This window comes from Paenibacillus sp. 11B (genome assembly GCF_030487755.1).
Taxonomy (GTDB): Bacteria; Bacillota; Bacilli; order Paenibacillales; family Paenibacillaceae; genus Paenibacillus; species Paenibacillus vandeheii.
The window spans coordinates 230687-287534 of sequence record NZ_JAUKNS010000004.1; the positions used below are offsets into that span (position 1 = coordinate 230687).

General features: G+C 46.4%; 64 protein-coding genes, 13 tRNA genes, 4 rRNA genes and 1 other annotated feature (2 of these 82 cut by a window edge). Of the genes, 2 read left to right on the plus strand and 79 right to left on the minus strand.

Translation table 11 applies throughout. From position 1 onward, the window contains the following. From ppc to Q0V21_RS17935, 20 genes are all read right to left on the minus strand, one after another. Window positions 1-2343 carry the 5' portion of a phosphoenolpyruvate carboxylase gene (ppc, locus tag Q0V21_RS17840; protein ID WP_301879956.1) on the minus strand. 450 nt of this gene lie to the left of the window's left edge, so 2343 of the gene's 2793 nt are visible here — the first part of the coding sequence; it begins with the start codon at window positions 2341-2343; its stop codon lies beyond the left edge, outside the window. A 573-nt stretch (window positions 2344-2916) separates the two neighbouring features. After that, window positions 2917-2987: transfer RNA gene (locus Q0V21_RS17845), tRNA-Gly, on the minus strand. Between the two features lie 9 nt (window positions 2988-2996). Further along, a tRNA-Pro gene (locus tag Q0V21_RS17850) sits at window positions 2997-3070 on the minus strand. 16 nt (window positions 3071-3086) lie between these two features. Further along, window positions 3087-3163, minus strand: a tRNA-Arg gene (locus Q0V21_RS17855). A 7-nt stretch (window positions 3164-3170) separates the two neighbouring features. Then, window positions 3171-3245, minus strand: a tRNA-Gly gene (locus Q0V21_RS17860). A 10-nt stretch (window positions 3246-3255) separates the two neighbouring features. Next, a tRNA-Leu gene (locus Q0V21_RS17865) sits at window positions 3256-3336 on the minus strand. Between the two features lie 6 nt (window positions 3337-3342). Then, window positions 3343-3418 (minus strand) — tRNA-Lys (locus tag Q0V21_RS17870). Window positions 3419-3433: 15 nt separating this feature from the next. Next, window positions 3434-3508 (minus strand) — tRNA-Gln (locus Q0V21_RS17875). 10 nt (window positions 3509-3518) lie between these two features. Beyond that, window positions 3519-3594: transfer RNA gene (locus Q0V21_RS17880), tRNA-Val, on the minus strand. 123 nt (window positions 3595-3717) lie between these two features. After that, a tRNA-Glu gene (locus Q0V21_RS17885) sits at window positions 3718-3789 on the minus strand. A gap of 10 nt (window positions 3790-3799) precedes the next feature. Next, window positions 3800-3872, minus strand: a tRNA-Thr gene (locus tag Q0V21_RS17890). A gap of 3 nt (window positions 3873-3875) precedes the next feature. Then, window positions 3876-3951: transfer RNA gene (locus Q0V21_RS17895), tRNA-Asn, on the minus strand. Window positions 3952-4035: 84 nt separating this feature from the next. Further along, window positions 4036-4152: ribosomal RNA gene (gene rrf, locus Q0V21_RS17900) — 5S ribosomal RNA — on the minus strand. Window positions 4153-4235: 83 nt separating this feature from the next. Further along, window positions 4236-7161: ribosomal RNA gene (locus Q0V21_RS17905) — 23S ribosomal RNA — on the minus strand. Between the two features lie 204 nt (window positions 7162-7365). Further along, window positions 7366-7441: transfer RNA gene (locus tag Q0V21_RS17910), tRNA-Ala, on the minus strand. 22 nt (window positions 7442-7463) lie between these two features. Continuing rightward, window positions 7464-7540, minus strand: a tRNA-Ile gene (locus Q0V21_RS17915). 37 nt (window positions 7541-7577) lie between these two features. Further along, a 5S ribosomal RNA gene (rrf, locus tag Q0V21_RS17920) occupies window positions 7578-7694 on the minus strand. A 105-nt stretch (window positions 7695-7799) separates the two neighbouring features. Then, a 16S ribosomal RNA gene (locus Q0V21_RS17925) occupies window positions 7800-9351 on the minus strand. The 16S, 23S and 5S rRNA genes sit together here with 13 tRNA genes alongside, the layout of an rRNA operon. Window positions 9352-9852: 501 nt before the next feature. Next, complete coding sequence (locus tag Q0V21_RS17930; RefSeq protein WP_017692114.1) at window positions 9853-10083, minus strand: hypothetical protein; 231 nt, start codon at window positions 10081-10083, stop codon at window positions 9853-9855. Between the two features lie 210 nt (window positions 10084-10293). After that, the gene (locus tag Q0V21_RS17935) at window positions 10294-10911 is read right to left on the minus strand and encodes a stage II sporulation protein M (RefSeq protein ID WP_024633555.1); all 618 of its coding nucleotides are present in this window, start codon (window positions 10909-10911) and stop codon (window positions 10294-10296) included. A 121-nt stretch (window positions 10912-11032) separates the two neighbouring features. On the opposite strand from Q0V21_RS17935, the gene pdaB reads away from it, so the two are divergent. Continuing rightward, window positions 11033-11809 (plus strand): polysaccharide deacetylase family sporulation protein PdaB, encoded by a 777-nt coding sequence (gene pdaB, locus Q0V21_RS17940; protein ID WP_301879957.1) that lies wholly within the window; start codon window positions 11033-11035, stop codon window positions 11807-11809. Window positions 11810-11954: 145 nt separating this feature from the next. Here pdaB and Q0V21_RS17945 read toward each other — a convergent pair whose 3' ends face one another. Next, window positions 11955-12587 (minus strand): KinB-signaling pathway activation protein, encoded by a 633-nt coding sequence (locus tag Q0V21_RS17945; RefSeq protein WP_301879958.1) that lies wholly within the window; start codon window positions 12585-12587, stop codon window positions 11955-11957. A gap of 125 nt (window positions 12588-12712) precedes the next feature. Here Q0V21_RS17945 and gerD point away from each other — a divergent pair, with 125 nt between their 5' ends. Beyond that, window positions 12713-13459: a spore germination lipoprotein GerD gene (gerD, locus tag Q0V21_RS17950; RefSeq protein WP_301879959.1), complete on the plus strand. Its 747-nt coding sequence runs from the start codon at window positions 12713-12715 to the stop codon at window positions 13457-13459. Between the two features lie 101 nt (window positions 13460-13560). Here gerD and Q0V21_RS17955 read toward each other — a convergent pair whose 3' ends face one another. The 58 genes from Q0V21_RS17955 to cysS all read right to left on the minus strand — a co-directional run. Beyond that, window positions 13561-14661 carry an Mrp/NBP35 family ATP-binding protein gene (locus Q0V21_RS17955; protein WP_301879960.1) on the minus strand — a complete coding sequence of 367 codons (1101 nt, stop codon included), beginning with the start codon at window positions 14659-14661 and terminating at the stop codon, window positions 13561-13563. Between the two features lie 79 nt (window positions 14662-14740). Continuing rightward, the gene (gene cwlD, locus Q0V21_RS17960) at window positions 14741-15499 is read right to left on the minus strand and encodes an N-acetylmuramoyl-L-alanine amidase CwlD (protein WP_024633560.1); all 759 of its coding nucleotides are present in this window, start codon (window positions 15497-15499) and stop codon (window positions 14741-14743) included. 68 nt (window positions 15500-15567) lie between these two features. Then, window positions 15568-16737, minus strand: coding sequence for a sulfate adenylyltransferase (sat, locus tag Q0V21_RS17965; RefSeq protein ID WP_301879961.1), 1170 nt, complete (start codon window positions 16735-16737; stop codon window positions 15568-15570). An 80-nt stretch (window positions 16738-16817) separates the two neighbouring features. After that, entirely contained in the window at window positions 16818-17510 is a 693-nt protein-coding gene (locus Q0V21_RS17970) for a phosphoadenylyl-sulfate reductase (RefSeq protein WP_301879962.1), read from the minus strand. Window positions 17511-18262: 752 nt separating this feature from the next. Next, window positions 18263-18655 carry a 30S ribosomal protein S9 gene (gene rpsI, locus Q0V21_RS17975; RefSeq protein WP_024633563.1) on the minus strand — a complete coding sequence of 131 codons (393 nt, stop codon included), beginning with the start codon at window positions 18653-18655 and terminating at the stop codon, window positions 18263-18265. Between the two features lie 19 nt (window positions 18656-18674). Next, window positions 18675-19112, minus strand: coding sequence for a 50S ribosomal protein L13 (gene rplM, locus Q0V21_RS17980; protein ID WP_024633564.1), 438 nt, complete (start codon window positions 19110-19112; stop codon window positions 18675-18677). A 206-nt stretch (window positions 19113-19318) separates the two neighbouring features. After that, the gene (truA, locus tag Q0V21_RS17985) at window positions 19319-20092 is read right to left on the minus strand and encodes a tRNA pseudouridine(38-40) synthase TruA (RefSeq protein WP_079348936.1); all 774 of its coding nucleotides are present in this window, start codon (window positions 20090-20092) and stop codon (window positions 19319-19321) included. Window positions 20093-20251: 159 nt separating this feature from the next. Continuing rightward, entirely contained in the window at window positions 20252-20617 is a 366-nt protein-coding gene (gene rplQ / locus Q0V21_RS17990; RefSeq protein WP_017692102.1) for a 50S ribosomal protein L17, read from the minus strand. Between the two features lie 34 nt (window positions 20618-20651). Beyond that, window positions 20652-21596, minus strand: coding sequence for a DNA-directed RNA polymerase subunit alpha (locus Q0V21_RS17995; RefSeq protein ID WP_017692101.1), 945 nt, complete (start codon window positions 21594-21596; stop codon window positions 20652-20654). Window positions 21597-21732: 136 nt separating this feature from the next. Then, window positions 21733-22128, minus strand: a complete 396-nt coding sequence (gene rpsK / locus Q0V21_RS18000) for a 30S ribosomal protein S11 (protein ID WP_017692100.1) — start codon at window positions 22126-22128, stop codon at window positions 21733-21735. Between the two features lie 19 nt (window positions 22129-22147). Then, window positions 22148-22516, minus strand: a complete 369-nt coding sequence (gene rpsM / locus Q0V21_RS18005; RefSeq protein WP_024633567.1) for a 30S ribosomal protein S13 — start codon at window positions 22514-22516, stop codon at window positions 22148-22150. Window positions 22517-22536: 20 nt separating this feature from the next. Continuing rightward, window positions 22537-22650, minus strand: coding sequence for a 50S ribosomal protein L36 (gene rpmJ, locus Q0V21_RS18010; RefSeq protein ID WP_003333770.1), 114 nt, complete (start codon window positions 22648-22650; stop codon window positions 22537-22539). Between the two features lie 152 nt (window positions 22651-22802). Then, window positions 22803-23018, minus strand: coding sequence for a translation initiation factor IF-1 (gene infA / locus Q0V21_RS18015; protein ID WP_017692098.1), 216 nt, complete (start codon window positions 23016-23018; stop codon window positions 22803-22805). Between the two features lie 3 nt (window positions 23019-23021). Next, window positions 23022-23330, minus strand: a complete 309-nt coding sequence (locus tag Q0V21_RS18020; RefSeq protein ID WP_024633568.1) for a KOW domain-containing RNA-binding protein — start codon at window positions 23328-23330, stop codon at window positions 23022-23024. Between the two features lie 10 nt (window positions 23331-23340). After that, a complete protein-coding gene (gene map / locus Q0V21_RS18025) occupies window positions 23341-24093 on the minus strand; it encodes a type I methionyl aminopeptidase (protein ID WP_285080656.1) in 753 nt (250 codons plus the stop codon). Window positions 24094-24097: 4 nt separating this feature from the next. Next, on the minus strand, window positions 24098-24742 hold the full coding sequence (locus Q0V21_RS18030; RefSeq protein WP_024633570.1) for an adenylate kinase: 645 nt from the start codon (window positions 24740-24742) through the stop codon (window positions 24098-24100). Window positions 24743-24832: 90 nt separating this feature from the next. Next, a complete protein-coding gene (secY, locus tag Q0V21_RS18035) occupies window positions 24833-26131 on the minus strand; it encodes a preprotein translocase subunit SecY (RefSeq protein ID WP_024633571.1) in 1299 nt (432 codons plus the stop codon). Continuing rightward, window positions 26131-26571, minus strand: coding sequence for a 50S ribosomal protein L15 (gene rplO, locus Q0V21_RS18040; protein WP_024633572.1), 441 nt, complete (start codon window positions 26569-26571; stop codon window positions 26131-26133). Before rplO ends, secY begins: the two co-directional genes overlap by 1 nt. Window positions 26572-26614: 43 nt before the next feature. Next, window positions 26615-26800: a 50S ribosomal protein L30 gene (gene rpmD / locus Q0V21_RS18045; protein WP_024633573.1), complete on the minus strand. Its 186-nt coding sequence runs from the start codon at window positions 26798-26800 to the stop codon at window positions 26615-26617. 12 nt (window positions 26801-26812) lie between these two features. Next, a complete protein-coding gene (gene rpsE, locus Q0V21_RS18050) occupies window positions 26813-27310 on the minus strand; it encodes a 30S ribosomal protein S5 (protein WP_024633574.1) in 498 nt (165 codons plus the stop codon). A gap of 27 nt (window positions 27311-27337) precedes the next feature. Further along, window positions 27338-27706 carry a 50S ribosomal protein L18 gene (rplR, locus tag Q0V21_RS18055; protein WP_024633575.1) on the minus strand — a complete coding sequence of 123 codons (369 nt, stop codon included), beginning with the start codon at window positions 27704-27706 and terminating at the stop codon, window positions 27338-27340. Between the two features lie 117 nt (window positions 27707-27823). Continuing rightward, window positions 27824-28366, minus strand: coding sequence for a 50S ribosomal protein L6 (gene rplF, locus Q0V21_RS18060; RefSeq protein WP_024633576.1), 543 nt, complete (start codon window positions 28364-28366; stop codon window positions 27824-27826). Between the two features lie 30 nt (window positions 28367-28396). Continuing rightward, window positions 28397-28795 (minus strand): 30S ribosomal protein S8, encoded by a 399-nt coding sequence (rpsH, locus tag Q0V21_RS18065; RefSeq protein WP_017692088.1) that lies wholly within the window; start codon window positions 28793-28795, stop codon window positions 28397-28399. A gap of 32 nt (window positions 28796-28827) precedes the next feature. Continuing rightward, window positions 28828-29013 (minus strand): type Z 30S ribosomal protein S14, encoded by a 186-nt coding sequence (locus Q0V21_RS18070; RefSeq protein ID WP_013312154.1) that lies wholly within the window; start codon window positions 29011-29013, stop codon window positions 28828-28830. 73 nt (window positions 29014-29086) lie between these two features. Next, the gene (gene rplE, locus Q0V21_RS18075) at window positions 29087-29629 is read right to left on the minus strand and encodes a 50S ribosomal protein L5 (protein WP_024633577.1); all 543 of its coding nucleotides are present in this window, start codon (window positions 29627-29629) and stop codon (window positions 29087-29089) included. Window positions 29630-29661: 32 nt separating this feature from the next. After that, entirely contained in the window at window positions 29662-30015 is a 354-nt protein-coding gene (gene rplX, locus Q0V21_RS18080; protein WP_024633578.1) for a 50S ribosomal protein L24, read from the minus strand. A 39-nt stretch (window positions 30016-30054) separates the two neighbouring features. Continuing rightward, the gene (gene rplN / locus Q0V21_RS18085; RefSeq protein ID WP_024633579.1) at window positions 30055-30423 is read right to left on the minus strand and encodes a 50S ribosomal protein L14; all 369 of its coding nucleotides are present in this window, start codon (window positions 30421-30423) and stop codon (window positions 30055-30057) included. A gap of 35 nt (window positions 30424-30458) precedes the next feature. After that, on the minus strand, window positions 30459-30725 hold the full coding sequence (gene rpsQ / locus Q0V21_RS18090) for a 30S ribosomal protein S17 (protein WP_024633580.1): 267 nt from the start codon (window positions 30723-30725) through the stop codon (window positions 30459-30461). Window positions 30726-30773: 48 nt separating this feature from the next. Next, window positions 30774-30971: a 50S ribosomal protein L29 gene (rpmC, locus tag Q0V21_RS18095; RefSeq protein WP_017692083.1), complete on the minus strand. Its 198-nt coding sequence runs from the start codon at window positions 30969-30971 to the stop codon at window positions 30774-30776. Next, complete coding sequence (gene rplP / locus Q0V21_RS18100) at window positions 30961-31395, minus strand: 50S ribosomal protein L16 (RefSeq protein WP_024633581.1); 435 nt, start codon at window positions 31393-31395, stop codon at window positions 30961-30963. Before rplP ends, rpmC begins: the two co-directional genes overlap by 11 nt. 2 nt (window positions 31396-31397) lie before the next feature. After that, entirely contained in the window at window positions 31398-32063 is a 666-nt protein-coding gene (gene rpsC, locus Q0V21_RS18105; protein ID WP_024633582.1) for a 30S ribosomal protein S3, read from the minus strand. 15 nt (window positions 32064-32078) lie between these two features. Continuing rightward, a complete protein-coding gene (gene rplV / locus Q0V21_RS18110; RefSeq protein ID WP_024633583.1) occupies window positions 32079-32411 on the minus strand; it encodes a 50S ribosomal protein L22 in 333 nt (110 codons plus the stop codon). 35 nt (window positions 32412-32446) lie between these two features. Continuing rightward, on the minus strand, window positions 32447-32725 hold the full coding sequence (gene rpsS / locus Q0V21_RS18115) for a 30S ribosomal protein S19 (protein ID WP_024633584.1): 279 nt from the start codon (window positions 32723-32725) through the stop codon (window positions 32447-32449). A 71-nt stretch (window positions 32726-32796) separates the two neighbouring features. Further along, window positions 32797-33627: a 50S ribosomal protein L2 gene (rplB, locus tag Q0V21_RS18120; protein WP_024633585.1), complete on the minus strand. Its 831-nt coding sequence runs from the start codon at window positions 33625-33627 to the stop codon at window positions 32797-32799. A gap of 30 nt (window positions 33628-33657) precedes the next feature. After that, window positions 33658-33948 (minus strand): 50S ribosomal protein L23, encoded by a 291-nt coding sequence (rplW, locus tag Q0V21_RS18125; RefSeq protein ID WP_024633586.1) that lies wholly within the window; start codon window positions 33946-33948, stop codon window positions 33658-33660. Continuing rightward, window positions 33948-34571 (minus strand): 50S ribosomal protein L4, encoded by a 624-nt coding sequence (rplD, locus tag Q0V21_RS18130; RefSeq protein ID WP_017692076.1) that lies wholly within the window; start codon window positions 34569-34571, stop codon window positions 33948-33950. The genes rplW and rplD overlap by 1 nt, the downstream gene beginning before the upstream one ends. Before the next feature lie 25 nt (window positions 34572-34596). Next, entirely contained in the window at window positions 34597-35220 is a 624-nt protein-coding gene (rplC, locus tag Q0V21_RS18135) for a 50S ribosomal protein L3 (protein WP_053779208.1), read from the minus strand. A 46-nt stretch (window positions 35221-35266) separates the two neighbouring features. Then, window positions 35267-35575: a 30S ribosomal protein S10 gene (gene rpsJ, locus Q0V21_RS18140; protein WP_017692074.1), complete on the minus strand. Its 309-nt coding sequence runs from the start codon at window positions 35573-35575 to the stop codon at window positions 35267-35269. A gap of 439 nt (window positions 35576-36014) precedes the next feature. Continuing rightward, window positions 36015-37205: an elongation factor Tu gene (tuf, locus tag Q0V21_RS18145; protein WP_024633588.1), complete on the minus strand. Its 1191-nt coding sequence runs from the start codon at window positions 37203-37205 to the stop codon at window positions 36015-36017. 97 nt (window positions 37206-37302) lie between these two features. Beyond that, entirely contained in the window at window positions 37303-39381 is a 2079-nt protein-coding gene (fusA, locus tag Q0V21_RS18150; RefSeq protein WP_024633589.1) for an elongation factor G, read from the minus strand. Between the two features lie 47 nt (window positions 39382-39428). After that, window positions 39429-39899, minus strand: coding sequence for a 30S ribosomal protein S7 (rpsG, locus tag Q0V21_RS18155; RefSeq protein WP_024633590.1), 471 nt, complete (start codon window positions 39897-39899; stop codon window positions 39429-39431). An 87-nt stretch (window positions 39900-39986) separates the two neighbouring features. Continuing rightward, entirely contained in the window at window positions 39987-40409 is a 423-nt protein-coding gene (rpsL, locus tag Q0V21_RS18160) for a 30S ribosomal protein S12 (protein WP_017692070.1), read from the minus strand. Window positions 40410-40561: 152 nt separating this feature from the next. After that, window positions 40562-40810, minus strand: a complete 249-nt coding sequence (locus Q0V21_RS18165; protein WP_024633591.1) for a ribosomal L7Ae/L30e/S12e/Gadd45 family protein — start codon at window positions 40808-40810, stop codon at window positions 40562-40564. A 216-nt stretch (window positions 40811-41026) separates the two neighbouring features. Next, window positions 41027-44641: a DNA-directed RNA polymerase subunit beta' gene (rpoC, locus tag Q0V21_RS18170; protein ID WP_024633592.1), complete on the minus strand. Its 3615-nt coding sequence runs from the start codon at window positions 44639-44641 to the stop codon at window positions 41027-41029. Between the two features lie 112 nt (window positions 44642-44753). Then, window positions 44754-48299 (minus strand): DNA-directed RNA polymerase subunit beta, encoded by a 3546-nt coding sequence (rpoB, locus tag Q0V21_RS18175; RefSeq protein ID WP_024633593.1) that lies wholly within the window; start codon window positions 48297-48299, stop codon window positions 44754-44756. Window positions 48300-48691: 392 nt separating this feature from the next. Beyond that, window positions 48692-49309, minus strand: coding sequence for a class I SAM-dependent methyltransferase (locus Q0V21_RS18180; RefSeq protein ID WP_301879982.1), 618 nt, complete (start codon window positions 49307-49309; stop codon window positions 48692-48694). Between the two features lie 96 nt (window positions 49310-49405). Continuing rightward, window positions 49406-49768: a 50S ribosomal protein L7/L12 gene (gene rplL / locus Q0V21_RS18185; RefSeq protein WP_079348933.1), complete on the minus strand. Its 363-nt coding sequence runs from the start codon at window positions 49766-49768 to the stop codon at window positions 49406-49408. A gap of 72 nt (window positions 49769-49840) precedes the next feature. Continuing rightward, a complete protein-coding gene (gene rplJ, locus Q0V21_RS18190) occupies window positions 49841-50344 on the minus strand; it encodes a 50S ribosomal protein L10 (RefSeq protein ID WP_079348932.1) in 504 nt (167 codons plus the stop codon). 23 nt (window positions 50345-50367) lie between these two features. Continuing rightward, window positions 50368-50516, minus strand: a sequence feature (ribosomal protein L10 leader region). A 67-nt stretch (window positions 50517-50583) separates the two neighbouring features. Beyond that, window positions 50584-51276, minus strand: coding sequence for a 50S ribosomal protein L1 (gene rplA / locus Q0V21_RS18195; RefSeq protein ID WP_024633597.1), 693 nt, complete (start codon window positions 51274-51276; stop codon window positions 50584-50586). Between the two features lie 95 nt (window positions 51277-51371). Beyond that, window positions 51372-51797 carry a 50S ribosomal protein L11 gene (gene rplK, locus Q0V21_RS18200; protein WP_024633598.1) on the minus strand — a complete coding sequence of 142 codons (426 nt, stop codon included), beginning with the start codon at window positions 51795-51797 and terminating at the stop codon, window positions 51372-51374. Between the two features lie 68 nt (window positions 51798-51865). After that, window positions 51866-52399 (minus strand): transcription termination/antitermination protein NusG, encoded by a 534-nt coding sequence (nusG, locus tag Q0V21_RS18205; protein ID WP_024633599.1) that lies wholly within the window; start codon window positions 52397-52399, stop codon window positions 51866-51868. A 22-nt stretch (window positions 52400-52421) separates the two neighbouring features. After that, a complete protein-coding gene (gene secE, locus Q0V21_RS18210) occupies window positions 52422-52613 on the minus strand; it encodes a preprotein translocase subunit SecE (RefSeq protein ID WP_024633600.1) in 192 nt (63 codons plus the stop codon). Window positions 52614-52634: 21 nt separating this feature from the next. Further along, a complete protein-coding gene (gene rpmG / locus Q0V21_RS18215) occupies window positions 52635-52784 on the minus strand; it encodes a 50S ribosomal protein L33 (protein WP_072735843.1) in 150 nt (49 codons plus the stop codon). A 304-nt stretch (window positions 52785-53088) separates the two neighbouring features. Further along, on the minus strand, window positions 53089-53733 hold the full coding sequence (sigH, locus tag Q0V21_RS18220; protein ID WP_024633601.1) for an RNA polymerase sporulation sigma factor SigH: 645 nt from the start codon (window positions 53731-53733) through the stop codon (window positions 53089-53091). Window positions 53734-53904: 171 nt separating this feature from the next. Beyond that, on the minus strand, window positions 53905-54426 hold the full coding sequence (locus Q0V21_RS18225) for an NYN domain-containing protein (RefSeq protein ID WP_024633602.1): 522 nt from the start codon (window positions 54424-54426) through the stop codon (window positions 53905-53907). 5 nt (window positions 54427-54431) lie between these two features. Then, window positions 54432-55178, minus strand: a complete 747-nt coding sequence (gene rlmB / locus Q0V21_RS18230; RefSeq protein WP_024633603.1) for a 23S rRNA (guanosine(2251)-2'-O)-methyltransferase RlmB — start codon at window positions 55176-55178, stop codon at window positions 54432-54434. Between the two features lie 85 nt (window positions 55179-55263). Next, entirely contained in the window at window positions 55264-55788 is a 525-nt protein-coding gene (locus Q0V21_RS18235; protein ID WP_301879985.1) for a Mini-ribonuclease 3, read from the minus strand. Further along, window positions 55785-56848, minus strand: the 3' portion of a protein-coding gene (gene cysS / locus Q0V21_RS18240; protein WP_301879986.1) for a cysteine--tRNA ligase. It continues 337 nt past the right edge of the window; only the last 1064 of its 1401 coding nucleotides appear in the window; the start codon falls outside the window, past its right edge; it ends in the stop codon at window positions 55785-55787. The genes Q0V21_RS18235 and cysS overlap by 4 nt, the downstream gene beginning before the upstream one ends.

Below are 56848 nucleotides of genomic sequence, written 5' to 3' on the forward strand. Positions count from 1 at the left end.
CGTTCCTGCCGCATACCATGCGGGAAGCAGATAACGACTCTGGGTCCAGGCAAATACCCAAGGGATCGCTCTCAGATCCTCGAACTTGTCGCTGTTTTTCCGTTTGGATGGGCGTGAACCAATATTTAGTTCTCCCACCTCAGGCAGCGGTGTCGATTCCTTGAAGAAGGTAAAGAAGTCTGGATCACGGAAAATAAGATCTTGGTATTTCGTCAGGGATACTTCGGAAATATCCTTGATAATGCTGTCCCACTGTTGCTCCGATTCCGACTCTTGCGGCTCCAGACCGTTCAGCGCAGCTGTGATCAAAGCCGATGTGGCCTGCTCAAGACTGCGGTATGCAATTCCCTGAAGGGAATAACGGGAAGAGATAACCTCACCCTGCTCTGTAATCTTAATGCCCCCGCCAATAGTATGTGGTGGTTGAGCAAGAATACTGCGGTTGAGAGGCATACCTCCACGTCCAAGCGCTCCGCCGCGTCCATGGAAGAACTTCAGTTTAACGCCATGTTCATTACCAACAGCGGTAATGGCATTCATCGCTACACGCAGCTCCCAGTTCGCTGTAACAACCCCGCCATCCTTGTTGCTGTCCGAATAACCCAACATGATTTCATGCAGTTCATTCCGCCCGCTTACACTTGCACGGTAAACCGGAAGGTTGAACAGCTTCTGCATAATTTCCGAAGCGGCATGAAGATCATCAATCGTTTCAAACAATGGAACTGCTTGAAGCGTAGATACCACTTCACCGTTATGTTCTTTGCGGAACAAACCTACTTCTTTAGCAAATACCATAACTTCGAGCAAATCACTTGCCCCTTGAGTCATACTAATCAGGTAACTTGTGATACAACCGGTCCCAAACTCGCTCTGTGCACGCTTGATCGTACGGAATACGTCCAGACACTCTTTGGTCCCCTCTGTGTATTGGTGATAAGGGGAAGTCAGCGGACGAGGGTCATCCAGCAAACGAGCCAGCAAATCGATTTTGCCATCCTCCGTCAGACGAGCATAATCTTCTACGATGTTCATCTTCGCCAAAATCTCCGACATCGCATTTTCATGTTCCTTACTGTGTTGGCGCACATCCAATGCAGCTGTATGGAATCCGAACAGCTCCACTTGACGGATCATTTTGCGGATAGTCGTATCGGCTACGTAATCGGCAAAGTGATGGCGCAGGCTGCGATCAATAATCATCAGATCATCCATCAGTCCTTGAGCATTGTCATAGCGGTCTGGCTGTCCTACTTTGTTCTCATCCAAAACATTGTTTAGCTTGGCAATCATGTAAGCCAATTTGATGCGGTATGGCTCTTTTTCGTTCCGCCACATATCCACTTTTTTCAAGGTTACACAACTACGGTCCTGCTCAATAGACTGCACCAGCTCATCCGATACGCTGATGATGTTCGTGCTGAAGCTGAGATGCCCCATAAGTTCAATCATAATCCGTTGATACTCACGCAAAGCGAGCTTCCGCTGCATCAACAGGGTCTGCCATGTTACATCTGAAGTTACCGAAGGATTTCCATCCCGGTCTCCACCGATCCAGGAACCGAACCGCAAATACGTCGGCACATGCCAGTCATGGTCAGGATAAAATTTATTCAGGCAGCGTTCAAGCTCCTGGTATACATCCGGAAGTACATGGAACAACGTTTCATGAAAGTAATACATTCCGTTCCGCACTTCATCGAGCACAGTCGGTTTACGGTCACGAAGCTCATCGGTCTGCCATAGTGTAATGACTTCGTTCAGCAGCTTCTCCCGCAACTGTTCACGTTCACGCAACGTCAGCGTAGGATTATCAAGTGACATGACATCTTCGGATATCCGTTTGTGGATGTCCAGAATAACCCGACGCATAGCTTCGGTTGGATGAGCTGTCATCACCAGTTCCAGCGATAAATCGTCTAGAATATCCTCTACTTCCGTATGAGACAGTCCACGTTCCTTCAGATCCTGTACTGCTTTTTCAATCGAACCTGGCTGAACAGAATCTCCTGCAGAACGTTCATAATCCCGTTTACGCCGGATCCGATGGTTTTGTTCAGCAATATTAACTAATTGAAAATAAATCGCAAAAGCTCGAATCACCTGATGGCGATTTTCCGAGTCTAATTCCTGGATCATCGTTTTGAACTCTGCATAAAGTTCTGGCAAGAACTCTGCACGCAACGATTTGCTCGTTTCCCGAATCTTCTCAACGATATCTAGAAGCTCCGTGCCTCCTTGATGGACAAGAACTTCTCCGAGTATATTGCCCAGGAACCGCACGTCTCGCCGAAGCAGGTTGTTGGATTGGCTTTTGCTGGCGGTTACCATAGTTTCAGTCATGCTTATCCTCCCATCTGATCGTTCCATTCGTACACGTAAATTTGACACCTTCATAACATCATACAATAAAATGGTACGAAAATCTTTATTTTTCTACTAGTAAAAATGGGGATTTACCCTGATTTACAGCACAAAAACACGCTTTATTATTCATTTTCTTGTTCTGCTTCGATTAATGGTCTGATGCTGTCGCATGATACCCTTTTCACGCACTTTTCATCATTCGAATCACTCATACCTATACTTATTTCCTCATAAATATACAGTTAGACTGAGAATGTTCATTGTACCTGATTGGGTTCATATCTACATATTCCATTGTTACAAACCAGACGAAACATAAAGAAACATGACCGGCAAAGCAAGCTTTTGTATACTTTATCACAGTGATGCAATAAATTAAAGAGTGTATTTATAATTTTTTGCTTCTTTTAGCAGAAATAATGAAGAGGTTAGAGGTATTCTTACACTTATCAAATGAGTAGAGGGGAAGATTGATATTATAATGAGGTATTGTTCCTATAAATAAAAGAAAAGCCTCTGTGTAAACAGAGACCTTTCAATGTAACATGAAGCGGGTGATGGGAATCGAACCCACGCTATTAGCTTGGAAGGCTAAAGTTCTACCATTGAACTACACCCGCAAATAAAAATCGGGATGACACGATTTGAACATGCGACCCCCTGGTCCCAAACCAGGTGCTCTACCAAGCTGAGCTACATCCCGATACTTATGAAAATAATGGCGCGCCCTGAGAGATTCGAACTCCCGGCCTTTTGATTCGTAGTCAAACGCTCTATCCAGCTGAGCTAAGGGCGCAAAATATTGGAGCGGACGACGGGAATCGAACCCGCGACCCTCGCCTTGGCAAGGCGATGCTCTACCGCTGAGCCACGTCCGCTTATAAAGGATGCGCGTGGAGGGACTTGAACCCCCACGTCAAAGACGCTAGATCCTAAGTCTAGTGCGTCTGCCAATTCCGCCACACGCGCATATGATGGTGAGTCATGAAGGGCTCGAACCTTCGACACCCTGATTAAAAGTCAGGTGCTCTACCAACTGAGCTAATGACTCAAACTAAAAACTAAATGGCTGGGGATATAGGATTTGAACCTATGCATGACGGAGTCAAAGTCCGTTGCCTTACCGCTTGGCTAATCCCCATTAAGTTAAATGGTGGAGGCTGAGGGGATCGAACCCCCGACCCTCTGCTTGTAAGGCAGATGCTCTCCCAGCTGAGCTAAGCCTCCATCCTATGACCCGTAGGGGATACTCTCACTTCATTCGAGACTGCGAAGCAGTTGCTAACGAAGTTAATCCTCCGACGAACCTTTGGGATTCTCATCCCTTTTTTAAGCTAATAAATATAGCTATGACCCGTAGGGGATTCGAACCCCTGTTACCTCCGTGAAAGGGAGGTGTCTTAACCCCTTGACCAACGGGCCCCATTTCCAAAGCTCTCAACCGGGATCGAACCGGTGACCTCATCCTTACCATGGATGCACTCTACCTACTGAGCTATGAGAGCAAATGGCTCCCCGAACAGGGCTCGAACCTGTGACAACTCGATTAACAGTCGAGTGCTCTACCAACTGAGCTATCAGGGAATAATATGCATTTGCAGGGCAAATGCAATTCATCATACAACGTTAACATGCAGAGCCTGTTTTCTATGTAGGATGAAAGAGTTCGCTTGGCGGCGTCCTACTCTCCCAGGACCCTGCGGTCCAAGTACCATCGGCGCTAGAGGGCTTAACGGTCGTGTTCGGGATGGGTACGTGTGGAACCCCTCCGCCATCGCCACCAAACGCATAGCTTAGCCTTACATTTCAGAGTTTATTCTCTGAAAACTAGATCCGAAACGAAATTTGCGATGTATCACCTGCATATCTTGGATAAGCCCTCGACCGATTAGTACTGGTCAGCTCCATGCATTGCTGCACTTCCACCCCCAGCCTATCTACCTCGTCGTCTTCAAGGGGTCTTACATACTGGGAAATCTCATCTTGAGGGGGGCTTCACGCTTAGATGCTTTCAGCGCTTATCCCTTCCGTACATAGCTACCCAGCGGTGCTCCTGGCGGAACAACTGGTACACCAGCGGTACGTCCATCCCGGTCCTCTCGTACTAAGGACAGCTCCTCTCAAATTTCCTACGCCCACGACAGATAGGGACCGAACTGTCTCACGACGTTCTGAACCCAGCTCGCGTACCGCTTTAATGGGCGAACAGCCCAACCCTTGGGACCTACTTCAGCCCCAGGATGCGATGAGCCGACATCGAGGTGCCAAACCTCCCCGTCGATGTGGACTCTTGGGGGAGATAAGCCTGTTATCCCCAGGGTAGCTTTTATCCGTTGAGCGATGGCCCTTCCATGCGGTACCACCGGATCACTAAGCCCGACTTTCGTCCCTGCTCGACTTGTAGGTCTCGCAGTCAAGCTCCCTTATGCCTTTGCACTCTTCGAATGATTTCCAACCATTCTGAGGGAACCTTTGGGCGCCTCCGTTACTCTTTAGGAGGCGACCGCCCCAGTCAAACTGCCCACCTGACACTGTCCCCGCACCGGATTACGGTACCAGGTTAGAACCTAGATACGATCAGGGTGGTATCCCAACGGTGCCTCCACGCAAGCTGGCGCTCACGTTTCAAAGGCTCCCACCTATCCTGTACAGATCGTACCCAAATTCAATATCAAGCTGCAGTAAAGCTCCATGGGGTCTTTCCGTCTTGTCGCGGGTAACCTGCATCTTCACAGGTATTAAAATTTCACCGGATCTCTCGTTGAGACAGCGCCCAAGTCGTTACGCCATTCGTGCGGGTCAGAATTTACCTGACAAGGAATTTCGCTACCTTAGGACCGTTATAGTTACGGCCGCCGTTTACTGGGGCTTCGGTTCACAGCTTCGGATTGCTCCTAACCGCTCCCCTTAACCTTCCAGCACCGGGCAGGCGTCAGCCCGTATACTTCGCCTTACGGCTTCGCACAGACCTGTGTTTTTGCTAAACAGTCGCTTGGGCCTTTTCACTGCGGCCCCCTCGTGCTATTCACACTACCGGGGCACCCCTTCTCCCGAAGTTACGGGGTCATTTTGCCGAGTTCCTTAACGAGAGTTCTTCCGCGCGCCTTAGAATTCTCTTCTCGCCTACCTGTGTCGGTTTGCGGTACGGGCACCATCACCTGGCTAGAGGCTTTTCTTGGCAGTGTGAGATCATGACCTTCGCTACTCTAATTTTCGCTCCCCATCACAGCCCAGCCTTACGATGTGCGGATTTGCCTACACATCAGCCTCACTGCTTAGACGGACATCCATCAGTCCGCGTCACTACCCTGCTGCGTCCCCCCATTGCTCATAACGGCTTACGGTGGTACAGGAATTTCGACCTGTTGTCCTTCGACTACGCCTTTCGGCCTCGCCTTAGGTCCCGACTTACCCTGAGCGGACGAGCCTTCCTCAGGAACCCTTAGGCTTTCGGCGGATCAGATTCTCACTGATCTTTTCGTTACTCATACCGGCATTCTCACTTGTATAATGTCCAGCGCTCCTTACGGTACACCTTCAACCCTTATACAACGCTCCCCTACCCCTGATGCAAAGCATCAAGCCATAGCTTCGGTGGTGTGTTTAGCCCCGTTACATTTTCGGCGCAGAGTCACTCGACCAGTGAGCTATTACGCACTCTTTCAATGGTGGCTGCTTCTAAGCCAACATCCTGGTTGTCTGTGCAACTCCACATCCTTTCCCACTTAACACACACTTGGGGACCTTAGCTGATGGTCTGGGCTGTTTCCCTTTTGACAATGGATCTTAGCACTCACTGTCTGACTCCCGGAAGTAAGTCTATGGCATTCGGAGTTTGACTGAGCTTGGTAACCCTTGCGGGCCCCGCACCCAATCAGTGCTCTACCTCCACGACTCTGTTTTCCGAGGCTAGCCCTAAAGCTATTTCGGGGAGAACCAGCTATCTCCGAGTTCGATTGGAATTTCTCCGCTACCCCCACCTCATCCCCGCATTTTTCAACATGCGTGGGTTCGGGCCTCCAGTGCGTGTTACCGCACCTTCACCCTGGACAGGGGTAGATCACCCGGTTTCGGGTCTACGTCCACGTACTAAGTCGCCCTATTCAGACTCGCTTTCGCTGCGGCTCCGGCTCTTCACCTTAACCTTGCACGGGAACGTAACTCGCCGGTTCATTCTACAAAAGGCACGCCATCACCCCTAAAACGGGCTCTGACTTTTTGTAAGCACACGGTTTCAGGTTCTATTTCACTCCCCTTCCGGGGTGCTTTTCACCTTTCCCTCACGGTACTGCTTCACTATCGGTCGCTAGGAAGTATTTAGCCTTGGCAGATGGTCCTGCCGGATTCATACGGGGTTTCACGTGCCCCGCACTACTCGGGATCCGTCTCGGAGGGAACCAACTTTCAACTACAGGGCTTTTACCTTCTTTGGCGGGCCTTTCCAGACCTCTTCACTTAACCGGTTCCTTTGTAACTCCATGTGAGACGTCCCACAACCCCAAAGAGCAAGCTCTCTGGTTTGGGCTTCTCCGCGTTCGCTCGCCGCTACTGACGGAATCACTATTGTTTTCTCTTCCTCAAGGTACTTAGATGTTTCAGTTCCCTTGGTATGCCTCTGCACAACCTATGTATTCAGTTGTGAGTAACTGGAAATTACCCCAGCTGGGTTTCCCCATTCGGACACCCCCGGATCAAAGCTTGCTTACAGCTCCCCGAGGCAGTTTCGTTGTTCGCCACGTCCTTCATCGGCTCCTAGCGCCTAGGCATCCTCCGTGTGCTCTTAGTAGCTTAACCATAATTGCTCCGGTTTCGACTGCTCGCTTCCCTTGTTTTGCTTACGCAAAGCCAAAAATCGCTCCCATCCGATACCATCGCAATGCAGTTTTCACTATTTATTGAAACTTGTTTAACACAAGTTCAGCTTAAAAAGGAATGTTCTAAATCGCAAAAATTCGTTTCGATATCTAGTTTTCAAAGAACAAGCTTGTAAAATCTTGTTGGTGGAGCCAAGCGGGATCGAACCGCTGACCTCCTGCTTGCAAGGCAGGCGCTCTCCCAGCTGAGCTATGGCCCCATATTAGATTTTAAGGTATACATGGTGGGCCCTGGTGGACTCGAACCACCGGCCTCACCCTTATCAGAGGTGCGCTCTAACCAACTGAGCTAAGGGCCCACATTATATATCATATTGAAACCCGTAATGGGTTTACGCTTGGCGGCGTTCTACTCTCCCAGGACCCTGCGGTCCAAGTACCATCGACGCTGAAGGGCTTAACGGTCGTGTTCGGGATGGGAACGTGTGGAACCCCTTCGCTATCGCCACCAAACGTTTGAGAGTTTGAGCTCTCAAAACTGAGCAACGAGTGAGTAACTAGCCGACCTGGCTAGATTTTGTATTTGAATGTTTCCACTCGGGAAACGATTCTCCATAGAAAGGAGGTGATCCAGCCGCACCTTCCGATACGGCTACCTTGTTACGACTTCACCCCAATCATCTATCCCACCTTCGGCGGCTGGCTCCTTGCGGTTACCCCACCGACTTCGGGTGTTATAAACTCTCGTGGTGTGACGGGCGGTGTGTACAAGACCCGGGAACGTATTCACCGCGGCATGCTGATCCGCGATTACTAGCAATTCCGACTTCATGCAGGCGAGTTGCAGCCTGCAATCCGAACTGAGACCGGCTTTTTAGGATTCGTTCCACCTCGCGGTTTCACTGCCCGTTGTACCGGCCATTGTAGTACGTGTGTAGCCCAGGTCATAAGGGGCATGATGATTTGACGTCATCCCCACCTTCCTCCGGTTTGTCACCGGCAGTCACCTTAGAGTGCCCACCCGAAGTGCTGGCAACTAAGATCAAGGGTTGCGCTCGTTGCGGGACTTAACCCAACATCTCACGACACGAGCTGACGACAACCATGCACCACCTGTCTCCTCTGTCCCGAAGGAAAGGTACATCTCTGTACCGGTCAGAGGGATGTCAAGACCTGGTAAGGTTCTTCGCGTTGCTTCGAATTAAACCACATACTCCACTGCTTGTGCGGGTCCCCGTCAATTCCTTTGAGTTTCAGTCTTGCGACCGTACTCCCCAGGCGGAGTGCTTAATGTGTTAACTTCGGCACCAAGGGTATCGAAACCCCTAACACCTAGCACTCATCGTTTACGGCGTGGACTACCAGGGTATCTAATCCTGTTTGCTCCCCACGCTTTCGCGCCTCAGCGTCAGTTACAGCCCAGAGAGTCGCCTTCGCCACTGGTGTTCCTCCACATATCTACGCATTTCACCGCTACACGTGGAATTCCACTCTCCTCTTCTGCACTCAAGTCACCCAGTTTCCAGTGCGATCCGGGGTTGAGCCCCGGGATTAAACACCAGACTTAAATGACCGCCTGCGCGCGCTTTACGCCCAATAATTCCGGACAACGCTTGCCCCCTACGTATTACCGCGGCTGCTGGCACGTAGTTAGCCGGGGCTTTCTTCTCAGGTACCGTCACCTTGAGAGCAGTTACTCTCCCAAGCGTTCTTCCCTGGCAACAGAGCTTTACGATCCGAAAACCTTCATCACTCACGCGGCATTGCTCCGTCAGGCTTTCGCCCATTGCGGAAGATTCCCTACTGCTGCCTCCCGTAGGAGTCTGGGCCGTGTCTCAGTCCCAGTGTGGCCGATCACCCTCTCAGGTCGGCTACGCATCGTCGCCTTGGTGAGCCGTTACCCCACCAACTAGCTAATGCGCCGCAGGCCCATCCCCAAGTGACAGATTGCTCCGTCTTTCCAGTTTTCTTCAGGAGAAGAAAACAACTATTCGGTATTAGCTACCGTTTCCGGTAGTTGTCCCAAGCTTGAGGGCAGGTTGCCTACGTGTTACTCACCCGTCCGCCGCTAACTATCGAAGAAGCAAGCTTCTCTTCAAGTCCGCTCGACTTGCATGTATTAGGCATGCCGCCAGCGTTCGTCCTGAGCCAGGATCAAACTCTCCAATAAAGTATTGAAAAGAGCGATATGCTCATTTTGAAACTGACGAGATTAAAAATCTCATTTATGCTTCGAAATCATACCGTCCGAAGACGTGTACCGATTTCTCAGCGTCGATCTTGCAAGCAAGATCGTTACTCACTCGTTGTTCAGTTTTCAAAGATCAAACATTCAATTTGTTTCGGTTTTTCATGTCACCGTATTTTCAGCGGCGACTTTTATAATATATCATGTTTAAGTTTACTTTGCAAGCACTTTTTTCGATTTAATTTTCATCGCTTTATTCCAGCGCTTGTTCCGGTTAACTTTTCCTTAAAAAAGGAACGAAAATTAATTTATCATATTGAACAAAAAAGGTCAACCCTTTTTCGACAAATTGCTTCATATCCCTTTTCAAAGCTGGTTCAATCTATTCGTAATTCATAATGTATGAGGTACAGCGCTGGCTTTACTTTACGGGCCGCACCTCTCTTATATTGGTGAACTTCAATTATTCCACTGACCGCAGCATTAGGGCTTCGACTTTTTTAATTTACCGCCTCTAGCATATTTGGATAACTCTTTAGGTGGCGCAAAGCGTGCATACATACGGAACACAGTCTTGTAGCGACTCGCAATGGCGTATTTAATTTCTTGATCGAGACGGTTGTCACTTAGGTCGAACAACATTTCATCGAGCTCTTTGCGCAATACATAATCCAGTTCCTTGCATTCCTTCTCGTTAAACAGCATACCAAGCATTAGAGTTCTCCTTTTTCTGCATATGGATAATGGCGTGTCCCCTTGTATGTCATATTCGAGCCCCTTTAATTCAGGCTATATATCGGACAGCGCCGGTTTTAGTAGCAAACCTAGGATCATCTTTGTTTGTCCTTTTGCGGTTGCTACTGAAACCCGTTTTATTGTTATGGTCAACTTTCTGAAAATTTATGAATGTCATCCCATACAAATTTATCCTCGCACTAGGCTGTAGGTAAGTGTACTTTCGATAATCGCTGCAACAAGAAGCAAAATAACAATCCAGAAGGATGCAGTTACCGTTGTGCGCATAAACGTACTCCACTGGCTGCTAATCGTATTTCGTTTGCCCCCGCCAAATTGAATAAGGCTTTTGAGAACCAGCCCACCGAATCTTAGACCAAAGGCACAAGCGATAATAATGACCGGAATTTCAATAATGCCATGTGGAAGAAGTCCTTTTACAACAATATCAAAGAAGCTGGCCCCATAGTTCATTGTGGTGTGTACCAGAAAACCGATAACCATTCCGTTAATCAACAGGAAAACGACTGGCAGAATGCCAAAGAAGATACCGGCATAGATTACGAGTACACTTTTGATCGCATTATTGAAAAAGATAAAGAGGAAGAAGTTCCATTGCACATTGCTCCCCTGCTCCAGCCTTTCACTAATCTCCCGGAGTCCCCCAATTTGGTTCAACAATATATCCTCAAGTGGTCCTGTACTCACCCATCCCGTGCCTATTCCAATAACAAACAATACGATCGACCAGATTAATGCACCACGAATGGAACTTAACGCTCTAAGAAATGTACTGAATTTTAACATAATATCCTCCTGTGAAACCAAGATGTTGGACAAACAAACGTCTGATACGAATAACTGCGAGGTACGAGCATACATTGGAGAGTAAACAAGCATTTCTTATGGGAGAGGGGCGCTTATTGAAATGAACTCGTTCTATGTATTTAGCGGCAAAAAGATCAAACGTTTCCTGATTGTGCTGGTTGCTGCCGTCTTTGCTATCGGGATTATTTATCTGGAGAGCGGCAATATTTCTGTATTCTCGGAGGACGCACCATCCGCCGTATACAGCGTTCCAACCGATAAGAAGGTTATTGCACTCACCTTTGACATTAGCTGGGGAGATAAAAGGACAGAGCCTATTCTGAAGGTTCTCCAAGATAATAAAGTGCAGAAGGCTACTTTCTTCTTGTCCTCCCCCTGGAGTAAGACACACCCCGAGATTGTAACAGCCATCAAAGACGCAGGATACGAGATTGGCAGCCATGGCCACAGACATGATAACTACAGCAGTCTGACTGAAGAGGAAATCCGCAAGGAAATTTTGACAGCTCATAGTATTTTAACCGATTTAACGGGAAAAGAACCGAAGTTGCTACGTCTGCCTAATGGAGACTTTGACAAACGTGTTCTCCAGGTAGCCAGCAGTCTAAATTACCAAGTTGTCCAATGGGACACTGATTCGCAGGATTGGAAGAACCCTGGTGTACAGACCATCGTTGATCGTGTTGTCAGCAAGGCACATCCGGGTGATATCGTGCTGCTGCACGCCAGTGATTCCTCGAAACAAACGCATGAAGCCTTACCCGTCATTATCGACAAGTTAAAAAATCAAGGGTATGAATTCGTGACGGTTTCCGAGCTGCTCAACCATTCAAGTGTCAAAGGTACGGAAGTTCGTGATCAGGCCAGCGCACAGTAAACGAACACAGTAATGCGGCCGTGGCCGTTGCTGCAACTGTATAATAACCTTCAGGACATTTCATGGCAAAAAGGCACTGAAGCGCCATAAATGAAAAGAGCTAACCAGGTTAGCTCTTTTTGGCGTTTTTTTGTAAGATAAATTGCTACGCATGGCTTTCTTGTATCTGCTCGTTTTTTCGACTCACCCGCTGCTCCACCGACCCATCTACCAGCCTGTGCAATATCAGCATTTGGTATGCATTACAGATTAACAAAGGAACCACAATAAAGATGGTAGCCGCATTCACATCAATTCGCAACACACCGATCGTCTCTACTACAGTAACAGCCACCATGAAAAAGAGTGTAGGCACCAGCGCCGAAATATGTGTCTGCTTCACCTTTACGTAAGCGGTAACAATTCCAGCTGCCAAAATAATGATTCCAAGCACAATATCGGATAGGCGTTCTCTTTCCCCACCGACGAACAACCGTAAAAACATGACATCAAGCAAAGCCAAAACCGTTAGAACAATCTGTACAATTTGCCAACTGCGTTTCGAAAATACACCTTTGCCCATATAGTTCAATATCAAGTATGCGAAAAAACCCATTTGCGAATACACGCTAATCATAATACCGGAACCAAACAAGATGAGGAGATAAATTAAAAAATCGGTCATTCCATTCGTTTTTTCTCCATTAACCAACATCATAATTAGACCCGTCACTAATGATCCTGCAGCCCCAATAAGCAAAGCTGACCAAAATAGGAAAAACCATTTACGTAAATTCAAATGTTTTCCACCCCCGAGAGTTTATTTTACCAACCTTCACAGCAAAAAACCATCATCATTCAACATATTTAGCGGTTTCCCATCACATACTACATCCAGTATCTAATCAAGGAGGGGTTGTGCACATGAAACGGCCTTTGTGGCAGTTATGCTGTGTCGTACTTGGACTTTCCGTCATGCTCGCCGGCTGTGGCTCAGATCAGAATTACTCGCCTCCTCAGGGCGGTTATAAAGAGATGAAAACGATGGTCGTGGATATTCTCAAAAGCGACGAAGGCAAAAAAGCGGTCGAGGAAGCTCTCACTGGACAAAGTTCTTCTGGTGGTGGTGGCGGTGGTTCTGGACAAAGTGGTGCTTCAGGCGGTGGATCTGGAACAGTGGGTATGAAAATGTTAATGCCTATGCAATCTTCAGAACAAATACGTATAGCTGTAAAAGATACCCTCACGGCTCCTGAATACCAGAAGGAATTCGAGAAAATTATGACGGATCCACAGTTTGCAGGTGAATTCGCCAAAGTAATCAACTCCCAAAGCAAGCAACTGCATATGCAATTAATCAAAGATCCAACGTATCAAAAATCCATTGGCGATGTGATGAAGTCTCCGGAAGTATCCAAGATGTTCATGGACATGACCAAAACGCCAGAATATCGTAAACAAACGATGACCGTTATGCAGGAAGTCATGCAAAATCCTTTGTTCCGGATGGAAGTGCTGACTTTGCTTAAAAAAGTAGTCCAGGATGAGCTTCAACCCAAAACAGAACAAGGCGGGAAACAGGAAGGCCAAAGCAAAGACAGCAGCGGAGATGGCGGAGGCGGCGGCGGTAGTAGTGATGGCAACAGTGGTGGCGACGGAAGTAATGGTTGATCATAAGAAGCATAGAATCATTTAATGTTAAAGTTATCATGTTGAAAAAAGCCCGCATCCATTGGATGTGGGCCATTTTATATTTTACGTTATTAGAAAAATTAAAACTTGGCATCAATAGACTGGGCCACCTCATCGTAGATCGCACCGATGCTTGACTCTGCTTTATACACGGATGGCGAAAAATCAGGCTCCGAGATATGATTATCCGGCGCTCCCAATGGAATCTGTGCTAACAGCTCTGTATGAAGGCTCTCGGCAAGAGTACCACCACCGCCCCGACCAAATACATAATCTTTTTCGCCGCATTTGCTGCATTCATAATAAGCCATGTTCTCTACGACGCCCAGCAGCTCATGTTCCGTCTGAATGGCCATGGCGCCAGCACGTGCAGCTACAAAAGCAGCGGTTGCATGCGGTGTTGTTACGATGATTTCTTTGCTGTGTGGCAGCATCTGATGTACGTCTAGTGCGACGTCCCCCGTACCCGGAGGCAGATCAAGCAGCATATAATCCAGCTCTCCCCAATTTACATCGGTAAAGAATTGGCGCAGCATCCGCCCCAACATGGGTCCACGCCAAATGACCGGGTTATTCTCCCGAATAAAAAATCCCATCGACATGACTTTTACGCCGAAACGCTCAACAGGTTGGATAACTCCGTCCTCAACGACCGGATATTCCTCAATGCCCATCATATCAGGTACACTGAAGCCATATATATCTGCATCAATCAGACCAACCTTCTTGCCTTGGCGTGCCAGAGCGGCAGCCAAATTAACGGTTACCGTCGATTTACCGACGCCACCTTTACCACTAGCCACAGCAATAAAACGAACACCGGATTCAGGACTTAACAGCTCATGCCCGTCCAGCCCTGCTGCATGGCCTTTGACAAGCACTTCGTCCTGATTGTCCTCCTCATCCGCTTGTCCTATGTTCAGGCTCTCACGCTCATGCTCAGACGCTGCACGCAGACGAATATGTACATCATTCACTCCGTGTTGGGACAGCAGGTTGCGCGCGGCATCGCTTAGAGCAGTTGTATCCTCTGTGCGGTTCTCCAGCGTCACCATAGTTAGAGCAACATGATTTTCTTTAACCATGACATCACGGACCCACTGCAGTTCTGTCAAACTTACGCCCAATTGCGGTTCCTGCAATGGCTGCAATAGTTCATGTATCTGTTCTTTTGATAACATCAGACAGCACCTCAGCTTTATCTATTGGCATGTAATTAGGTATGCTGAACCAATTATATCATTACCTTTCTCATTGTGACTAACTTTTAGGACGTTCTCCTGAGGAATAACGGAGAATTCCGTTGTAGATGGATGCGGCCACTTTGCGCTGATAGGATTCATCTGCAAGCAGACGCGCCTCTTCAGGGTGAGAAAGGAAACCTACCTCCACAAGTGCCGAGGGAATTTTTAGTGCCTGGAGCAAATAAACGGTATTGACCGTTTTCGCAATTCGATCTGTATTTTCCAGATTACGAATCATTTCTTGCTGAAGCAGGTTGGCTAATCCTTCATTATCGGGATGATTGGGTGTATAAAAAACTTGTGCACCACTCCAGCGGTTCGAAGGAACACTGTTCATATGAATGCTGATAAAGAGATCCGCCTGTTTGTCCTCGATTCTTCTTACTCGTTGTTTCAGATCCTCCGTCTTGCGTTTGGAGTATCCTTTGGTATCTGAAGCTGCCAGATCGGTGTCTATCTCTCGGGTCATCACAACTAAGGCTCCTGCTTGCTGCAGATAATCTCGTACGTACAACGCAATCGATAAATTGATATCTTTCTCAATGACTCCCTGCTTACTTACTGCTCCCCCATCCGGGCCACCATGTCCTGCATCAATGGCTATGACTTTACCTGCTAATGGCAACCCCCAGTAACCGGACATTTTGGAGGACGGCAGCTCATACGTGACCACTGCCACAAACATGGCAAGCAAACAGAGGCTTAACATGACCCTCTTCATGGTGCGTAACCTGATCCAGACCACAAAGTGCTTCTTCCCCATATTTTTACGCATAAAAAAACCACCTCGTCCCTATAAATGATTCTAATCATCTATATGGGACAAGATGGACAAATATACCGTTAGGAGCGGACTTGCTCAGCCATTCCTTCAATCAGCACCTCAGCTACCTCAGGGCGTGTAAATTCAGGTGGAGGGCATTGGCCATCTCGCAGCAAGCCACGTACTTTGGTGCCAGACAGAGCCATGTGGTGTTCTTTATCATGCGGGCAGGTTTTGCTTGATGCCATGTTGCCACATTTGGTACAGAAAAAACTATGTTCGAAGAACAACGGCGTGATACCCAGTTCTTCTGGTGTGAAGTTAGTAAAGATCTCCTGCGCTTCATACGTTCCGTAGTAATCACCCACACCTGCATGGTCGCGGCCTACGATAAAGTGAGTACAACCATAATTTTTTCGTACCATCGCGTGGAAAATGGCCTCTCTTGGACCAGCATACCGCATAGCCGCCGGGAATACACCGAGGAAAGCACGATCAGCTGGATAATAGTTCTCCAGCAAAACCAGATAGCTCTTCATACGTACATCAGCAGGTACGTCATCTGACTTCGTTTCGCCTACAAGCGGGTTTAAGAACAGAGCGTCCACAATCTCCATTGCACTCTTCTGAATGTACTCATGGGCACGATGGACCGGATTACGTGTCTGAAAACCGACAACCGTCTTCCAGCCCTTATCTTGGAACGTTTTCCGTGTCTCAGCGGGATCAAAGTAAAACTGTTCGAACTGGGCAGGTTTGGGGCGATTCAGCACTTGAATTGGACCTCCTACATACGTTGCAGGTCGTTCCAGCAGTTTTTTCACGCCCGGGTGCTCTGGGTCATCCGTCTTGAAGACACGACGTGCTTCTTCACCCTGATCTACCTGGTATAAGCTCTTCACTTCCAACAATCCATAGGTTACCCCATCATCATCACCAATGAGTGCCACCGTCTCACCAATCTGGAGCGATGCAGCCTGTTGCTCGCCTACAGCCAGGGTAATAGGAATACTCCAGACTGTTCCATCAGCAAGACGCATACGAGATATAACCGAAAGATAGTCTTCTTCAGTCATAAAGCCTTGAAGCGGGGAGAACGCACCCACGCCGATCAGATCCAAATCCGAAATTGTCCAGCTGTTAATACGTAAAGAGGACAATTTCTCACTCTCTCGTAATAATTGTTCCCGTTCTTCTCCTTGTACGACACGCTGAATCAGCGTACCTCCATGAGGCAGAATCGAAGTCATCTTGTCAGCTCCCTGTTCTCCATTTTTTTATATCATTAAGAGTGAATTCAATGCTTTATCCAAACTTACTCTGAACTGAATTATTTATGAAGACCACATTCTGTTTTATCATTCCCAGACCAGCGTCCCGCACGTGGATCTTCTCCAGGCATAACCTGACGTGTGCAATATTCGCAACCGATACTCGGGTAATTCTGATCATGCAGTGGATTGTATACGACATTATTGGCACGAATATAGTCCCATACATCCTCTGAAGTCCAATGTGCAATCGGGTTGAACTTCATAAGTCCAAACTTAGCATCATATTCTACCTTTTTGGAATTTGCACGCGTCGGTGCTTGATCTCTCCGAATACCGGTAATCCAAGCATCGTATTGGGATAAGATACGGGTCAGTGGTTCAACCTTCCGAATATTACAACAAGCATTCGGATCCGACTTCCACAATTGTTCTCCATGTTTAGCTGCCTGCTCTTCAGGAGTGATTTTTGGTGCAACACGTACAAAATCAAGATTGTACTTCTCTTTCATTTTGTCACGAGTTTCGTATGTTTCCTTAAAATGAAAATCGGTATCCAGATAAAAAATATCTGTGGATGGGCTGATCTTCTGGAGCATATCTACAAGTACCACATCCTCCGCACCGAAGCTGCATGCAAAAGTGATATTTGGAAACGTCTCAATAGCATAACGAATAATATCCTCTGGACTTGCGTTTTCCAACTCTTCAGCTTTCGTCCGTGCAAGTTCTTCTTTCTCCAACAAGTTCATGTCTGCATTTCCCCCATTCTGCATTTCAACAATCACTAAAGCCGACTAATCTAATATGAATTATGTATAGTATAAATCTTTCATGGTGGATGTCAATGCCTGCCATATGGTAAAATACATCAGTTTTAGCCCAATTTTTTGTTGTTCTTTTTGAAAATAATTTGGTGTTGATTATCCTTTAAAATGATTAGCAGATAAAATCATCCATCTGTAATCTCATCATATCTCACCTCATCTTAGTCATTCATGATTGAAAAACGTTGCCACTGCTGGATTTATCGTCACAAGTGAATCATTCGAAGTATAGAACAACTCTATAGATCCTTGGGGATATCAAAGGGAAAGGTGAATTTATTAATGAAATAGATAATGGATCTTATTCATCAATTGTAAGGGACCTTTATCAAAACCATAAGAAATACTGATGAAAATAGGGGATGAAAAATGATTAATTACAAACATGGTGAAGTCTAAATTCAAGAAATAGGTTAATGAATGTCGGAGAATTGCATTTGCTGAAGGGTTTGATTGGAGGAAGAAGGAATGCAATTCGCAGTCCGTCATAATGAGCTGAGATGATGAGATGGGGTGGTTCTAATTCATTGGATTGTAGGGAGATACTTTCACATAGCTACAGAAGAATCTGAAGCTAATCCACAACCTCAGCTGGAGTAAAGAAAGATCATTGTAGCCTAATGGGTTTATAGAATATAAAAAAGCCTTCGGCCGAGGCCAAAGGCTTGTAATGCATATTAACGTTTGGAGAACTGTGGTGCGCGACGTGCGGCTTTGAGACCGTATTTTTTACGCTCTTTCATCCGTGGGTCACGAGTCAGGAATCCTGCTTTTTTCAGGGAAGCACGGTATTCCGGATCTGCTTTCAACAAAGCGCGGGAGATACCGTGACGGATCGCGCCGGCTTGACCGGAGATTCCGCCACCATGAGCGATAACAAGAACATCATAGTTGCTGAGTGTTTCTGTCAGGTTCAGTGGTTGTTTTACGATCAGTTTGAGTGTTTCCAAACCGAAGTATTCATTAATATCACGTTTATTGATGACAATGCGTCCTTCACCCGGTACAAGGCGAACACGAGCTACCGAATGTTTACGACGACCTGTCCCATAGTATTGTACTTGTGCCATGAAACTGTCCTCCTTTTAATTAACCGCGAAGTTCATAAACTTCTGGTTTTTGTGCTGCATGTGGATGCTCAGTGCCTCTGTACGCTTTAAGTCTCAACTTCATTTTCTCGCCCATGCGAGTTTTAGGAAGCATACCGCGAACAGCCAACTCCAACATACGTTCCGGTTTGTTTTTAACCATCTCTTCAGCTGTAGTTACTTTCAAACCACCTGGGTGCATCGAGTGACGGTAGTATTTTTTACCTTGCATTTTTTTACCAGTCAATACAATTTTCTCTGCATTGATGATAACAACGAAATCGCCAGTGTCCACATGTGGAGTGAATTGTGGCTTATGTTTGCCGCGGATCAAAGCAGCTGCTTCGCTCGCCAAACGTCCGAGCGTTTTGCCTTCGGCATCAATGATGTGCCATTGGCGCTCAACTTCGTTAGGCTTCGCCATGTACGTGGTACGCATGAAAAGTTCCTCCTTAAAATGTTCAACATCATTATATTCATTTATCTTCGTTCATTAAGTGATAACTTTTAGGTGTTGATGGATAGTTCTTTCGTTGTGACCCTCTTAATTGGGGCTGTGGGAAAGCCATTAAGAAAACACAACTTTTATATTACATGATAGGAGCTTAAATCGCAAGTGTTAATTAAGCATTTCACTTCGCAAATTTAATCTTTTCTGTATTCGAGGTCCCAGAGCATTAAACCGCAGCTAACTGCAGTAGGTCCTGCAGCAGAACGATTACAAGCAGCAATCATATTCGGTACATCAGAGGCTTTCCTTTTGCCCTCTCCGATCTCCAGCAAGGTACCTACAATAATACGAACCATATGCTGCAAAAAGCCGTTACCACTCACATAGATGTGAATGACACCCTGATCGCGCGGATGGTCCCTACACATTGAACGGTCCACTTCTATCCATGCATCGTATACCGAACGTACATGATTCTCTTTCTGAGACTTGCGTGAAGCAAAGGAGGTGAAATCGTACGTACCAATAAAATGACGCAACCCCTCCTGCATTGCCACAATGTCCAGCTTGGCATGATGATGATATTGCAGCCTCCGGTTGAATACATCCGGGAATTGATTCGCATTGACGGTGTACCGATACGTTTTCTTTTTCGCTGCATAGCGAGAATGAAAATCGTGTGGTACTTCAGCCGCATCAATAACGATAATATCCGAAGGTAATCTGGAGTTGAGCGCAATACACCATCGTTCAATCGGGATCTGGGATTCCGTAGGGAAATTGAAGATCTGTCTGCGAGCGTGGACGCCAGCATCCGTTCTGCCTGATCCCGTAATTTTAACCTTCTCACCGGTCAAAGCACGAATGGCATCTTCAAGATGGTCCTGGATGGTGTTCCCTCCCGGCTGAACCTGAAAGCCGTAATAGGCAGTGCCATCATAAGTTAACGTCATACATAAGTTGCGCATCATTACCACACCTTTGTTCCATACTATACATGTGCCTATCCCGAACAGCAAAAGAAGCCCCTTTCGGAGCTTCTACTACAGCACGAATTCCGAAATGAAGAGAAAAAAAGGGTTAATCCAGAATCAGTGATTCTGTCCCCTTTCCTCATCTCATCTGTTTTACGCGCGGTCAACCAGTTCCAAGTAAACCATAGGCGCAGCGTCACCACGACGAGGTCCCAGTTTAAGGATACGAGTGTACCCACCTGGACGCTCAGCGTAACGACCGGACAATTCGCTAAACAGTTTTTGGATTGCATCTTGCTCACCATCGATTGTTTCGCGGCGAACATAAGCTGCCACTTGGCGACGGGCATGAAGATCTCCCTTTTTCGCTTTAGTGATCAGTTTTTCAGCAATAGAGCGAACCTCTTTTGCTTTCGCTTCAGTTGTCTGAATGCGTTCGTATAAGAACAGGTCGGTTACCAGGTCACGGAACAAAGCTTTACGTGCGCTGGAATTACGGCCCAACTTTTGGTATGCCATTGTTTTCCCTCCTTCACTTCAAGCACTCGGCTGTCTATTCTTCTGTACGGAGTCCCAAACCGAGTTCCTCAAGCTTCTCTTGAACTTCTTCCAAAGACTTGCGTCCGAGGTTACGGACTTTCATCATGTCTTCTTCCGTTTTCGTGGTCAGCTCTTGCACGGTATTAATACCAGCACGTTTGAGGCAGTTGTAGGAACGAACAGAGAGATCCAGCTCTTCGATCGTCATTTCGAGTACTTTTTCTTTTTTGTCTTCTTCTTTTTCGACCATGATCTCTGCGTCTTTCGCTTCGTCTGTAAGACCCACGAAGAGCATCAAGTGCTCGGTCAAAATTTTAGCGCCAAGGCTTACAGCCTCTTCAGGACGAATACTTCCGTCAGTCCAAACTTCCAACGTGAGCTTGTCATAGTTGGTTACTTGGCCGACACGCGTATTTTCCACAGCGTAGTTAACGCGGCTGATCGGGGTGAAGATGGAATCGACTGGGATGACGCCGATCGGCTGGTCATCGCGTTTATTCCGATCTGCCTGGACGTAGCCGCGACCGCGATTGGCAAAAATACGCATGTGAAGTCTCGAACCTGGTCCGAGCGTAGCAATGTGCAAATCCGGGTTAAGGATCTCCACATCGGAGTCAGCACGGATATCTCCCGCCGTAATTGCTCCTTCGCCTTCAGCATCAATCTCGAGCACTTTCTCCTCGTCAGAGTGAATTTTGAGCGACAAAGCTTTCAGGTTAAGAATAACCTCCGTTACATCTTCCATAACGCCAGGAACTGTAGCAAATTCATGCAGAACGCCATCGATTTGAACCGAAGACACTGCCGCACCCGGCAGTGAGGAGAGCAAGATACGACGAAGCGAGTTTCCAAGCGTCGTACCGTATCCGCGCTCCAGCGGTTCTACTACGAATTTCCCATAGGTGCCATCATCGTTGACGTCTACCGTCTCAATTTTCGGCTTTTCGATTTCAATCACTGCAATACCCCTCCTTCAAAACGTCGGTCCTCTATGAAACATTTACCTTCTCTTGCGAAAACATGTAGTAGTATGCCTAAACAACCATTATTAGCAGATTGTGCCGGAAATATACCACACGCAGGGGCAAATCTCATTAGACACGACGACGTTTTGGAGGACGGCATCCGTTATGCGGGACTGGAGTTACGTCTTTGATCAGGTTAACTTCAAGACCAGCAGCTTGCAAAGAGCGGATCGCTGCTTCACGGCCTGCGCCTGGTCCTTTAACCATAACCTCAACGGCTTTCATCCCATGTTCCATTGCAGCTTTGGCAGCAGTCTCAGCAGCCATTTGTGCAGCAAACGGAGTCGATTTACGGGAACCTCTGAATCCGAGGCCGCCGGAGCTTGCCCACGAAATTGCGTTTCCGTGAGGGTCCGTAATGGTAACGATAGTGTTATTGAACGTGGAGCGGATATGTGCCACGCCAGATTCAATATTTTTACGGTCACGACGTTTAGTACGTACGACTTTTTTCGGTTTAGCCATTTTCTCTTATCCCCCCTTATTATTTCTTCTTGTTCGCTACAGTACGACGAGGACCTTTACGAGTACGAGCATTCGTTTTCGTACGTTGTCCACGAACAGGCAGACCACGACGATGACGAACTCCACGGTAACAACCGATCTCCGTCAAACGTTTAATATTCAAAGAGATTTCACGACGCAGGTCACCTTCTACTTTGACCTCTTTGTCGATACTTTCCCGCAATTTGCTGACTTCATCTTCCGTCAAATCACGGACACGAGTGTCCTTGTTGATGCCTGTTGTGCTCAGAATTTTCTGGGAAGTCGTTTTACCGATTCCGAAAATATAAGTCAAGGCGATCTCAACGCGCTTATCACGTGGCAAATCCACACCAGCTATACGTGCCATTTTACGCTACACCCCCTTCTTTAACCTTGTTTTTGTTTGTGTTTCGGATTTTCACAGATAACCATAACATTCCCTTTGCGGCGAATGACTTTGCATTTTTCGCAAATCGGCTTGACCGAAGGTCTTACCTTCATGTGAATTACCTCCTCAAAGTTTTGCTTAGCAAAACCCTCTTCGTAAGCATTGACCTTGTTTTACTATTGTAAAACCGGCTTCGAAGCTTTCGCAAGTTTTGCCGGGCAAAACCCGCTTCATAAGCTTCACAGTTCATTGCAACTGTCTACTACTATTTACGGTAAGTTATACGACCTTTTGTCAAATCATAAGGTGATAACTGAACAACCACTTTGTCTCCAGTCAGGATACGGATAAAGTGCATCCGCAACTTGCCGGAAACGTGAGCGAGAATTTGATGACCGTTCTCAAGCTCAACCTTGAACGTTGCATTCGGTAGCGGCTCGAGAACCGTACCTTCCACTTCAATGACATCTTCCTTGGCCATTAGTCAGTCTCCTTTCTCTTCAGCTTGAATGTTGGTGGATTCCAGAAACGAATGAACCGCATAGCGGAGCTTTCCGTTTGTCACCCGACCACTCTCGTTTAAACTGTTTACGACCTCGCTGCTAATCATCGGCTGGAGCTCAAGATGAAGAATATTCTTCTTCTTGGGTTGATCAAACTTACGTTTGTCCCCATCCGCAATATATACGAACTTACTGTCCGCTATAGCAACAATTACTGCGGCTTGGTCCGCATTGCGGCCTTTACGGATCTTCACAAGTTGACCGAGCTGCGGATTAGACTGATTGTTCATGCCTTATCACCTACGCATTCAGTTTTGTGAAAATTTCCATGCCTTCCGGTGTAACTGCTACGGTGTGTTCAAAGTGGGCGCATAACGATCCATCAACAGTGACGACAGTCCAGTTATCTTCCAACGTTTTCACATACCGTCTACCTGCGTTAACCATCGGCTCTATGGCCAGCACCATGCCCGCTTTAAGCCGTGGTCCCCGATCAGGAAGACCATAGTTCGGAATCTGTGGTTCTTCGTGCAGATTCGCTCCTATGCCATGACCGACATATTCACGTACTACCGAGAACCCTTCATCTTCAATATATTTCTGAATCGCATGAGATATTGTAAACAAGCGAACGTCCGGTTTTACCAGCGCCAGACCTGCGTATAACGAAGCCTCGGTAACGTCCAGAAGACGACGGGCTTCTTCGGAAATACGGCCGACTGGATAAGTCCAGGCGGAATCTCCGTGATAACCCTGGTACTGCGCGCCAATGTCAAACGTAACGATATCGCCCTCGTTCAACTTTCGTTTGCCGGGAAATCCATGCACCAACTCTTCATTCACTGAAGCGCACACACTGGCAGGGAAACCGTTATAACCTTTGAAAGACGGCACAGCTCCTTGACTGCGGATGTATTGATCGGCCATATGGTCAAGTTCTCCAGTCGTAATACCGGGAGCGATATGCTCTGCCAAGAGACGATGCGTTTCCGCAACAATTCTCCCCGCTTCCCTCATCAAGCCCAGTTCCGTTTCGGACTTACCAATGATCATTCAATTAACCTCGCAGCAGGGACACGATTTCATGAGAAACTTGATCGATATCCTGCTCTCCGTCCATTTGACGAAGAAGGCCTTTGTTCTCATAAAATGTGAGGAGTGGTGCTGTTTTGTTGATATATTCGTCGAGACGTGTGCCTACGCTCTCTTCATTATCATCAGAGCGCTGGTACAAGTCACCGCCGCATTTATCACAAATACCTTCCTGCTTGGGCGGATTGAACACGACATGATAAGTGGCGCCACAGTTCTTACAAATGCGACGACCCGTCAAACGGGCCAGCAATTTGTTGCGGTCCACTTTCAGGTTGATTACATGATCGAGACCTGAGTTCAGTCGATCCAGAATGCCATCGAGCGCTTCTGCTTGAGACAGGGTTCTTGGAAATCCATCCAAGAGGAATCCTTCTCTGCAATCAGGCTGCTGCAAACGTTCTTCAACGATGCCAATGGTTACATCATCTGGTACGAGCAATCCTTGATCCATATATTCCTTGGCTTTCAGGCCAATGGGAGTTCCCTGCTTAATCGCGAGACGAAATGCATCGCCTGTTGAAATGTGGGGAATACCGAACTCTTTCACAATGACGTCTGCTTGCGTTCCTTTTCCTGCCCCCGGAGGGCCCATGAATAGGATGTTCACGTTATGTCACTCCCTCCAAGACTACCCTACATCAACAAACAGCACAATAGGTGCCGGCAAGTAAATCTTAGCTTGACCGGTACCTATTGCCTATTTATTGATAAAACCTTTGTAGTGGCGTTTGATCAATTGGCTTTCGATTTGCTTCATCGTATCCAGCGCAACACCGATAACGATCAGGAGAGAAGTTCCTCCAATTTGCGCGGATTGAGGCAAACCAGAAAGTGCCCCCAAGATTACAGGCAGAACGGAAATTACTGCCAAGAAGATGGCACCTGCCGTTGTCAAACGAGTCATGACACGGGTCAGATATTTCTCGGTTGCTTTACCCGGACGAATGCCTGGGATGTAACCGCCGTTCTTTTTCATGTTGTCAGCCATCTGCTGTGGATTCATCTGTACAAAAGTATAGAAGAATGTGAATCCGAAAATCATCACTACATAGAGTAACATACCCAGAGGTTTGTGAGTAGTGAGATTGGCTCCGATCCACTGTGCCCATGTACGATCAGCCCAGAAGTTTGCGATGATCGATGGGAACATCAACAGAGATGAAGCAAAGATGACAGGGATAACACCTGCTGCATTAATCTTCAGCGGGATATGTGTGTTCTGTCCACCGTACATTTTGTTACCTACGACACGTTTAGCGTACTGTACCGGAATTTTCCGAATCGCCTGCTGAATGTAAATGACACCTATGATAATCAGCACAATAACAATTGCTACGATTACCCCTTTAAGAATGTTCATGAACATTTGATCAGCTTGGATAAAGTCGGATTCGATCGTTTGTTTGATAATATTAGGCACCGTTGATAGGATACCCGCAAAGATCAAGATCGAAATCCCGTTTCCTATGCCCTTCTCGGTGATCTGCTCACCAAGCCACATTAGGAATGAAGTACCGGCCGTAAGTACAATCGCGATCAAGATATAATCTGCAAATGTTGCGTTAGGCACCATTTCTGTATTGTATAAGCGGTTGAATCCGATCGACGTACCAAACGCTTGAATCAATGCCAGACCTACCGTTAAATAACGGGTCAGTTGTGCAGATTTCTTCTTACCTTGTTCACCCTGCTTTGCCCACTCCGCTAGTTTAGGAATAACGTCCATGGAAAGCAGCTGCACTATGATAGACGCAGTGATGTAAGGCACGATCCCGAGCGCAAATATCGAGAACTGAAAGAGCGCTCCACCCGAGAACGTATTGAGAAGTCCAAAAACTTCTTTACCCGCAGAATTTGTCGCTTCGAAAACCTCTTTGTTAACCCCAGGTACTGGAACGAAGGATCCGATGCGGTAAATGATCAGTACAAAAAGGGTAAATAATACCCTTTTGCGCAGATCTTCAACCCGCCAGATATTCTTTAGGGTCTTGAACATTAAATCACCTCGGTTTTACCGCCGGCAGCTTCAATTTTCTCCACCGCAGATTGAGAAAACTTGTTAGCTTTAACAGTCAACTTCACAGTGACTTCACCGTTACCCAGAATTTTGATTCCGGATTTAGCGTTTTTAACTACGCCGTTCGTCATCAAGAATTCTGGAGTTACTTCAGTACCCTCAGCAAAACTGTTCAAGTCTTCAGTATTCACAACTGCGTATTCTTTGCGAGTTGGGTTTACGAAACCGCGTTTTGGCAAGCGACGATACAATGGATTTTGTCCACCTTCGAAGCCTGGACGAACACCACCGCCGGAACGAGAATTTTGTCCTTTGTGACCGCGACCTGATGTTTTACCAGTACCACTACTTGGACCGCGACCAAGACGTTTACGTTCTTTGCGGGATCCAGGAGATGGTGAAAGCTCATGTAACTTCATCGTTCGTTGCACCTCCTTAAAGATTTGTGGGATTAACCCTTTTTTAAACTTCTACTTCTTTAACAGCGACCAAGTGGCTTACTTTGTTAATCATACCACGAATGGCAGGATTGTCGTTTTGAACCACTTTGCTGTTGATTTTGCGCAAGCCCAATGTTTTCACAGTTGTTCTTTGCGTCTCCGGACGTCCGATCAAGCTGCGGACGAGGGTAATTTCTAATTTAGCCATGAGATTCCCTCCTTAACCCAGAAGCTCTTCGACGGATTTGCCGCGCAGTTTTGCCACGTCTTCAGCACGTTTCAAACGGGACAAACCTTCCAAAGTCGCATTGACCATGTTCATGGAATTCGAAGAACCCAGAGATTTTGTCAAAATGTCACCTACACCAGCAAGTTCGAGAACCGCACGTACAGGACCACCAGCGATAACACCAGTACCTTCAGATGCTGGTTTCAACAGGACGCGTCCTGCGCCGAACTTACCTGTTACCAAGTGAGGAATCGAAGTTCCTACGAGTGGAACGTGTACAAGGTTTTTCTTAGCGTCTTCAATACCTTTGCGAATTGCATCAGGTACTTCGCCCGCTTTACCGATACCAGCTCCAACCCAGCCGTTGCCGTCGCCGACTACAACCAGTGCGCTAAAGCTGAAACGGCGTCCGCCTTTTACTACTTTAGCTACGCGATTAATATTTACAACTCTTTCAGACAGTTCCAAAGTATTCGGATCTACACGCAAGTCGTTAACCTCCTTTTTAAAAATATCTTAAAACTCAAGTCCTGCTTCACGAGCCGCTGCAGCCAATGCTGCGATACGACCATGGTACAGATAACCGCTACGGTCAAATACGATGTTTGAAACGCCTTTGTCTTTCGCACGTTTAGCAACGAGTTCGCCAACTTTACGAGCAGATTCAACAGATGCGCCGTTTTGGATGTCGCCGCTCAATTCTTTGTCTACAGTAGACGCGGAAGCGATCGTAACACCAGCTACATCATCGATGATTTGAGCATACATATGTTTACCAGAACGGAATACGTTCAAACGAGGACGTGCTGCCGTTCCTTGGATTTTCTTACGAACACGCAGGTGTCTTTTCAGACGAGCCTTGTTTTTATCTTGTTTCGTAATCATCTCAGGGATTCACTCCTTTCAGGTTACCTCGCTGGCTTCAAACCAGAAGCCACGGGGTATATTAGAAACACAAGAAGCAAGCAAGCCGAAAACCGCGCAAAGGCGGCAAGAAAAATCTTATTTCTTCTTACCGGCTTTACCTTCCTTACGGATGATACGCTCGCCTTCATATTTAATACCTTTACCTTTGTACGGCTCAGGTTCACGAACGGAACGGATTTTAGCAGCGTAAGCACCTACACGCTCTTTATCGATTCCGCGAACGATGATTTTCGTGTTCGAAGGAACTTCGAACTCGATTCCCGCTTCCGGTGTAATTTCAACCGGGTGAGAGTAGCCAACGTTCAGAACGATTTTATCTCCGGATTTGCTTGCACGATATCCGACCCCAACCAGCTCCAGAGATTTTGCGAATCCTTCAGTAACGCCACTCACCATGTTGTTTACAACGCTACGCGTTGTGCCGTGCAAAGAACGGTGAGTTTTGTTATCGGAAGGACGCACAACTGTAATTTCGTTGTTTTCAACCGTTACTTTCATGTCTTTATGAAGTTCACGAGTCAAAGATCCTTTAGGTCCTTTTACCGTAATAACGGTGTTGTCCAGTGTGATGTCCACACCACTTGGTACTGTAATTGGTTTGCGACCAATACGAGACATATGTTGCACCTCCTATCTTGTGACGTTATATTACCAAACGTAGCAGACGACTTCTCCGCCGGATTTCGATTGACGAGCTTCTTTGTCCGTCATGATACCTTTGGATGTCGAGATAATAGCGATACCCAGACCACCAAGTACACGAGGTACTTCGTTGCTTTTCGTGTAAACACGAAGACCAGGTTTACTGATTCTTTTCAGACCAGTAATAACACGCTCGTTATTTTGACCGTATTTCAGGAAAACACGGATAATCCCTTGTTTGTTATCGTCGATAACTTCAGCATCACGGATGAAACCTTCACGCTTCAGGATGTCGGCGATTTGTTTTTTCATTGTCGAAGCAGGCATTTCTACCGTTTCGTGACGAACTGTGTTCGCGTTACGAATACGAGTAAGCATATCTGCAATTGGATCAGACATAGTCATTGTGAGTTAACCTCCTTCCCGTTCAGGACTTTTTACCAGCTTGCTTTTTTCACGCCAGGGATCTGGCCTTTATAAGCTAATTCACGGAAGCAAATTCTGCAAATTTTGAACTTCTGCAGTACCGAATGTGGACGTCCGCAACGCTCACAGCGTGTATAAGCACGTACTTTAAACTTTGGTGTACGTTGTTGTTTAACTTTCATCGAAGTTTTTGCCACTTAGCCTGACACCTCCTAAATAATTTCGGAGAAAAGGGAGTCTTTCCAGACACCCGGAAACGTTATAGTAACATTATTTTACGAAAGGCATTCCCAGTTGCGTGAGCAACTCACGGGACTCTTCGTCTGTTTTCGCCGTTGTAACAATGACAATGTCCATACCGCGGACTTTGTCTACTTTATCATACTCGATCTCTGGGAAGATCAGTTGTTCTTTCAGACCCAGTGTATAGTTACCACGTCCGTCGAAAGCTTTGCTCGATACACCGCGGAAGTCGCGGACACGAGGAAGCGTAACGTTGAGCAATTTATCGAGGAAGAAGTACATGCGCTCGCCGCGTAATGTTACTTTCACACCGATAGGCATGTTCTCACGTAGTTTAAAACCTGCAATAGATTTTTTAGCACGAGTGATTACAGGTTTTTGACCTGCGATCAATTGCAAATCGTTTACTGCGGAATCCAACACTTTGGAGTTTTGGACAGCGTCGCCCACACCCATGTTGATAACGATTTTCTCGATTTTCGGCACTTGCATTACCGTTGTATAGTTAAACTTCTGCATCAAAGCAGGAGCAATTTCGTTCAGGTAACGTTCTTTCATTCTTGCTGCCATGAATCATAGACCTCCTTTCTCATTCGGTTCAATTAGTCGATAATTTCTCCGGAACGTTTAGCAACGCGCACTTTCTTTCCGTTATCCAACACTTTGTAACCTACACGGGTTACTTTTCCGCTCTTTGGATCGATGTGCATTACGTTGGAAACGTGAATCGGAGCTTCCTTCTCGATAATGCCGCCTTGCGGATTTTGCTGGTTAGGCTTCTGGTGTTTTTTAATCATGTTAACACCTTCCACAAGGACACGGTTCTCACGAGGATAAGCAGCGATGACACGGCCTTTTTTACCTTTGTCTTTACCGCTGATCACCATAACTGTATCTTCTTTTTTAACATGAAGTTTATTGTTATGGGATTCCAGAACTTTTTTCACTCTTGGCATTTCGTACACCTCCTGTTTCTAACATCACGAGATTAAGCTTTAGATAACTTCTGGGGCCAAGGAAACGATTTTCATGAAGTCTTTCTCGCGGAGTTCACGAGCAACAGGTCCGAAAATACGTGTTCCACGTGGGCTTCTGTCGTCTTTTACAACAACCGCTGCATTTTCATCAAAACCGATGTAGGAACCGTCTTTACGACGTACAGAACGTTTCGTACGAACGACAACCGCTCTAACTACATCACCTTTTTTGACAACGCCGCCTGGTGTTGCTTGTTTTACAGAACAAACGATCAGATCACCGATTTGAGCTGTACGACGTCCCGTACCGCCGAGTACGCGGATACACATCAGTTCCTTCGCACCGGAGTTGTCAGCCACAGTCAAACGTGTAAATGGTTGAATCATTTAGTATTCCTCCTTTCAGCTATGCTGCTGATGCATTAGATGATAATCGCTTTTTCTACGACTTCAGTAAGTCTCCAGCGTTTATCTTTCGAAAGCGGACGAGTCTCCATGATTTTCACAGTGTCACCGATTTTCGCAGTGTTTTCTTCGTCATGCGCTTTGAATTTTTTAGTAACCTTGATACGTTTATGGTACAAGTCGTGTTTTTTGTAAGTTTCTACAGCAACAACGATCGTTTTATCCATTTTATCACTGACTACTTTACCTGTTTGCACTTTACGTGCGTTACGTTCTTCGCTCATTGTTGGCCTCCTTCCTGATTACGGACGGATTAGACATCCGATCCCTAATTAACCGATTCCCAATTCTCTTTCACGGATAATGGTTTTAGCACGAGCTATTTCTTTCCGCACATCACGGATTCGAGTCGGGTTATCCAGCTGACCGGTAGCGAGTTGAAAGCGGAGGTTAAAGAGTTCTTCTTTAAATCCGGCAATCTTTTGCTCGATTTCAGCAGAGGTTAGGTTGCGAAATTCACTAGCTTTCATTTGCTTCACCACCCAATTCTTCACGTTTCACAAACTTCGTTTTGATTGGCAGTTTGTGAGCGGCAAGACGCATTGCTTCGCGTGCAACATCCTCCGGTACACCAGCAAGTTCAAACATGATCTTACCTGGTTTCACAACTGCAACCCATTTTTCTACGTTACCTTTACCGCTACCCATCCGAACCTCGAGAGGCTTTTGAGTGATTGGTTTGTCTGGAAAAATTTTGATCCAAACTTTACCACCACGTTTGATGTAACGAGTCATCGCAATACGAGCCGCTTCGATTTGACGGTTCGTAATCCAAGCCGGTTCCGTAGCTTGCAGACCATACTCGCCAAAGTTCAGCGTAGTTCCGCCTTTAGCTTGGCCCTTCATATGTCCACGTTGTTGCTTACGGTGTTTTACACGTTTTGGTACCAACATGATTAGTTGCCTCCTTCCTTAGCAGCCTGTTTCTTAGCCGTAGGAAGAACCTCTCCACGATAGATCCATACTTTTACGCCGATACGGCCGTAAGTAGTATGAGCCTCTGCTGTACCGTAGTCGATGTCGGCACGAAGCGTGTGCAGTGGAACAGTTCCTTCGCTGTAGCCTTCCGAACGTGCGATCTCAGCACCGCCAAGACGTCCGCCCACTTGAGTTTTAATACCTTTTGCACCAGAGCGCATTGTTCTTTGAATAGCTTGTTTCAGAGCACGACGGAAAGAAACACGACGTTCCAATTGTTGTGCAATGCTTTCAGCTACCAGGATCGCGTCCAGGTCTTGGTTCTTAATTTCAGAAATGTTGATGTGTACTTTTTTACCGCCTGCGATTTTCGTAATTTGATTACGAAGATTTTCAACTTCCGAACCACCCTTACCGATAACCATACCTGGTTTCGCAGTGTGAATCGTTACGTTTACGCGGTTAGCCGCTCTCTCGATTTCAACACGAGACATAGCGGAGTCTTTCAATTTATTTTTCAGGAATTCACGAATTTTCACGTCTTCCATCAAAAGATCGCCGAAGTCTTTACCTGCATACCACTTAGATTCCCAGTCACGGATAATTCCGACACGGAGTCCGACTGGATTTACCTTTTGGCCCACACATTTCCCCTCCTTCTACTTTTCAGATACCACCAAAGTGATGTGGCTAGTACGTTTGTTAATACGACTTGCACGTCCCATTGCACGAGGGCGGAAACGTTTCATTGTCGGTCCTTGGTTCACGTAAGCTTGCGAAATGACCAAGTTATTAACATCCAAAGAATAGTTATGTTCCGCATTTGCAATCGCGGAGTTAAGCAACTTCTCAACAATCGGAGAAGCGGATTTCGGAGTGTGACGGAGAATGGCAACCGCCTCACCTACTTGCTTGCCGCGAATCAAGTCAACAACGAGTTGAACTTTACGAGGAGCAATCCGGATAAACTTAGCATGTGCTTTTGCTTCCATTGTGTAACCTCCTCTCAAACATTAAAGATGTTCATTTATCTTCTTGTTTTCTTATCATCATCAGTATGGCCTTTGTACGTACGGGTTGGAGCGAACTCACCCAGTTTGTGTCCGACCATGTCCTCAGTTACGTATACTGGTACGTGTTTACGACCGTCATATACGCCAAATGTGTGTCCGATGAATTGCGGGAAAATTGTAGAACGACGGGACCAGGTTTTAATAACGAGTTTCTTACCGGATGCTTCCATCTCTTCTACTTTTTTCAGCATGTAGCCATCAATGAATGGCCCTTTTTTCAAACTGCGACCCATGTGGAGATCCTCCCTTCAAACGTAGCTATTATGCATCCGCAGATGCCTCACGAAGTTATGCACAGTGTGTATTACTTCGTGCGGCGGCGAATGATGTATTTATCAGAAGCTTTATTTTTCTTACGCGTTTTGTAACCAAGAGTAGGTTTACCCCATGGTGACATTGGCGATTTACGTCCGATTGGAGCACGACCTTCACCACCACCGTGTGGGTGATCGTTAGGGTTCATTACTACACCACGAACTTCAGGACGTTTACCCAACCAACGGCTACGACCGGCTTTACCGATTTTGATAAGCTCGTGGTCTTGGTTACCAACAGATCCAATTGTTGCGCGGCAAACTTTCAAAATACGACGAACTTCTCCGGAAGAGAGACGAACTGAAACGTATTTTTCTTCTTTACCAAGCAATTGAGCTTCTGTACCAGCAGCACGAACCAATTGTCCGCCTTTACCTGGTTTCAACTCGATGTTGTGGATAACAGTACCTACTGGAATATTTTCGAGTGGCAATGCGTTTCCGATTTTGATGTCTGATTCAGGTCCGGAGAATACTTGATCTCCAACTTTCAAACCTTTAGGAGCGATGATATAACGTTTTTCACCATCAGCATAGTGAATCAGAGCGATGTTAGATGTACGGTTCGGGTCATACTCAATCGTAGCAACGCGGCCCGGTATTCCATCTTTAGTACGTTTGAAGTCAATGATACGGTATTTACGTTTGTGTCCACCACCATGGTGACGAACTGTAATTTTACCTTGGTTGTTGCGGCCTGCTTGTTTGCTCAATGGGGCCAACAACGATTTCTCCGGCTGATCTGTGGTGATTTCCTCAAATGTAGAAACGGACATGTTCCGTCTTGCCGGGGAAGTTGGTTTATACTTTTTGATTGGCACTGGGTTTCCCTCCTTACTTCAAAAATTCAATTATACAGTTTCAAAGAACTCAAGCGTTTTGCTGTCTTGTGTCAGCGTTACAAACGCTTTTTTCCATTCGCTAGTATATCCGGAATAACGTCCGTACCGTTTTGGCTTAGCTGGAACACGAAGCGTGTTCACGTTTTTCACTTTTACGTTGAAAATAGCTTCCACGGCTTTCTTGATCTCGGTTTTGTTTGCACGGATATCGACTTCAAATACATATTTCAAGTCATTCATCATGTCAGCAGTACGTTCCGTAATAATCGGACGTTTTACAATATCACGAGGATCCTTCATTACGCGAGCACCTCCTCTACCTTCTGAACTGCTTCTTTCGTAATGATCAGTTTGTCGTGCGAAAGCACGTCAAGAACATTAATGCCGTCAGCAGCTACGAATTTCACGCCTGGAATATTCCGTGCGGAAAGAGCTACATTATCATCATAGCTAGGAGCTACGATCAAAGCCTTACGTCCCACTTTGAGGTTACTCAAGATGGCTGCGAATTCTTTAGTTTTAGGCGTGCTCAACGTGAGAGCGTCCAAAACGATAATGTCATTGTCAAGCACTTTGGATGAAAGGGCTGATTTGATCGCCAAACGGCGAACTTTCTTAGGCAGTTTATACGCATAGCTCCGTGGTGTTGGACCAAATACGATACCGCCGCCTTTCCATTGTGGTGAACGAATTGAACCTTGACGAGCGCGACCTGTACCTTTTTGTTTCCAAGGCTTACGTCCACCGCCACGTACTTCAGAACGTCCTTTTACTTTGTGGGTACCTTGACGAAGGGAAGCGCGTTGCATAAGAACTGCATCGTACAGAACGTGTTGGTTCGGCTCAATTCCGAAAACCGCATCGTTCAATTCAACTTCGCCTACTTGGCTACCATCTACATTGTAAACTGATACTTTTGGCATTTTGTGTTCCTCCTTTCTTCAGTGGTTATTTTTTCACCGTTTCTTTAACTTTAATGAGACTGTTTTTCGGTCCAGGAATGGAACCTTTCACGAGCAACACGTTACGCTCAGCGTCTACTTTAACTACTTCAAGACGTTGGATTGTAACAGTATCATGTCCCATGTGTCCTGGCAGGCGTTTGCCTTTAGGAACGCGGTTAGCTTGGATCGAACCCATTGAACCCGGGCCACGGTGGTAACGCGAACCGTGTGACATAGGTCCAGTGCTTTGTCCCCAACGTTTGATAACGCCGGCAAAACCTTTACCTTTAGAAACACCCGTTACGTCAACGAATTCGCCTTCAGCGAAAATGTCAGCTTTCAGTTCTTGGCCAACTTCATATTCTGCGATGTTGATACCGCGAACTTCACGAACGTAGCGCTTAGGGGCAGTGTTCGCTTTTTTAGCGTGACCTGCTTCTGGCTTGTTAGCATTTTTCTCTTTCTTATCGGAGTAACCGATTTGAATTGCTTCGTAGCCATCGTTCTCAATGTCTTTCTTTTGCAAAACAACACAAGGGCCTGCTTCGATAACCGTTACTGGAACGACGTTACCTTCAGGAGTAAATACTTGAGTCATTCCGAGTTTTTTTCCTAAGATTGCTTTCATGTTGACACCTCTTTTCCTTTATACATGGTCTTTGTTGTAGCTTATATTACAATTTAATTTCGATATCTACACCGGACGGCAGATCCAAGCGCATCAAGGCATCCACAGTTTGTGGAGTCGGGTTAACGATGTCGATCAAACGTTTATGTGTACGTTGTTCGAATTGTTCCCGAGAATCCTTGTACTTGTGCACCGCACGAAGAATAGTAATGATTTGTTTTTCAGTAGGAAGCGGAATCGGACCGGATACACCAGCACCCGAACGTTTTGCTGTTTCAACAATTTTCTCCGCGGATTGATCAAGAATTCTGTGGTCGTAAGCTTTCAAACGAATACGAATTTTTTGCTTTGCCATTTTAGTCCCTCCTTCTATCGCCCAATTTTTTATCGGACATACTCCGTGAAAATTTTCTAGCCACTGTCCCATGGCAAAGGGGCCGGGTGTGCCAGTAACCTCTCACATCATCGCAACGTCACAGAACAACATTCATTATTATATAGAAAAGATGGGCGTATTGCAAGCATAATTAAGAAAAACATTTAAACTAATCTTTTCGAGTGAAATGAATTTGTTTAATGTGCTGTTTTCCTACTCTATACTAGCTGCCTTAACCAATCTTTCTTTACAATTCCGAATGAAAGTTTAAACCTGATGACGCAGGTTCCGAATCATTTACATAATAAAAGAGTTCTCTATCCGATGTCGGATAAAGAACTCTTCCGAAGCTTCGTTACAATACAATGTTACTCGTTCCAGTACACTGTTGCATATGCTTACTCAGCGTTAAGCTGAATTATTTTTGGATGCTTGCGACGGAACCGGCACCTACTGTACGTCCGCCTTCACGAATGGAGAACTTAGTTCCTTCTTCAATCGCGATTGGGGAGATCAAGGAAACAGTAACAGTGATGTTATCACCAGGCATTACCATTTCAGTACCTTCAGGCAAGTTAATGATGCCTGTTACGTCAGTTGTACGGAAGTAGAACTGTGGACGGTAACCAGTGAAGAAAGGTTTGTGACGTCCGCCCTCTTCTTTAGTCAGAACGTAGATTTGAGCTGTGAATTCTGTGTGAGGCTTAACAGAACCCGGTTTTGCCAAAACTTGTCCACGCTCGATTTGAGTACGATCAACACCACGCAGCAATGCGCCGATGTTGTCACCCGCTTGAGCGGAATCCAGCAATTTACGGAACATCTCAACGCCCGTAACTACGGATTTTTTAGTTTCTTCAGTAATACCAACGATTTCGATCTCTTCGCCGACTTTAACAGTACCACGCTCTACACGACCTGTAGCAACAGTACCACGACCAGTGATAGAGAATACGTCCTCGACAGGCATCAAGAAAGGTTTGTCAGTTTGACGCTCAGGCAGTGGGATGTACGTATCGATTTCTTTGAACATCTCAACGATTTTTTGAGCCCACTCACCATCAGGGTTTTGCAGAGCTTCACGAGCGGATCCACGAGTGATTGGAGTATCATCACCTGGGAACTCATATTCGTTAAGAAGGTCGCGAACTTCCATCTCAACCAATTCCAACAACTCTTCGTCTTCAACCATATCACATTTGTTCAAGAATACAACAATGTAAGGTACGCCTACTTGACGGGAGAGCAGGATGTGCTCACGAGTTTGTGGCATTGGGCCATCAGCTGCGGATACTACCAAGATAGCTCCGTCCATTTGTGCCGCGCCAGTGATCATGTTTTTAACATAGTCGGCGTGACCTGGGCAGTCTACGTGAGCGTAGTGACGAGTATCAGTTTCGTACTCAACGTGTGATGTAGAAATTGTGATACCGCGTTCGCGCTCTTCTGGAGCTTTATCGATTTGATCGAATGCGATTGCTGCACCACCGTAAGTTTTGGACAATACAGTTGTGATTGCAGCAGTCAGAGTTGTTTTACCATGGTCGACGTGACCGATAGTACCAATGTTAACGTGGGGTTTATTACGTTCGTATTTAGCCTTTGCCATTTGAACGTGGCCTCCTTAAAATTATAATTTTATGTTTTCACTAAATGAAGTGCAAAGAATACATGACTCTTATGCACTTTCATCCAATGAGAGAAAACTACTCGGTTCCTTTTGTTTTAGCAACAATCTCTTCAGCGATGCTCTTAGGAACTTCTTCATAGTGAGAGAGCTCCATGGAGAATACGCCGCGTCCTTGAGTACCGGAACGAAGAGTTGTAGAGTATCCGAACATTTCAGACAAAGGTACTTTAGCACGGATGATTTGGGCTCCACTACGGGAATCCATACCTTCGATGCGGCCACGACGGGAGTTAAGCATACCCATAACGTCACCCATATACTCTTCTGGAACGGTTACTTCTACTTTCATGATTGGCTCAAGCAGAACCGGCTTACATTTGTCTTTCGCAGCTTTCAGCGCCATCGATCCGGCAATTTTAAATGCCATCTCGTTGGAATCGACATCATGGTAAGATCCGTCTACGATTGTAGCCTTAACGTCAACAAGCGGGAAGCCTGCGATAACGCCGTTTTTCATTTGCTCTTCGATACCTGCAAGAGCTGGTTGAATGTATTCTCTTGGAACAGAACCACCGACAACCTTACTTTCGAACTGGCTGCCTGTACCCGCCTCGAGAGGTTCGAACTCAACCCATACGTGACCGTATTGACCACGACCACCGGATTGACGAACGAATTTACCTTCAACGCGCGCTGGTGCACGGAATGTTTCACGGTAAGCTACTTGTGGTTTACCCACAGTAGTTTCAACCTTGAACTCACGACGCATACGGTCGATGATGATATCAAGGTGAAGCTCACCCATACCTGCCAAGATTGTTTGGCCTGTTTCTTCGTCAGTATGAGCACGAAGAGTTGGATCCTCTTCTGTCAACTTACCGAGAGCAACACCCATTTTATCTTGGTCAGCTTTGGTTTTAGGTTCAACGGCGATTTCGATAACCGGATCAGGGAAGTTCATTGACTCCAGGATAACCGGGTTTTTCTCATCACACAGTGTATCACCTGTACCTGTATCTTTCAAACCTACGGCAGCTGCAATGTCACCGGAGTAAACTTCAGTGATCTCTTGACGGCTGTTCGCGTGCATTTGAAGGATACGACCGATACGCTCACGTTTGTTTTTAGTTGCGTTCAATACGTAAGATCCGGATTGAAGAACACCGGAGTAAACGCGGAAGAATGTCAATTTACCAACGTAAGGGTCAGTCATGATTTTGAAGGCCAATGCGGAGAAAGGCTCTTCATCGGATGACTTACGAATTGCTTCAGTTCCATCTTCAAGATGACCCGTGATAGATGGAACATCTGTTGGAGCCGGCAAGTAGTCGATAACAGCATCCAACATCAGTTGAACACCTTTGTTACGATACGAGGATCCACAGATAACCGGGAAGATCTTAACATCAACTACACCTTTACGGAGGGCAGCTTTGATCTCATCAATAGTGATTTCTTCGCCTTCCAGGTATTTCATTGTCAAATCTTCGTCGAGTTCAGCAACACGCTCAACCAATTCGTTACGGAGTTCTGCAACTTGATCAGCAAATTCCGCAGGAATTTCAGTTTCTTCGATATCTTGTCCCAGGTCATCTTTGTACATATGAGCCTTTTGTGCAACGATATCAATGATACCTTTGAAATCATTTTCAGCACCGATTGGAAGTTGAATCGCAACTGCGTTCGCTTGAAGGCGATCACGCATGTCAGAGACAACGTTCAGGAAGTCAGCACCGATGATATCCATTTTGTTTACATAAGCGATACGAGGTACGCCGTACTTATCAGCCTGTCTCCATACGGTTTCGGACTGAGGCTCAACGCCTTCTTTCGCACTGAATACACCAACTGCTCCGTCCAATACACGAAGGGAACGTTCAACTTCAACAGTGAAGTCAACGTGTCCCGGGGTATCAATGATGTTAACGCGGTGGCCTTTCCAAGCAGCGGTAGTCGCAGCGGAAGTAATCGTAATTCCGCGCTCCTGTTCCTGTTCCATCCAGTCCATTGTCGCAGCGCCTTCGTGTACTTCACCGATTTTGTGCGTACGTCCTGTGTAGAACAAGATCCGCTCAGTTGTCGTGGTTTTACCCGCATCAATATGAGCCATGATCCCGATATTACGTGTATTTTTCAAGGAGAACTCTCTTGCCATGAAATGGGTCTCCCTTCAAAATTGAAGTTATTATTGTGAACCGAATCCTACCAACGGTAGTGAGCAAACGCTTTGTTCGCTTCAGCCATTTTGTGCGTATCTTCACGTTTTTTAACGGAAGCGCCTGTGTTGTTGGAAGCGTCGATGATCTCAGCCGCCAAACGCTCTTCCATTGTTTTCTCACCGCGGTTGCGGGAGTAGTTCACGAGCCAACGTAATCCCAAAGCAGTACGTCTCTCTGGTTTTACCTCGATTGGTACTTGGTAGTTGGCACCGCCGACACGGCGAGCTTTAACTTCCAGGACTGGCATGATATTCTTGATTGCTGCTTCAAATACTTCCATCGGGTCATTACCCGTACGTTCTTGAATCAACTTAAACGCATTATACAGAATGCTTTGAGCAACACCGCGTTTTCCGTCGAGCATGATGCGGTTGATCAAACGAGTAACCAGCTTGCTGCTGTATACCGGATCTGGCAACACGTCTCTTTTCGTAACTGGACCTTTGCGTGGCATGGATATCCCCCTTTCTTTCTTCATGAGCACATCCTACACCTCCTGGGATTAACCCAGAAGATATTCAGGACTGCTACTTATAATATTTTAGGCTTTTTTAGCTTTTGGACGTTTAGCACCGTATTTCGAACGAGCTTGCATACGGTTGTTCACGCCTGCAGTATCAAGAGCTCCGCGAACGATGTGATAACGAACCCCTGCAAGGTCTTTAACTTTACCTCCACGGATCAACACAACACTGTGCTCTTGAAGGTTATGTCCGATACCCGGGATATAAGCAGTTACCTCGAGACGGTTCGTCAAACGAACACGGGCATACTTACGAAGTGCAGAGTTTGGTTTACGTGGAGTCATTGTACCTACACGAGTGCAGACACCACGTTTTTGTGGGGCACTGATGTTAGTTGATTCACGTTTCAAAGCATTGAACCCTTTTTGCAAAGCTGGTGATTTGGACTTTTCAACTTTAGCTTGACGTCCTTTACGTACCAGTTGGTTAATAGTTGGCATGTGATTGCCACCCCCTTCCTCAATTGTTCATGTTTCTTTATAAACCTCTTATGCTAAGTCCACAGACCCAGGCGGTTCATAAAAAGACAAATGAAAAGTTTTTGCCTTGGAGAATCCCTAAAAGTTCTCGGACAAAAACGTTCCTTACCGTATCATTTTACGACAGCAGCCATTGCTGCTCCTACTCCAATCCCGCAAGCTTTGCCGAGATTTTTCATTGTGTCCACTTTCGTGCACTTCACATTGTGTTGTTCACACAAGGCAATGATTTTGGAAGTAAGCTGCGGATCACAATCTTCAGCCACATAAACTTCAGAAGCCATACCTGTCTGAACCATCCGCGTGGTCTGTTTGGTACCTATTTTGACATGAGCATCTTGCAGACCTTTTTCATTAGACATTGTTCATTCCTCCGAATAGGACCAAATACAATCAGCTACTCACGCACCTTTGATATATTAGCATCTAGCGTAAGCAATGTCAATGCTAATCCTAAAACATTTTATTTAAAAGTTTTGCCACACCGGGAAACATCCTTCTGTACGAAACAGCCGTCGCCTCCCGGCGTACAAAACTCTAGTTCAACCTAATGGTAACGATGAATCTAGTTGAATATCTTAATCAACCGAAACTGGTTCAAGTTCTTCTACTGAAGATTGACCATCTTCCGGCTCAGCAAATTTGATGCTGCGGTAACGGTGCATACCTGTACCTGCAGGAATCAATTTACCGATGATTACATTCTCTTTCAGACCGAGCAACTGATCGACTTTACCTTTGATCGCTGCATCTGTCAGTACACGTGTAGTCTCTTGGAACGAAGCCGCCGAGAGGAAGGAGTCTGTTTCCAGGGATGCTTTCGTAATACCGAGCAGGATTGGTTTCGCAACCGCAGGCTCTTTATCACTCAGAATCGCTGTCTTGTTAGCTCTTTCGTACTCATGCGTATCCACGAACGATCCTGGCAACAACGTAGTGTCCCCTGCATCGACGATACGGATTTTACGCAACATTTGACGGATCATAACTTCAACGTGTTTGTCATTGATTTCTACGCCTTGGTTACGGTATACGCGTTGTACTTCCTGCAAAATGTAGTTCTGCACGCCACGTACGCCTTTAATGCGCAGCATTTCTTTTGGATCGATAGAACCATCTGTCAACTCGTCGCCTGCTTCAATTTCCATGCCTTCGCTAACGCGTACACGGGAACCGTAGGTAACAGAGTAAACTTTGGATTCTGCTTCACCTTGAATTTCAATTTCGCGACGATCTTTCGCTTCGCGAATTTCTTTGACAACACCGTCAATCTCACTGATTGTTGCTTGACCCTTAGGATTACGAGCCTCAAACAACTCCTGGATACGCGGCAAACCTTGCGTAATATCGTCTCCGGCTACACCACCGGTGTGGAATGTACGCATTGTCAGCTGTGTTCCTGGCTCACCAATGGATTGTGCTGCAATAATACCAACTGCTTCACCGATCTCCACGTGTTTACCAGTCGCCAAGTTGCGACCATAACACTTCTTGCAGACACCGTGACGGGCACGGCAGCTAAGTACGGAGCGGATTTGCAGTTTGGTTACGCCAGCTTTGATGATTGCTTCAGCTTTATCAGAGTCAATCAGCTCATTGCGGTGTGCAATAATTTCTTTTGTTTCCGGATGACGAACAGTCTCGAAGCAGTATCTGCCTTCAATACGGTCGTAGAGATCCTCAATAACCTCTTTACCATCCTGGATACGACTTACCGTAAAGCCTTTATCAGTACCACAATCATCTTCACGCACGATCACGTCTTGTGCCACGTCTACGAGACGACGAGTCAGGTAACCTGAATCCGCTGTACGCAGGGCCGTATCGGCCAAACCTTTACGGGCACCGTGAGTCGAGATAAAGTACTCGAGTACCGTCAGACCTTCACGGAAGTTCGATTTGATTGGGAGTTCAATGATTCGACCAGACGGGTTGGCCATCAGACCACGCATACCGCCCAATTGGGTAATTTGCGATTTGTTACCCCGTGCTTTAGAGTCAACCATCATCATGATGGAGTTGTAACGATCCATCGATTTCATCAGAATCTCGGTGATATCATCTTTCGATTTCGACCAGATATCAATGATGCGGTCATAGCGCTCCTCGTTCGTAATCAGACCACGACGGTACTGGTTCGTAACGATTTGTGCTTTTTCCTCAGACTGTCTAAGGATTTCAAATTTCTCAGGTGGAACGATAACATCCGACACCGCTACAGTGATACCCGCACGAGTGGAGTATGTGAATCCGAGTTGTTTGATTTTATCCAAAATAACGGCAGTTTCCGTTGTATGATAAATTTCAAAACAACGCGCGATGATAGAACCGAGATATTCTTTACCGACACCACCAGCCAAAGGAGCATTCATGATCGCTTCTCTAAGGTCAGCACCCTTCTCATAAACAAATGAATGCTCTGCAGTACCTTGGTAAAGGTTCGCACGAGTTGCATCATTGATGTAAGGGAAGCTTGCCGGGAAGATCTCATTAAAGATGATTTTGCCGATGGTAGTCAGCAGCATTGCATCTTGTTGCTCTTCGGTAAAGATTGTTTTGCCAAGCGCTCTAACCGGGATGGCTACACGTGCATGCAATCCTGCAGTACCACGTTGGTACGCGGACACAGCTTCGTTAACCGTACGCAAGATCATACCTGTTCCCTTTTCTTCCTTGTTGTCCATGGTCAGGTAGTAAGAACCAAGCACCATATCCTGGGAAGGGGTAACAACCGGTTTACCGTCTTTCGGGTTCAAAATGTTACCTGATGCAAGCATCAAAATACGTGCTTCCGCTTGAGCTTCAGCGGACAATGGAACGTGCACGGCCATTTGGTCACCGTCAAAGTCGGCATTGTATGCCGTACATACGAGCGGGTGAAGACGAATTGCTTTACCTTCAACAAGAATCGGTTCAAATGCTTGAATACCGAGACGGTGAAGCGTAGGGGCACGGTTCAGAAGAACCGGGTGCTCCTTGATGACTTCTTCAAGAACATCCCATACTTCAGGACTTACGCGCTCAACTTTACGTTTAGCGCTCTTGATGTTGTGGGCAAGCCCTTTATTTACAAGTTCTTTCATAACGAAAGGCTTGAACAGTTCAAGTGCCATATCTTTAGGCAGACCACACTGATACATTTTCAGGTAAGGTCCAACTACGATAACGGAACGACCAGAATAGTCAACCCGTTTACCGAGCAAGTTCTGACGGAAACGTCCTTGTTTACCTTTCAGCATGTGGCTGAGAGATTTCAATGGACGGTTACCAGGACCTGTTACAGGGCGTCCACGACGGCCGTTGTCGATTAATGCATCAACAGCTTCCTGCAGCATCCGTTTTTCATTTTGCACGATAATGTCTGGCGCGCCCAAATCAAGCAAACGTTTCAGACGGTTGTTCCGGTTAATTACACGGCGATACAGGTCATTCAGGTCAGACGTTGCAAAACGTCCACCATCCAGCTGTACCATCGGACGAAGTTCCGGCGGGATAACAGGAAGTACATCCATGATCATCCATTCAGGTTTATTACCCGAGTTGCGGAATGCTTCGATTACTTCCAGACGTTTGATAGCACGGTTACGACGTTGTCCTTGAGCAGTGCGGAGCTCTTCCTTAAGGAATTCAAGCTCTTTGTCTATATCAAGGTCTTGAAGCAATTTTTTAACTGCTTCTGCGCCCATACCAGCCTGGAACCCATATCCGTATTTCTCACGGTAGCTGCGGTATTCTTTCTCGGACAACAGCTGTTTTTTCTCCAGTGGAGTTTCTCCTGGATCAGTTACTACATATGATGCAAAATAAATAATCTCCTCGAGAGATCTTGGAGACATATCCAAAGCGAGACCCATGCGGCTCGGAATACCTTTGAAGTACCAGATATGCGATACCGGAGCAGCGAGCTCAATATGGCCCATCCGTTCGCGGCGTACTTTCGCACGTGTGACTTCAACGCCACAGCGATCACAGACAACGCCTTTATAACGGACGCGTTTGTATTTACCGCAATGACATTCCCAGTCTTTTGTAGGGCCAAAAATCTTTTCGCAGAACAGCCCTTCTTTTTCCGGTTTCAACGTACGATAGTTGATCGTTTCCGGTTTTTTCACTTCTCCGCGGGACCAAGAACGAATTTTTTCTGGGGAAGCAAGCCCGATCTTCATGTATTCGAAATTGTTGACGTCCAACAAGGAGCAACCCTCCTTAACCAAGTCCTGTATTCTAGGTTACGCCCCCTCCGGCCGAAGCCGGAGCAAGACGCGAGCCTGATGAAAAGCGCCGGTCATCATGCGCCCGAAGCGGTTACTCCGCTCCGACCTCTGTACCCTCAAGGTTGAGGCTGAGCTTATCGCTCGCAGCGTCATCTTCATCGTCCATTTCTTTCATTTCAATCTCTTGCTCATCTTCGCTCAAAATCTTAACGTCCATACCCAAGCTTTGCAGCTCTTTGATCAATACTTTGAATGACTCAGGAACACCTGGTTCCGGAACATTCTCGCCTTTGACGATGGACTCATATGTTTTCACCCGACCTACAACGTCATCGGACTTAACAGTCAAGATTTCTTGCAGTGTATAGGCCGCACCATAAGCCTCAAGCGCCCATACTTCCATCTCCCCGAAACGTTGTCCACCGAACTGGGCTTTACCACCCAGAGGCTGTTGCGTAACGAGTGAGTAAGGACCTGTGGAACGAGCATGGATTTTATCGTCAACCATGTGCGCCAACTTGATCATGTGCATGACGCCAACAGTAACTTCACGTTCGAACTCTTCTCCCGTACGACCGTCGTACAGAACGGTTTTACCATTCCGCTGCATACCTGCTTCTTCCATCGTATCGAAGACGTCATACTCCTTCGCTCCGTCGAATACAGGAGTAGCTACGTGAATACCGAGCTGCATGGCTGCCATACCCAAGTGAACTTCAAGCACTTGACCGATGTTCATCCGGGAAGGTACGCCCAGCGGGTTAAGAACGATTTGAACTGGTGTACCGTCTGGCAGGAAAGGCATATCTTCTTCCGGCAGGATACGGGCCACGACCCCTTTGTTACCGTGACGTCCGGCCATTTTATCACCCTCGGAAATTTTCCGTTTTTGAGCAATATAGACACGAACGAGCTGGTTAACACCTGGAGGCAGTTCATCACCATTTTCACGGGTGAAGACTTTTACATCGACTACGATACCGTCAGTACCGTGAGGTACACGCAAGGAAGTATCACGTACTTCACGTGCTTTCTCACCAAAGATCGCATGAAGGAGACGCTCTTCTGCAGTCAGTTCTGTTACACCTTTTGGTGTTACTTTACCAACCAGAATGTCACCAGCACTGATTTCTGCACCGATACGGATAATACCGCGCTCATCCAGATTACGCAGCGCTTCTTCCCCAACGTTAGGGATGTCACGCGTGATCTCTTCAGGACCGAGCTTAGTATCACGTGCTTCAGACTCATACTCCTCGATATGGATCGATGTGTAGACATCTTCCTTCACGAGTTTTTCGCTGAGCAGGATCGCATCCTCGTAGTTGTAACCTTCCCAAGTCATGAAAGCAACAACGACGTTACGTCCCAGTGCCAATTCACCCATTTCCGTCGAAGGACCGTCTGCAAGGATGTCGCCAGCTTTGACAACAGCACCTCTTTTGACAATCGGACGTTGGTTAATGCATGTTCCTTGGTTCGAACGCATAAATTTGTGTAATTTATATTTAACGATATCGCCTTTAACTTCTTGACCATCGACTTCTTCAATACGACGCAACCAAATTTCATTCGCAGAAGAACGTTCAATAATCCCGTCATATTTGGAGACAATACATACACCGGAATCTTTCGCGGCTTTATGTTCCATACCTGTTCCGACAAGCGGTGCTTTTGGAATCAAGAGTGGAACGGCCTGCCGCTGCATGTTTGATCCCATGAGCGCACGGTTGGAGTCATCGTTCTCAAGGAACGGAATGAGCGCCGTAGCGACGGATACAACTTGTTTAGGAGATACGTCCATGTAGTCAACGCGTTCACTCGGCATCGTAAGGATGTTATCCGACTGCTTGTTGTAACGTACAATGATCGCTTCTTCTTCAAATGTACTATCTTCATTCAGCTTCGCATTCGCTTGAGCGATTACATAGTTGTCCTCTTCGTCTGCTGTCAAGTAATCGATTTGCTCGGTTACGACACCAGTCTTCGGATCTACCCAGCGATAAGGAGCTTCAATGAAACCATATTCGTTCACACGGGCAAATGTCGACAATGAGTTGATCAAACCAATGTTTGGTCCCTCTGGTGTCTCGATTGGACACATCCGGCCATAGTGGGATGGATGCACGTCACGGACTTCCATGCCGGCACGCTCACGCGTCAAACCACCTGGTCCGAGAGCGGACAGACGGCGTTTATGCGTCAACTCACCCAATGGGTTCGTTTGATCCATAAACTGTGACAATTGGGAGCTACCGAAGAACTCTTTAATGGATGCGATAACAGGACGTATGTTAATCAAAGCCTGAGGCGTGATTACGTTAGCATCCTGAATGGACATTCTCTCACGAACTACACGTTCCATACGGGATAAACCGATACGGAATTGATTTTGCAAGAGTTCACCAACCGAGCGAAGACGACGGTTACCCAGGTGATCGATATCATCTGTGCTTCCGATGCCATGCAAAAGGTTAATGAAGTAACTGATAGATGAAATGATATCAGCTGGTGTAACGTTCTTCACTGATTTATCAATATTAGCATTGGCAATCAGTTTAACGACCTTACCATCCTCAATCGGTGAAAACACATCAATCGTTTGCATCGGGATATCATTGGCATCCAAAACGCCGTTAGCCACATGATATGTGCGGAAACCAACGCTTTTCTCCAGTTGCGGCATGATTTCATCCAACAGACGACGGTCTATCATTTGACCTGCTTCGGCAATGATTTCACCGGTTTCGGTATCCACAAGAGACTCAGCCAAACGTTGGTTGAACAAACGGTTCTTGATGTGCAGCTTTTTGTTGATTTTGTAACGACCCACATTAGCAAGGTCATAACGTTTTGGATCAAAGAAACGAGCGACGAGCAAGCTTTTCGCATTATCAAGCGTTGGCGGCTCGCCCGGACGAAGACGCTCATAAATCTCAATCAGCGCTTTCTCCGTAGAATCCGTATTGTCTTTGTCCAGCGTGTTGCGGATATATTCGTCATTACCGAGCAGATCCAGAATCTCAGCGTCTGTGCCAAAACCAAGTGCACGCAGGAGAACCGTCACCGGTATTTTACGTGTGCGGTCGATCCGGACGTAAACAACATCCTTCGCGTCCATCTCCAGTTCGAGCCAAGCGCCGCGGTTAGGAATAACTGTAGCGGTATACGTTTTTTTGGCGTTTTTATCTACTTTGGTACTGAAGTAAACGCTAGGAGAGCGAACCAACTGGCTGACAATAACCCGTTCCGCACCATTAATAATAAATGTGCCGGTGTCGGTCATCAGCGGGAAATCTCCCATGAATACTTCCTGCTCTTTGACTTCGCCGGTTTCCTTATTAATGAGCCGGACTTTGACCCGAAGCGGTGCTGCATAAGTAACGTCGCGCTCTTTCGCGTCATCTACTGTATACTTCGGTTCACCGAGACTGTAGTCGATAAATTCCAAAATCAAGTTACCTGTAAAATCCTGGATCGGCGAGATATCCTGGAACATTTCGCGCAACCCTTCCTCCAAAAACCAATCGTAAGATTTTTGTTGGATTTCAATCAGGTTCGGAACTTCGAGTATCTCGTTAATTCGTGCATAACTGCGCCGAGTGCGTCGACCATATTGAACAAGATGTCCTGCCAACTTAAACTCACCCCTCAATGTCTACTCACTTTAAAAATTTCGTTGCGAACCTCTGTTTGTAACCTTATAATGGTACACATACAGAGCAAAGCAATGCATCCACAAATAAAGAAAAGCCCTTACTCGAATGTCGTTCGAAAAAAGAGCAACTTTGATCGGCGGATGTCTTTCCAAAACATACTTATCCCCAGTTTGCCCAAAATGTACATATTATACGCCAAACGTTGGCATAATAAGCCCGTTCGGCGTAAAAAAGGTTGACATTTTTAGTTAGCTAAAGCCAAATAGGGCATCTTAATACTGACATTTTACAATAATACCACGACCTGAATTTCAAGTCAATAGTCCTATTGCAAAAAAAATGCTCCCCTGCTTACTTTACAAATCAGGATTTAGCCTAAAGGCGTCTCTTCCAATTTTACCGCTTTGAAAATTCGGTAGCCTTTATCCTTCGTTACTTCCTCCACTCGTCCAAAGAGAGATTCCAGCTTCGCTTTTGCCGAAGGTGCTCCCTGCTTTTTCTGAATGACAATCCATAACGCCCCGCCCACCTTCAAATGGCGATACGCCTGTTCAAAGATCAAATGCACGGTTTCCTTACCCGCACGGATCGGAGGATTTGTCAGAATCGCGTCAAAGTCTTCCTTTTCAACTTCAGCCAGAAGATTGCTTTGCATAACCGTTACATTCGTTATACCATTCGCTTTTGCATTTTCCTTGGAAAGCTCAACGGCTCTCTCATTGATATCGATCATGGTGACATGTCCATCCGGTACAAGTTTAGCTGCTGTAAGACCAATTGGCCCATACCCGCAACCCACATCCAGTACATGAGCTCCAGCAGGCAACTCTATAGCATCAATCAGCACTCTGCTGCCGTAATCGATTCCGTTTTTGGAAAATACCCCTGCATCCGTAACGAGTCGTAATTTCCATCCGCGTAGCTCCGCTTCTGTAGCCCGTCTGTCATGTGCCACCTGCGGTTTGTCCGAATAATAATGATTGGACATGTCCTCACTCACTTTCCATTTACAATTACAGCAACAAACCCCTTGATATAAGTCAAGGGGTTTGTTGTTTTGTTCATTTAGCTAATGAAAGCCAAATTATTTAACTTCGATTGTAGCGCCTGCTTCTTCAAGCTTAGCTTTAACCGTTTCTGCTTCTTCTTTGCTAACTTTTTCTTTCAACGCTTTTGGAGCGTTGTCAACTACTTCTTTTGCTTCTTTCAGGCCAAGACCTGTGATTTCGCGAACTGCTTTGATAACGTTGATTTTGGAAGCACCAGCGCTAGTCAAGATTACGTCGAACTCGGATTGCTCAGCTTCAGCTGCAGCAGCTCCGCCACCTGCAACAGCTACTGGAGCTGCAGCAGTTACGCCGAATTCTTCTTCGATTGCTTTAACGAGATCATTCAGTTCCAGTACAGTCATGCCTTTGATTGCTTCCAAGATTTGCTCTTTACTCATGATTGAACCTCCATATATAATATTATTTTTTTTGTATTTCATCACTGCTAAGCAGCGTTCAGATCAAGTTGCTTACGCGCCTTGTTCTTCTTTTTCAGCAACAGCTTTAACCGCAAGCGCGAAGTTGCGCACTGGCGCTTGAAGCACGCTGAGGAGCATGGAGAGGAGACCTTCGCGGGATGGCAATTCTGCCAATGCTTTGACTTCTTCTACTCCAATTACGCGACCTTCTACGACTGCACCTTTCAATTCCAGTGCATCGTTCTTTTTCGCGAAGTCGTTCAGAATTTTGGCTGGAGCCACTACGTCGTCTACGCTGAATGCAATTGCACTAGGACCTGACAGTACTTCGTTAAGTTCTGTCAGTTCTGCTGCAGCTGCTGCGCGGCGAAGCAACGAGTTTTTCAGCACTTGGAATTCGATTCCGGCTTCACGAAGCTGCTTACGCAGCTCAGTTACTTGGGCAACGTTCAAACCGCGATAGTCAACAACAACGCTAGTAACGCTCTCGCGCAATTTTGCTGTTACTGCATCAACGGATTCTTGTTTTGCTTGAATCACTTTTGCGTTTGCCAAACTGTACACCTCCTGATCAAATTTATCCCATTAAGAAAAGCCTCCGTAGAATCACGAAGGCTTGATATATACTCATAACCGATTTGCATCGTTCTAAGTTCTATAATCACACCTCGGCAGGAAATTAAGCCAAAATGGCACCTACTGTCTACGGTAAGCATATTCAAATGTCAACGGTCAGTCACTCGGACTCACAACTTTTATAGATTATCAGAACAGGACAAGCCTGTCAAGTGATATTATCTAAAAGATGCTGCGTTCACGCGTGCTCCAGGGCCCATCGTGGAAGAAAGACTTACATTCTTCAGATAAACACCTTTTGCTGCCGCCGGTTTAGCACGAGTCAAAGCATCCATGAGAGCTTTAAGGTTCTCATTCAGTTGCTCTGCAGAGAAAGAAGCTTTACCGATCGGTGCATGAATTTGACCTGCACGATCCAGACGATATTCGATTTTACCGGCTTTGATTTCTTGAACAGCCTTGGATACATCGAAAGTTACCGTTCCGGCTTTAGGGTTAGGCATCAGACCTTTACCGCCGAGCAGTCGGCCCAATTTACCTACTTCACTCATCATGTCCGGTGTCGCTACGCAGACGTCGAATTCGAACCAACCTTGTTGGATTTTGTTGATCATGTCTGCATCACCAACATAGTCCGCGCCAGCCGCTTCCGCTTCTTTCGCTTTGTCACCTTTTGCAAATACCAATACGCGTTGTGTTTTACCTGTGCCGTGTGGCAAGACAACAACACCACGTACTGCCTGGTCTTGTTTACGTGGGTCAACGCCCAAGCGTACTGCTGCTTCGATCGTTTCATCGAATTTTGCAGTGGCTGCCTTTTTCACAAGCTCTACAGCTTCTGAAGGCTCGTAAGTTGCTTCGCTGTCAATCAGCTTGGCAGCTTCCAGGTATTTTTTACCGTGTTTAGCCATGTTATATTCCTCCTTTGTGGTGTTAGCGGATATACCTCCCACATCAACCGGCCGCGAATCGGCCGGCTTTACGAAGCCATGTTTCAGATGAAAAATTAGTCTTCGATGGTGATACCCATGCTGCGGGCAGTACCTTCGACCATACGCATTGCAGACTCAACGTCAGCAGCATTCAGGTCAGGCATTTTTTGTTCCGCGATTTGACGTACCGCATCACGTTTAACGGTAGCTACTTTTTTCTTGTTCGGTTCGCCGGATCCTTTTTCTACTTTAGCTGCCACTTTCAACAGAACTGCTGCTGGTGGAGTTTTAGTAATGAAAGTAAAGGAACGGTCTTCGAATACTGTGATTTCAACAGGAATAATCAATCCCGCTTGATCGGCTGTACGAGCGTTGAACTCTTTACAGAATGCCATGATGTTGACACCTGCTTGACCCAAAGCTGGACCTACCGGAGGCGCTGGATTCGCTTTACCTGCTGGAATTTGCAGTTTTACCATTTTGATTACCTTTTTTGCCATGATTGACACCTCCTTGCAAAATAGTGGTTAACGGGCCTCTCAGCCCTCCCACAAGAAACTTGAAGAAACTATATCTTCTCCACTTGCGTGTATTCCAACTCAAGCGGTGTTTCCCGTCCAAACATGTTCACGTGCACTTTCAACTTGCTTTTGTCTACCAAGATTTCTTCCACGGAGCCCACAAAATTCGCAAAAGGACCAACTTTAATACGTACGGATTCCTTAATATCGAATTCAATTTTAGGCTTCGGCTCAACCATGCCCATATGCTTCAGAATTTGTTCCACTTCTTCAGGCAGCAAGGCTGTTGGTTTGGACCCGGAACCTGTCGAACCGACAAATCCCGTAACACCTGGTGTGTTGCGAACAACATACCAAGAGTCATCCGTCTGGACCATTTCGACCAAGACATAACCGGGGTAAACTTTACGCATAACGGTTTTTTTCTTACCGTCTTTGTTCACCACTTCTTCTTCCATAGGAACAAGAACGCGGAAAATCTTGTCTTCCATGCCCATGGACTCTACGCGTTTTTCCAAATTGGCTTTGACCTTATTCTCATACCCTGAATAGGTATGAACGACGTACCATCTTTTTTCCATATCAAGCCACCTGGGACCCTTCTTAAATAATCGCTTCGATCACAGCGGAGATGCCGATATCAACGACCCAAAAAAACAGCGTCATAACCACAACAGTACCAAGAACGATCAATGTGTAGTTGGTCAGCTCTTTACGATTAGGCCAGCGAACTTTTTTAAGTTCAGCCCAGCTTTCAGAGAAAAAGGAAATCAGAGATTTGAAACTACGTTTCACGCCGACTACACCTCCAAAAAACTATCTGGTTTCGCGATGAGAAGTCTGCTCGTTACAAAACTTGCAAAATTTCTTCATCTCCATGCGGTCGGGGTGATTACGCTTGTTTTTCGTCGTAGTGTAATTTCTTTGTTTGCAATTCGTACAAGCCAAAGTAATAATTACCCGCATGATGTACACCTCCCGAAGACTTCCACATTGAAGCGGAGTCTCTAAATTGATCCTAAAAAAAAGCCGCGAATTTAGGCCTACCTAAAACACTTTATCATATGGGTATAACCCTGTCAATGAAAGATTAGCCTCTCATCAGTGGGTAAAAGTTCCTTGCCAACACATTTGGTTTCGCATCTCTGTTTTTTCTCTTCTCCTGCATGGACCAAGCGATTACTAGTATAATCATTCTTTTACTTTATAAACTTAAGGCAGCAAAAAAAGACTCAAACCCCGAGCCTTTTCCGTCAACGACAACATGTGTTCAATTATCTCGAACTTCCAGGTACTTTTCAAGTTTGCGCTTCACGCGCTGAAGTGCATTATCAATGGACTTCACATGCCTGTCCAAATCCACTGCAATCTCTTGATAAGATCTCCCGTCCAGATACAACATCAATACTTTACGTTCCAGATCACTCAGAATCTCAGACATCTTATCTTCCAGGCCCACAAACTCTTCCTGATTGATGATAAGCTCTTCCGGATCGCTGACCTGTGTTCCACAAATCACATCGAGTAACGTACGATCGGACTCTTCGTCATAAATAGGCTTGTCCAGTGATACATAAGAATTAAGCGGAATATGCTTCTGACGTGTTGCTGTCTTGATTGCCGTAATAATCTGTCGTGTAATACACAACTCGGCGAAAGCTTTGAAAGAAGCGAGCTTGTCCCCTTTGAAATCCCTAATGGATTTATAGAGTCCAATCATTCCTTCTTGAATGATATCCTCCCGGTCAGCTCCAATCAGAAAATAAGATCTTGCCTTGGCGCGTACAAAGTTACGATATTTGTTAATCAAAAACTCCAGCGCTTCGCTTTCACCTTCACGGACCGCTTCGACAATGTCTTCGTCACTTTGGTAATCATACTTGGATAACATGATATCTTTGAGGTCGACACTCACAGACAATCCCTCCGGCTGCAACGCAAGGTACCCCGTTACTCTACTCTATGAAATATAGGATCAGTATATATGATGGTACCTCACACCGTCAACCACGCTCTGCCTAAAAAAGAACATCAATAACATAATTGTCAAGAGTTTCAAAATTCTAATTTCTGTAAAACCGTGCTGTTATTCCCGGCGCCATCGCTCAAACTGCTTCAAAACATCCGGACTTAACTTCCCGCCGAGCGTATTTCGCGTTGCTTTAGCCTGATCTTCTTCCAGACGTTTCTGTAACTCTTTTTCGTTCTGCTCTACTTCGATGAGCAATTCCCTTGCGGATACACGCAGAGCTCCCTGTCCAAAAATAACATGCTGCTCTACCATATCACTTGTAGCCACATAGATTTGGCGTCTTCGCGTGCTTAGTTCCCGAACGAGTCTCTCAATGCATTCGTCTGCCGTCTCTCTTTCCTTTGTGAAAAAGATCTGTACTTTGCTCTGTGTAAAGGATTTACCGAGTCCAGGCACGAGGTAGGCGTCAAAAACAACAATGACTCTCAAGCCGGAGAATGCCTGATAGTCGGCTAGACGAGAGAGAAGCCTGTTGCGGGCCTCCTCCAGCCCACTCTCCGCCAATCGGGATAGCTCCGGCCAGTCACCAATCATGTTGTACCCGTCTACAAGAAGCACATCACGGGAATCAGCCATATCTTCTAGTCCTGCGCTTGGCGCGAGCGGAGCACTTCATACATGACAACCCCCGCTGCCACAGAAGCATTCAGGGAATTAATCTGTCCTTGCATCGGCAATTTGATCAGCACATCACATTTTTCACGAATGAGCCGTCCCATCCCTTTGTTCTCGTTCCCAATCACGAGGGCTACCGGGCCTGTAAAGACTCCGTTCCCAAACACGCTCTCCTGAGCAGCAACATCCGTACCCACAACCCACACGCCCTCTTCCTTAAGACGATCGATGGTTTGACCGAGATTGCTTACACGAGCAACTGGCACGTACTCTACCGCACCTGCAGATGTTTTGGATACGGTCACTGTAACTGCAGCTGAGCGCCGTTTGGGTACAATGACACCATGGGCACCTGTGCAGTCGGCCGTCCGCAAAATCGATCCAAGATTATGAGGATCTTCAATCTCATCCAGCAAAATCAAAAATGGATGTTCATTTTTTGCAGCCGCTGCAGCAAGAATGTCTTCAACCTCCACATAAGCGTAAGGTGCCGCTTGTGCCACCACTCCCTGGTGTTGAACGCCCGGGACCGTCTGATCCAGTTTACGCTTGTCTACATGCTGAATGACAATACCCAGTTTTTTCGCTTCCGTGATAATCGGTTGAGTCAGATGTTTTTGCGCGGTATCTGCAATCCATATTTTATTAATGGTCCGGCCTGAACGCAGCGCCTCCGTCACGGAGTGCTTACCGGCGATCCATTCTTCTTCCATCTTTATTCGATCCTCTCTATAACGCCTTGTAATTTACTACGCCATGATCAGCGTACCTTACAGAGCGATTTTGTTGTAATTAGTATTATTTTGTAGGTAATTGCGAATTTTGTTCGGCATGCTCGATACCCTGACGAATCAGTTCAATCATGCGATCATGCCGACCACTGCTATACAGGTAACCGATCAGACACTCTAAAGCTGTGGCATGTCTATATTCCAAAACGTCTGCGTTTTTGGGAATACTGCCGGACTTGGCATTACGACCTTGTCTGACAATGTCACGTTCTTCCTCGGTCAGCTCAGCCTCAATACCTGTGAGAATACGGCTCTGTGCCTTCGCCGATACCAAGCCTGTCGCACTACGGTGCAGATGGTTGGGGCGCATGTTGGCTTTAGATAACAGATACTGTCGTACGGCTACCTCATATACCGCATCCCCAATATAGGCAAGAGCAATAGGTGGAATCAACCGTGCAGGCCGAGATGGGGGATAAGGAAACCATCCCCCTTGGTCAACTTGCAGAGACTGTTCATCTGGCTGTTGTTCCTTCGGTTGCTCGACATGCTCGACAGATTCAGACAACTTATTCAGTTGTTCCTCGCTCATTTGCGCCGCCATCTCATTCCTTGAGCCGTATCCTCAAGCAAGATACCCTGCGCAGACAGTTCATCCCGAATTTCATCAGCACGTGCCCAGTTTTTGGTCTTACGTGCTTCGTTACGTTCTTCAATTAGACGATCAATTTCTTCGTCCAAGAGTTCTGGTTCCGCCTCGGTATAAATGCGAAGCACCGCATTCAGCTCACTGAACAATTCCAACAGGGCACGAATGTCCGCAGCATTAACCACATCTTGCTGCAGCAGTTGGTTAGCTTCCCCAGCCCACTCAAACAGCGCCGTGATTGCATCAGGCGTATTGAAGTCATCCTGCATTTTTTGATGATACTGCTGACGAATTTGCTCCAGCCTAGCAGCGAACTCTTCCGACACAGCCTGGTCCACACTTACAGCCTGCAAGCGATGTTTCAGGTTGCCCACGCTATTGGCGATCCGGTCTACACTGTTCTGCGCCTGCTCCATCGTATCTTCCGTAAAGTTCAACGGATTGCGATAGTGAGTAGACAACATGAAGTATCGAATGGCTTCGCGTTTGTATTGATTTCGAAGGTCTTTAACAAGCACACCGTTACCGAGTGATTTCGACATTTTTTCATTATCAATACGGATAAATCCATTATGCATCCAGTAGTTTGCGAGCGGTTTGCCCGTCAACACCTCGGATTGAGCGCATTCGCACTCATGGTGCGGGAACTGCAGATCCTGTCCTCCACCGTGAATATCCAGCGTGTCCCCCAGATACTCCCGTGCCATGGCAGAGCACTCAATATGCCAGCCTGGACGACCATCCCCCCACGGACTGGACCAGAAGATCTCACCCGGCTTCGCAGCTTTCCAGAGCACAAAGTCTTCCGGGTGCTCTTTGCGCTCATCTACACCAATGCGAATTCCAAACTGTAATTCCTGAAGGTTTTGCTTCGACAGTTTGCCATACTCTGCGAATTTGCCTGTGCGATAATATACATCACCGCCATTTTCATAGGCAAAGTCCTTTTCAACCAGCTCACGGATAAAATCAATAATGAGCGGCATGTTTTCCGTCACTCTAG

Coding starts and splice junctions, on each gene's coding strand:
- Q0V21_RS17930 (WP_017692114.1), bottom strand. CDS start 10,083: ATGCTTGGTATGCTGTTTAACGAGAAGGAATGCAAGGAACTGGATTAT.
- Q0V21_RS17935 (WP_024633555.1), bottom strand. CDS start 10,911: ATGTTAAAATTCAGTACATTTCTTAGAGCGTTAAGTTCCATTCGTGGT.
- pdaB (WP_301879957.1), top strand. CDS start 11,033: ATGAACTCGTTCTATGTATTTAGCGGCAAAAAGATCAAACGTTTCCTG.
- gerD (WP_301879959.1), top strand. CDS start 12,713: ATGAAACGGCCTTTGTGGCAGTTATGCTGTGTCGTACTTGGACTTTCC.
- Q0V21_RS17955 (WP_301879960.1), bottom strand. CDS start 14,661: ATGTTATCAAAAGAACAGATACATGAACTATTGCAGCCATTGCAGGAA.
- cwlD (WP_024633560.1), bottom strand. CDS start 15,499: ATGCGTAAAAATATGGGGAAGAAGCACTTTGTGGTCTGGATCAGGTTA.
- sat (WP_301879961.1), bottom strand. CDS start 16,737: ATGACTTCGATTCTGCCTCATGGAGGTACGCTGATTCAGCGTGTCGTA.
- Q0V21_RS17970 (WP_301879962.1), bottom strand. CDS start 17,510: ATGAACTTGTTGGAGAAAGAAGAACTTGCACGGACGAAAGCTGAAGAG.
- rpsI (WP_024633563.1), bottom strand. CDS start 18,655: ATGGCACAAGTACAATACTATGGGACAGGTCGTCGTAAACATTCGGTA.
- rplM (WP_024633564.1), bottom strand. CDS start 19,112: ATGCGTACCACGTACATGGCGAAGCCTAACGAAGTTGAGCGCCAATGG.
- truA (WP_079348936.1), bottom strand. CDS start 20,092: ATGCGCAACTTATGTATGACGTTAACTTATGATGGCACTGCCTATTAC.
- rplQ (WP_017692102.1), bottom strand. CDS start 20,617: ATGGCATACCAAAAGTTGGGCCGTAATTCCAGCGCACGTAAAGCTTTG.
- rpsK (WP_017692100.1), bottom strand. CDS start 22,128: ATGGCTAAACCGAAAAAAGTCGTACGTACTAAACGTCGTGACCGTAAA.
- rpsM (WP_024633567.1), bottom strand. CDS start 22,516: ATGGCACGTATAGCTGGTGTGGATTTGCCACGTGATAAGCGCGTTGAG.
- rpmJ (WP_003333770.1), bottom strand. CDS start 22,650: ATGAAGGTAAGACCTTCGGTCAAGCCGATTTGCGAAAAATGCAAAGTC.
- infA (WP_017692098.1), bottom strand. CDS start 23,018: ATGGCCAAGGAAGATGTCATTGAAGTGGAAGGTACGGTTCTCGAGCCG.
- Q0V21_RS18020 (WP_024633568.1), bottom strand. CDS start 23,330: ATGAACAATCAGTCTAATCCGCAGCTCGGTCAACTTGTGAAGATCCGT.
- map (WP_285080656.1), bottom strand. CDS start 24,093: ATGATCATTGGTAAGTCCGAAACGGAACTGGGCTTGATGAGGGAAGCG.
- secY (WP_024633571.1), bottom strand. CDS start 26,131: ATGTTCAAGACCCTAAAGAATATCTGGCGGGTTGAAGATCTGCGCAAA.
- rplO (WP_024633572.1), bottom strand. CDS start 26,571: ATGAAGTTACATGAGCTTTCACCATCTCCTGGATCCCGCAAAGAACGT.
- rpmD (WP_024633573.1), bottom strand. CDS start 26,800: ATGGCTAAATTAGAAATTACCCTCGTCCGCAGCTTGATCGGACGTCCG.
- rplR (WP_024633575.1), bottom strand. CDS start 27,706: ATGATTACGAAACAAGATAAAAACAAGGCTCGTCTGAAAAGACACCTG.
- rplF (WP_024633576.1), bottom strand. CDS start 28,366: ATGTCTCGTATTGGTCGCAAACCAATTACAGTACCAAGTGGTGTGGAC.
- rpsH (WP_017692088.1), bottom strand. CDS start 28,795: ATGACTATGTCTGATCCAATTGCAGATATGCTTACTCGTATTCGTAAC.
- rplE (WP_024633577.1), bottom strand. CDS start 29,629: ATGGCAGCAAGAATGAAAGAACGTTACCTGAACGAAATTGCTCCTGCT.
- rplX (WP_024633578.1), bottom strand. CDS start 30,015: ATGCCAAGAGTGAAAAAAGTTCTGGAATCCCATAACAATAAACTTCAT.
- rplN (WP_024633579.1), bottom strand. CDS start 30,423: ATGATTCAACCATTTACACGTTTGACTGTGGCTGACAACTCCGGTGCG.
- rpsQ (WP_024633580.1), bottom strand. CDS start 30,725: ATGAGCGAAGAACGTAACGCACGTAAAGTGCAAACAGGTAAAGTAGTC.
- rpmC (WP_017692083.1), bottom strand. CDS start 30,971: ATGAAAGCTAGTGAATTTCGCAACCTAACCTCTGCTGAAATCGAGCAA.
- rplP (WP_024633581.1), bottom strand. CDS start 31,395: ATGTTGGTACCAAAACGTGTAAAACACCGTAAGCAACAACGTGGACAT.
- rplV (WP_024633583.1), bottom strand. CDS start 32,411: ATGGAAGCAAAAGCACATGCTAAGTTTATCCGGATTGCTCCTCGTAAA.
- rpsS (WP_024633584.1), bottom strand. CDS start 32,725: ATGGGTCGCAGTTTGAAAAAAGGGCCATTCATTGATGGCTACATGCTG.
- rplW (WP_024633586.1), bottom strand. CDS start 33,948: ATGAAGGATCCTCGTGATATTGTAAAACGTCCGATTATTACGGAACGT.
- rplD (WP_017692076.1), bottom strand. CDS start 34,571: ATGCCAAAAGTATCAGTTTACAATGTAGATGGTAGCCAAGTAGGCGAA.
- rplC (WP_053779208.1), bottom strand. CDS start 35,220: ATGAAAGCAATCTTAGGAAAAAAACTCGGAATGACTCAAGTATTTACT.
- rpsJ (WP_017692074.1), bottom strand. CDS start 35,575: ATGGCAAAGCAAAAAATTCGTATTCGTTTGAAAGCTTACGACCACAGA.
- tuf (WP_024633588.1), bottom strand. CDS start 37,205: ATGGCAAAGGCTAAATACGAACGTAATAAACCCCACGTTAACATTGGT.
- fusA (WP_024633589.1), bottom strand. CDS start 39,381: ATGGCAAGAGAGTTCTCCTTGAAAAATACACGTAATATCGGGATCATG.
- rpsG (WP_024633590.1), bottom strand. CDS start 39,899: ATGCCACGCAAAGGTCCAGTTACGAAAAGAGACGTGTTGCCAGATCCG.
- rpsL (WP_017692070.1), bottom strand. CDS start 40,409: ATGCCAACTATTAACCAACTGGTACGTAAAGGACGTCAAGCTAAAGTT.
- Q0V21_RS18165 (WP_024633591.1), bottom strand. CDS start 40,810: ATGTCTAATGAAAAAGGTCTGCAAGATGCTCATGTCAAAATAGGTACC.
- Q0V21_RS18180 (WP_301879982.1), bottom strand. CDS start 49,309: ATGTCCAATCATTATTATTCGGACAAACCGCAGGTGGCACATGACAGA.
- rplL (WP_079348933.1), bottom strand. CDS start 49,768: ATGAGTAAAGAGCAAATCTTGGAAGCAATCAAAGGCATGACTGTACTG.
- rplA (WP_024633597.1), bottom strand. CDS start 51,276: ATGGCTAAACACGGTAAAAAATACCTGGAAGCTGCCAAGCTGATTGAC.
- rplK (WP_024633598.1), bottom strand. CDS start 51,797: ATGGCAAAAAAGGTAATCAAAATGGTAAAACTGCAAATTCCAGCAGGT.
- nusG (WP_024633599.1), bottom strand. CDS start 52,399: ATGGAAAAAAGATGGTACGTCGTTCATACCTATTCAGGGTATGAGAAT.
- rpmG (WP_072735843.1), bottom strand. CDS start 52,784: ATGCGGGTAATTATTACTTTGGCTTGTACGAATTGCAAACAAAGAAAT.
- Q0V21_RS18225 (WP_024633602.1), bottom strand. CDS start 54,426: ATGGCTGATTCCCGTGATGTGCTTCTTGTAGACGGGTACAACATGATT.
- rlmB (WP_024633603.1), bottom strand. CDS start 55,178: ATGGAAGAAGAATGGATCGCCGGTAAGCACTCCGTGACGGAGGCGCTG.
- Q0V21_RS18235 (WP_301879985.1), bottom strand. CDS start 55,788: ATGAGCGAGGAACAACTGAATAAGTTGTCTGAATCTGTCGAGCATGTC.